The sequence below is a fragment of the Paractinoplanes rishiriensis genome, from assembly GCF_016862375.1.
Classification (GTDB): Bacteria; Actinomycetota; Actinomycetes; order Mycobacteriales; family Micromonosporaceae; genus Actinoplanes; species Actinoplanes rishiriensis.
In genome coordinates, this window is record NZ_BOMV01000077.1 from 56,747 (window position 1) to 114,417 (window position 57,671).

Annotated in this window: 43 protein-coding genes and 2 pseudogenes (2 of these 45 running past the window's edge); 22 read left to right on the forward strand and 23 right to left on the reverse strand. The window is 71.2% G+C overall.

Annotated elements, in window-relative coordinates:
- Together Ari01nite_RS36245 and Ari01nite_RS36250 are read left to right on the forward strand one after the other, a co-directional pair.
- Nucleotides 1-1,924 carry the 3' portion of a LuxR family transcriptional regulator gene (locus Ari01nite_RS36245; RefSeq protein WP_239163308.1) on the forward strand. It extends 815 nt beyond the left edge of the window, so 1,924 of the gene's 2,739 nt are visible here — the last part of the coding sequence; its start codon lies off the left edge, out of view; it ends in the stop codon at nucleotides 1,922-1,924.
- 57 nt (nucleotides 1,925-1,981) lie between these two features.
- Nucleotides 1,982-4,036, forward strand: coding sequence for a YhgE/Pip domain-containing protein (locus tag Ari01nite_RS36250; protein WP_203786835.1), 2,055 nt, complete (start codon nucleotides 1,982-1,984; stop codon nucleotides 4,034-4,036).
- Nucleotides 4,037-4,914: 878 nt separating this feature from the next.
- Here the strand turns inward: Ari01nite_RS36250 and Ari01nite_RS36255 are convergent.
- Nucleotides 4,915-7,521: a sugar-binding protein gene (locus Ari01nite_RS36255; protein ID WP_203786837.1), complete on the reverse strand. Its 2,607-nt coding sequence runs from the start codon at nucleotides 7,519-7,521 to the stop codon at nucleotides 4,915-4,917.
- Between the two features lie 134 nt (nucleotides 7,522-7,655).
- Between Ari01nite_RS36255 and Ari01nite_RS36260 the strand changes: the two are divergent.
- Nucleotides 7,656-7,952: pseudogene (locus Ari01nite_RS36260) on the forward strand (SAM-dependent methyltransferase); the annotation flags it as partial.
- Nucleotides 7,953-8,004: 52 nt separating this feature from the next.
- Here the strand turns inward: Ari01nite_RS36260 and Ari01nite_RS36265 are convergent.
- Both Ari01nite_RS36265 and Ari01nite_RS36270 read right to left on the reverse strand, forming a co-directional pair.
- Nucleotides 8,005-8,661, reverse strand: coding sequence for a 2'-5' RNA ligase family protein (locus Ari01nite_RS36265; RefSeq protein ID WP_203786841.1), 657 nt, complete (start codon nucleotides 8,659-8,661; stop codon nucleotides 8,005-8,007).
- Nucleotides 8,661-10,394 carry an NsdA family TPR-like regulatory protein gene (locus tag Ari01nite_RS36270; RefSeq protein WP_203786842.1) on the reverse strand — a complete coding sequence of 578 codons (1,734 nt, stop codon included), beginning with the start codon at nucleotides 10,392-10,394 and terminating at the stop codon, nucleotides 8,661-8,663. The genes Ari01nite_RS36265 and Ari01nite_RS36270 overlap by 1 nt, the downstream gene beginning before the upstream one ends.
- Nucleotides 10,395-11,225: 831 nt before the next feature.
- Between Ari01nite_RS36270 and Ari01nite_RS36275 the strand changes: the two genes are divergently transcribed.
- A complete protein-coding gene (locus tag Ari01nite_RS36275; protein WP_203786844.1) occupies nucleotides 11,226-12,143 on the forward strand; it encodes a replication-relaxation family protein in 918 nt (305 codons plus the stop codon).
- A gap of 829 nt (nucleotides 12,144-12,972) precedes the next feature.
- On the opposite strand, the gene Ari01nite_RS36280 is transcribed toward Ari01nite_RS36275, so the two are convergent.
- Nucleotides 12,973-14,430: a recombinase family protein gene (locus Ari01nite_RS36280; RefSeq protein WP_203786846.1), complete on the reverse strand. Its 1,458-nt coding sequence runs from the start codon at nucleotides 14,428-14,430 to the stop codon at nucleotides 12,973-12,975.
- A 61-nt stretch (nucleotides 14,431-14,491) separates the two neighbouring features.
- On the opposite strand from Ari01nite_RS36280, the gene Ari01nite_RS36285 reads away from it, so the two are divergent.
- Both Ari01nite_RS36285 and Ari01nite_RS36290 read left to right on the forward strand, forming a co-directional pair.
- On the forward strand, nucleotides 14,492-14,962 hold the full coding sequence (locus Ari01nite_RS36285; protein WP_203786848.1) for an SAM-dependent methyltransferase: 471 nt from the start codon (nucleotides 14,492-14,494) through the stop codon (nucleotides 14,960-14,962).
- A gap of 286 nt (nucleotides 14,963-15,248) precedes the next feature.
- Nucleotides 15,249-15,671 carry a hypothetical protein gene (locus Ari01nite_RS36290; protein ID WP_203786850.1) on the forward strand — a complete coding sequence of 141 codons (423 nt, stop codon included), beginning with the start codon at nucleotides 15,249-15,251 and terminating at the stop codon, nucleotides 15,669-15,671.
- On the opposite strand, the gene Ari01nite_RS36295 is transcribed toward Ari01nite_RS36290, so the two are convergent.
- From Ari01nite_RS36295 to Ari01nite_RS36310, 4 genes are all read right to left on the reverse strand, one after another.
- The gene (locus Ari01nite_RS36295; RefSeq protein WP_203786851.1) at nucleotides 15,668-16,384 is read right to left on the reverse strand and encodes a DUF4386 domain-containing protein; all 717 of its coding nucleotides are present in this window, start codon (nucleotides 16,382-16,384) and stop codon (nucleotides 15,668-15,670) included. The genes Ari01nite_RS36290 and Ari01nite_RS36295 overlap by 4 nt on opposite strands.
- A gap of 13 nt (nucleotides 16,385-16,397) precedes the next feature.
- A complete protein-coding gene (locus tag Ari01nite_RS36300) occupies nucleotides 16,398-16,613 on the reverse strand; it encodes a helix-turn-helix transcriptional regulator (RefSeq protein ID WP_203786853.1) in 216 nt (71 codons plus the stop codon).
- Between the two features lie 2 nt (nucleotides 16,614-16,615).
- Complete coding sequence (locus Ari01nite_RS36305) at nucleotides 16,616-17,035, reverse strand: hypothetical protein (RefSeq protein ID WP_203786855.1); 420 nt, start codon at nucleotides 17,033-17,035, stop codon at nucleotides 16,616-16,618.
- 142 nt (nucleotides 17,036-17,177) lie between these two features.
- Nucleotides 17,178-18,200 carry a glycoside hydrolase family 11 protein gene (locus Ari01nite_RS36310; protein ID WP_203786857.1) on the reverse strand — a complete coding sequence of 341 codons (1,023 nt, stop codon included), beginning with the start codon at nucleotides 18,198-18,200 and terminating at the stop codon, nucleotides 17,178-17,180.
- A 388-nt stretch (nucleotides 18,201-18,588) separates the two neighbouring features.
- On the opposite strand from Ari01nite_RS36310, the gene Ari01nite_RS36315 reads away from it, so the two are divergent.
- Nucleotides 18,589-20,412: a glycoside hydrolase family 5 protein gene (locus Ari01nite_RS36315; RefSeq protein ID WP_203786859.1), complete on the forward strand. Its 1,824-nt coding sequence runs from the start codon at nucleotides 18,589-18,591 to the stop codon at nucleotides 20,410-20,412.
- A 183-nt stretch (nucleotides 20,413-20,595) separates the two neighbouring features.
- Nucleotides 20,596-21,795 (forward strand): acyl-CoA dehydrogenase family protein, encoded by a 1,200-nt coding sequence (locus Ari01nite_RS36320; protein WP_239163309.1) that lies wholly within the window; start codon nucleotides 20,596-20,598, stop codon nucleotides 21,793-21,795.
- Here the strand turns inward: Ari01nite_RS36320 and Ari01nite_RS36325 are convergent.
- From Ari01nite_RS36325 to Ari01nite_RS36345, 5 genes are read right to left on the reverse strand one after another with little or no spacing between them, the layout of a single operon-like run.
- Nucleotides 21,785-22,357 (reverse strand): GAF domain-containing protein, encoded by a 573-nt coding sequence (locus Ari01nite_RS36325; RefSeq protein WP_239163310.1) that lies wholly within the window; start codon nucleotides 22,355-22,357, stop codon nucleotides 21,785-21,787. The genes Ari01nite_RS36320 and Ari01nite_RS36325 overlap by 11 nt on opposite strands.
- Entirely contained in the window at nucleotides 22,354-22,929 is a 576-nt protein-coding gene (locus tag Ari01nite_RS36330) for a GTP-binding protein (protein WP_203786861.1), read from the reverse strand. The genes Ari01nite_RS36325 and Ari01nite_RS36330 overlap by 4 nt, the downstream gene beginning before the upstream one ends.
- Nucleotides 22,907-23,284 carry a DUF742 domain-containing protein gene (locus tag Ari01nite_RS36335; protein WP_203786863.1) on the reverse strand — a complete coding sequence of 126 codons (378 nt, stop codon included), beginning with the start codon at nucleotides 23,282-23,284 and terminating at the stop codon, nucleotides 22,907-22,909. Before Ari01nite_RS36335 ends, Ari01nite_RS36330 begins: the two co-directional genes overlap by 23 nt.
- Nucleotides 23,281-23,712, reverse strand: a complete 432-nt coding sequence (locus Ari01nite_RS36340) for a roadblock/LC7 domain-containing protein (protein ID WP_203786865.1) — start codon at nucleotides 23,710-23,712, stop codon at nucleotides 23,281-23,283. Before Ari01nite_RS36340 ends, Ari01nite_RS36335 begins: the two co-directional genes overlap by 4 nt.
- Nucleotides 23,713-23,752: 40 nt before the next feature.
- A complete protein-coding gene (locus Ari01nite_RS36345) occupies nucleotides 23,753-25,321 on the reverse strand; it encodes a sensor histidine kinase (protein WP_203786867.1) in 1,569 nt (522 codons plus the stop codon).
- Between the two features lie 436 nt (nucleotides 25,322-25,757).
- Here Ari01nite_RS36345 and Ari01nite_RS36350 point away from each other — a divergent pair, with 436 nt between their 5' ends.
- Nucleotides 25,758-26,258 carry a PH domain-containing protein gene (locus tag Ari01nite_RS36350; protein WP_203786875.1) on the forward strand — a complete coding sequence of 167 codons (501 nt, stop codon included), beginning with the start codon at nucleotides 25,758-25,760 and terminating at the stop codon, nucleotides 26,256-26,258.
- Nucleotides 26,255-27,754, forward strand: coding sequence for a PH domain-containing protein (locus Ari01nite_RS36355; protein WP_203786882.1), 1,500 nt, complete (start codon nucleotides 26,255-26,257; stop codon nucleotides 27,752-27,754). Before Ari01nite_RS36350 ends, Ari01nite_RS36355 begins: the two co-directional genes overlap by 4 nt.
- A gap of 64 nt (nucleotides 27,755-27,818) precedes the next feature.
- Here the strand turns inward: Ari01nite_RS36355 and Ari01nite_RS36360 are convergent, their stop codons facing one another.
- From Ari01nite_RS36360 to Ari01nite_RS36370, 3 genes are all read right to left on the reverse strand, one after another.
- Entirely contained in the window at nucleotides 27,819-30,485 is a 2,667-nt protein-coding gene (locus Ari01nite_RS36360; RefSeq protein WP_203786884.1) for an ATP-binding protein, read from the reverse strand.
- 102 nt (nucleotides 30,486-30,587) lie between these two features.
- A complete protein-coding gene (locus Ari01nite_RS36365) occupies nucleotides 30,588-30,818 on the reverse strand; it encodes a zinc-ribbon domain-containing protein (protein WP_203786891.1) in 231 nt (76 codons plus the stop codon).
- A gap of 4 nt (nucleotides 30,819-30,822) precedes the next feature.
- A complete protein-coding gene (locus Ari01nite_RS36370; RefSeq protein WP_239163311.1) occupies nucleotides 30,823-31,464 on the reverse strand; it encodes a response regulator transcription factor in 642 nt (213 codons plus the stop codon).
- A gap of 57 nt (nucleotides 31,465-31,521) precedes the next feature.
- On the opposite strand from Ari01nite_RS36370, the gene Ari01nite_RS36375 reads away from it, so the two are divergent.
- The 9 genes from Ari01nite_RS36375 (at nucleotide 31,522) to Ari01nite_RS36415 (ending at nucleotide 44,612) form a co-directional block, all read left to right on the forward strand.
- On the forward strand, nucleotides 31,522-31,815 hold the full coding sequence (locus tag Ari01nite_RS36375; RefSeq protein WP_203786893.1) for a hypothetical protein: 294 nt from the start codon (nucleotides 31,522-31,524) through the stop codon (nucleotides 31,813-31,815).
- A gap of 11 nt (nucleotides 31,816-31,826) precedes the next feature.
- The gene (locus Ari01nite_RS36380; protein WP_203786895.1) at nucleotides 31,827-33,605 is read left to right on the forward strand and encodes a sensor histidine kinase; all 1,779 of its coding nucleotides are present in this window, start codon (nucleotides 31,827-31,829) and stop codon (nucleotides 33,603-33,605) included.
- Nucleotides 33,606-33,724: 119 nt separating this feature from the next.
- Nucleotides 33,725-35,449, forward strand: coding sequence for a prolipoprotein diacylglyceryl transferase (locus Ari01nite_RS36385; protein ID WP_203786897.1), 1,725 nt, complete (start codon nucleotides 33,725-33,727; stop codon nucleotides 35,447-35,449).
- 106 nt (nucleotides 35,450-35,555) lie between these two features.
- Nucleotides 35,556-37,745: a glycoside hydrolase family 3 N-terminal domain-containing protein gene (locus tag Ari01nite_RS36390; protein WP_203786899.1), complete on the forward strand. Its 2,190-nt coding sequence runs from the start codon at nucleotides 35,556-35,558 to the stop codon at nucleotides 37,743-37,745.
- 136 nt (nucleotides 37,746-37,881) lie between these two features.
- The gene (locus Ari01nite_RS36395) at nucleotides 37,882-39,135 is read left to right on the forward strand and encodes an RNA polymerase factor sigma-54 (RefSeq protein WP_203786901.1); all 1,254 of its coding nucleotides are present in this window, start codon (nucleotides 37,882-37,884) and stop codon (nucleotides 39,133-39,135) included.
- Nucleotides 39,136-39,192: 57 nt separating this feature from the next.
- Nucleotides 39,193-40,605 (forward strand): hypothetical protein, encoded by a 1,413-nt coding sequence (locus Ari01nite_RS36400; RefSeq protein WP_203786903.1) that lies wholly within the window; start codon nucleotides 39,193-39,195, stop codon nucleotides 40,603-40,605.
- Nucleotides 40,606-40,608: 3 nt separating this feature from the next.
- Entirely contained in the window at nucleotides 40,609-41,970 is a 1,362-nt protein-coding gene (locus Ari01nite_RS36405) for a hypothetical protein (protein ID WP_203786905.1), read from the forward strand.
- A gap of 12 nt (nucleotides 41,971-41,982) precedes the next feature.
- Complete coding sequence (locus Ari01nite_RS36410; protein ID WP_203786907.1) at nucleotides 41,983-43,803, forward strand: hypothetical protein; 1,821 nt, start codon at nucleotides 41,983-41,985, stop codon at nucleotides 43,801-43,803.
- Nucleotides 43,804-43,805: 2 nt separating this feature from the next.
- A complete protein-coding gene (locus tag Ari01nite_RS36415; protein ID WP_203786909.1) occupies nucleotides 43,806-44,612 on the forward strand; it encodes an amidohydrolase family protein in 807 nt (268 codons plus the stop codon).
- On the opposite strand, the gene Ari01nite_RS36420 is transcribed toward Ari01nite_RS36415, so the two are convergent.
- From Ari01nite_RS36420 to Ari01nite_RS51475, 4 genes and pseudogenes are all read right to left on the reverse strand, one after another.
- Complete coding sequence (locus Ari01nite_RS36420) at nucleotides 44,527-45,885, reverse strand: sigma 54-interacting transcriptional regulator (RefSeq protein WP_203786911.1); 1,359 nt, start codon at nucleotides 45,883-45,885, stop codon at nucleotides 44,527-44,529. The two genes, Ari01nite_RS36415 and Ari01nite_RS36420, sit on opposite strands and share 86 nt — an antisense overlap.
- Before the next feature lie 9 nt (nucleotides 45,886-45,894).
- Nucleotides 45,895-46,404 carry a hypothetical protein gene (locus Ari01nite_RS36425; RefSeq protein WP_203786913.1) on the reverse strand — a complete coding sequence of 170 codons (510 nt, stop codon included), beginning with the start codon at nucleotides 46,402-46,404 and terminating at the stop codon, nucleotides 45,895-45,897.
- 114 nt (nucleotides 46,405-46,518) lie between these two features.
- Nucleotides 46,519-48,612: a phage tail tip lysozyme gene (locus tag Ari01nite_RS36430; protein ID WP_203786915.1), complete on the reverse strand. Its 2,094-nt coding sequence runs from the start codon at nucleotides 48,610-48,612 to the stop codon at nucleotides 46,519-46,521.
- Nucleotides 48,613-49,006: 394 nt separating this feature from the next.
- Nucleotides 49,007-50,353 (reverse strand): annotated as a pseudogene (locus tag Ari01nite_RS51475) (ABC transporter transmembrane domain-containing protein); the annotation flags it as partial.
- Between the two features lie 684 nt (nucleotides 50,354-51,037).
- Here Ari01nite_RS51475 and Ari01nite_RS36440 point away from each other — a divergent pair.
- The 3 genes from Ari01nite_RS36440 (at nucleotide 51,038) to Ari01nite_RS36450 (ending at nucleotide 55,357) form a co-directional block, all read left to right on the forward strand.
- Nucleotides 51,038-52,864 (forward strand): glycosyl hydrolase, encoded by a 1,827-nt coding sequence (locus tag Ari01nite_RS36440; protein WP_203786917.1) that lies wholly within the window; start codon nucleotides 51,038-51,040, stop codon nucleotides 52,862-52,864.
- 126 nt (nucleotides 52,865-52,990) lie between these two features.
- On the forward strand, nucleotides 52,991-54,394 hold the full coding sequence (locus tag Ari01nite_RS36445) for a DUF11 domain-containing protein (RefSeq protein ID WP_203786919.1): 1,404 nt from the start codon (nucleotides 52,991-52,993) through the stop codon (nucleotides 54,392-54,394).
- 36 nt (nucleotides 54,395-54,430) lie between these two features.
- The gene (locus Ari01nite_RS36450; protein ID WP_203786921.1) at nucleotides 54,431-55,357 is read left to right on the forward strand and encodes a hypothetical protein; all 927 of its coding nucleotides are present in this window, start codon (nucleotides 54,431-54,433) and stop codon (nucleotides 55,355-55,357) included.
- Between the two features lie 12 nt (nucleotides 55,358-55,369).
- Here the strand turns inward: Ari01nite_RS36450 and Ari01nite_RS36455 are convergent, their stop codons facing one another.
- The 3 genes from Ari01nite_RS36455 to Ari01nite_RS36465 form a co-directional block, all read right to left on the reverse strand.
- Nucleotides 55,370-55,795: a DUF732 domain-containing protein gene (locus Ari01nite_RS36455; protein ID WP_203786923.1), complete on the reverse strand. Its 426-nt coding sequence runs from the start codon at nucleotides 55,793-55,795 to the stop codon at nucleotides 55,370-55,372.
- 41 nt (nucleotides 55,796-55,836) lie between these two features.
- Nucleotides 55,837-56,943 carry a serine hydrolase domain-containing protein gene (locus tag Ari01nite_RS36460; protein WP_203786925.1) on the reverse strand — a complete coding sequence of 369 codons (1,107 nt, stop codon included), beginning with the start codon at nucleotides 56,941-56,943 and terminating at the stop codon, nucleotides 55,837-55,839.
- A gap of 86 nt (nucleotides 56,944-57,029) precedes the next feature.
- A protein-coding gene (locus Ari01nite_RS36465; protein ID WP_203786933.1) for a GTPase crosses the window boundary here: on the reverse strand, nucleotides 57,030-57,671 show its 3' portion. 519 nt of this gene lie beyond the right edge of the window; the window shows 642 of its 1,161 coding nt (coding positions 520-1,161); the start codon falls outside the window, past its right edge; the stop codon is at nucleotides 57,030-57,032.

The following is a 57,671-nucleotide window of genomic DNA, read 5'->3' on the forward strand; positions in this document are numbered from 1 at the left end:
CGTGCTCGGCCACCGCATCCCGTTCGACCTGCTCGCCGACGTCACCGGCACCGGCGAGGACGCGCTCATCGCGGTGCTGCGCGACCTGGTCACCCGGGGCGTGCTGGTGGAGTCCGGCGAGGACGAGTTCGCGTTCCGGCACGCGCTGGTGCGCGAGGCCATCGCCGACCAGATGCTCGGCCGGCAGCGCCGCCGGCTGCACGAGGCGGCGCTGGACGTGCTGCTGCGCGGCGGTGCCTCCGACCCGGCCATGGTGGCGCACCACGCCCGGGGCGCCGGCCGGTACCCGGACATGATCGCCGCGGCCCGCGGCGGCGCCGCGCTCTACCTCTCGATCGGGTCCGCCTATCAGGCCCTGCAACTGGCCGAGATGGGCCTCGACGAGGTGCCCGACGACACCGGCCTGCTGGCCGCCGCGGCCCGGGCCGCCTGGCTGGCCGGCCTGCTGGACGACGCCCTACGGTACGGCCGGCGCTGGCGCGACCTGGCCGACCTCGCGACCGACCGGGCCGAGTCGCTGTACCTGCTGGTCCGGATCGCCTGGGAGTCCCGGGAGACCGACGAGATGCGCGCCCTCACCCAGCACATCGAGACGCTGATCGCGCAGCTGCCGCCCGGCGAGGGCCAGGCCCGGGCGATGACCGCCATCGCCCAGTCCGCCTACCTGCGCGACGACCTCGACGCCGCGCTGCTCTGGTGCGACCGGGCGCTGGCGCTGGCCGACGAGTTCGACCTGCCGGCGGTCCGGCTGGCCGCCCTGCTGGAGAAGGGCTCGACGCTCAGCGAGCGCCCGCAGCGGGCCGCCGAGGGCCGCGAGCTCCTGTCCGGCCTGGTCGACGACGCGGAAAAGGCGGGGGAGTGGGTGCTGGCCGCCCGCGCCCTGCACTGCCTCGTGCAGGGCGAGCCGCCGGCCTCGCCGGCCGAGCACGCCGAGATCCTGGAACGGATGCGGGTCGATGCCGAGCGGGCCGGCTTCGAGTCGCTCGCGGTGGCCACCTACTTCCAGGGCCGGGCCCGGCTCGCGGTCCGGGCCGGCGACCTGGACGCCGCGATCGCGGCCCTGGAGGAGGGCCGCGAGCAGGACAGCGGCTACCGGCGGGTGGGCCGCTGGGCCGACTACCACGGGGTCTTCCTGGCCGGGCTCTATCTGGAGGCCGGCGAGCTCGACCGGGCCGGGCGGGTCGTCACCGACCTGGCGGCGCTGCCCAACAACCCGCCGTCCACGATTCCCGGCCTCGCCTTCCACCTCGCCTGCCGCCGCGCCGACCTGCCGCGTGCCGAGGCGGCCCTGGACGAGTTCGTGATCGCGCTGTCCGGCCAGCCGTGGCGCAGCAGCGAACAGGCCCACGACCTGATCTCGGCCGCGCTCGAGATCGGCCTGCCGCCGCACCGGCTCGACCAGATGGCCGCCGTGCTGCTCGACGCCGACGTCTGGGACGCCTACCGGACCCTGGTCGAGGCCCAGCTCGCCGAGGCGCGCGGGGAGCACGCCGCGGCGCTGGCCGGTTATCTGGCGGTCGCCGACGCGCACATCTTCGGGCCGGCCACCCGCGGCACCGTCCACGTGGGCGCCGCCCGGTGCCTGCTCGCGGCCGGCCGGAGCGGGGAGGCCGCCGCGCAGACGGCGGCGGCCGTGGCGCTGCTGGACGGGTGGCGGGGCTGGCGGGTGACCCAGCTCGCCCAGATCCGCACCCGGCTGGGCATGGCGCCGGCCGACGCACCGCCCGCCGTCACCGGCCCGGCCGCGCTGACCCCCCGCGAACGGGAGGTGGCGGTGCTGATCAGCGACGGGCTGACCAACACCGAGCTGGCCCGGCGCCTCTACATCTCGCCCAAGACCGCCGCCGTGCACGTTTCGAACATCCTGCGGAAGCTGGGCGTCTCGTCCCGGACCGAAGTTGGCAACCTGGTCGGCCGCAGCTGATCGAGGTTCTCTTCCGATTTGGGCTTATTGGCTCGTTTGCCCCGCTAGGTTGGCGTGGTGACGATCCCCGCGGCGGAACGGTCCAGAAGCGGCCGTTCGCACACCGTGCTGACCGGCCTGCTGGCCGCGTTCCTCATCCTGATGCTCGCATTCTTCGCCTCGTTCACGACCCAGGTGAGCGACGGCGCCAACCAGCTCAGCCAGGGCGCCCGGCTGGCCTCCACCGGAGCGGGCGAGCTCAACGCCGGCGCCGGCCAGGCCCGCGACGGCGCGGCCCAGATTGCCGACGGCGTGGCCCAGCTCAACGACGGCGCGCAGGCGCTGTCCGACGGGCTGACCGCGGCGGCCTCGGGCGCCGGCGAGCTCAACCGGGGCGCCGGCGCGGTGCACGACGGCGCCCGCCAGCTCGCCGACGGCACCGCCGCCGCCTCGGACGGCTCGGCCCAGCTGGCCGCCGGCGTCCGGACGGCACAGGACGGCGCCCGCCAGCTTGCCGACGGCACCGTCCAGCTCGCCGACGGCGCGTCCAAGGTCAGCGACGGCGCCCGCCAGCTGGCCGACGGCTCCAAGGCCCTGCGGGACGGCGCCCGCAGTGCCGCCGACGGTGCGGCCCGCCTGTCCAGCGGCGCGCGCAGCCTGCAGGACGGCGCCACCACGCTGCACCAGGGCACCGGCGAGCTGCAGGCCGGGGTGAAGTCGCTGTACGACGGCACCGGCTCGGCCGCGTTCGGTGCGCAGTCGCTCAAGGCCGGCGCCGACCAGGTGAACGCCGGGATGCAGCAGTTCGGCGCCGGCGTCGACCAGCTGGCCGCCGGACCGGCCGCACCGGCACTCGCGGCCGGCGCCCGCCAGCTGTCCGACGGCATCAACCAGATCATCGCCTCCCCGGACGCCCTGGTGGCCGGCTCCACCCAGCTGGAGCAGGCCTGGACCGCGCAGGTCGCGCCGAACGCCGACGCCTTCGCGGCCGGCGCTTCCGGGCTGGCCGCCGGCAACTCCGGCGCCGTGCAGGCGGCCGGCGACACCGTCACCGCGCTGACCGCCCTCAAGGCGAACGCGGCCGGCCTGAGCCCCGCCCAGCTGGACACCGCGATCACCAACGCGCTGAACCTGGCCACCACCACGAAGACCAACGTCACCGCGGTCTCGACGAACGCGACGACGCTGCACAACTCCTACACCTCCGGGATCAAGCCGGCCCTGAACCAGATCCTGTCCGGCGCCCGGACCTACACGACCGGCGCTGCGGCCTTCAGCAACGGGCTGGTGATGGTGAAGCAGGCCGGCGAGAAGGTGGCCGCCGGGGCCGCGTCCGTGGCCGGCGGCATCAACCAGCTGAAGGCCGGCCTGGACGGCGCCGGGACACCGGCCCAGCCCGGGCTCAAGGCCGGAGTGGCCGGGCTGGCGGCGGGTGCCGGGCAGCTGGCCGCCGGTTCGGAGCAGCTGAAGTACGGCGCCAAGCAGGTCTACGGCGGTGTCGCTCAGGTCAGCAACGGCACTGGGGCACTTGCCGCCGGCGCCGGCCAGGTCGGGGACGGCGCGGCCCAGCTGGCCGCCGGCAACGGCCTGCTGAACGCCGGGGCCACCAAGCTCAGCGCGGGTGCCGAGCAGCTCGCCGACAAGACTCCCGAGCTGGCCGGCGGCGCCGGCCAGGTGGCCGACGGCGCCCAGGCGCTCTCCTCCGGCCTGGGCAAACTGCACAGCGGTGCCTCCGAGCTGTCGGCCGGCAACGCCAAGCTGGCCGACGGCGCGGCGCAGCTCTCCGACGGCACCGGCCGGCTGGCCGACGGCAGCGGCTCGCTGAACGCCGGCCTCTTCAAGCTCGACGACGGCGCCCGGTCACTGAGCGCCGGCACCACGAAGCTCGAGACCGGCACCGCGGAGCTGGCCAGCGGCACCGCCCAGCTGGCCGACGGCACCAACCAGCTGGCCGGCGGCAGCGGCAAGATCTCCGAGGGCGCCACCACCATGATGGAGCGCACCTCCGCGGTCACCCCGCGCGAGATCGTCACCTCGCCGTTCGTCCTGGCGGTCATCGTCCCGGTGGTACTGCTGATCATCCCGCTGATGCTGCTGATCGGCGCCCGGCGCTCCGCCCGCCAGGACGACTAGGCCGGACAGTTCCGGGTCCGAGGTCGCGCGCCACGGGTAGACCTTGTCGCGGCACCCCGAGAGGGTTCGAGCGGCGGCGGCAAGGCTGCCCTTGATCATGTCGAGTTGGGGTTCGCTCGACTTTTGCCATTATCCGTTATGCGCGTTTCATGACTGCTTGTTGGCCATACTCCTGAGCGGCATACCTGATCCCAGCCATGGTCCCGGCAACCGAATACCGAGACAGCCGCGGCCGCCGTCCTGGCAAGTGGACGATCGCCACCAATCGAAACACCAGCGGGAACAAAAGCCGCGAAGCCGCCTTTAATTTCGCGTCGCAGGTGGACCTTGTGGAGTTCCTGTTCGCCCGGAACAGGAACTTTCCAAGATTGCGACTCGGAGCCACCATCGCCTGGCGACGGCGGGGCAGCCGTGCGCGCTGGCGACCCGTTAGGCGTGCCCAACGAAATGGCGAGCGGTTCGCGGTAGACGCCAGATCGACAAGATCTGGCCGTGCAGACCGCAAAACCATGCGTTTTGAGGCATTGGCCGGTTACGTTCCGGTGGAGATGTCGGATCGTGAGAGCGTTCGGTCAGCTGCTGGGACGACGATCACTATCCGGGACGAGCTCTCAGGGTGTGGATGGGCAGACCGGCGCGAGGTAGCCGGCGTCGCTCGATGGGTGGATTGACACTGAGGCAGTGCTGATCCCTGCAGAGGTCTCGACTGGAACGCGAACCTTTCAAGATCGCGACGCGGGCCACCATCGCCCGACGGGGGCGGGGTAGCTGTGCGTGCCGGCGACCCGTCAAGGGTGCGCACCCGGAATGGCGAAACTCGAGCCCGGTCCGGCCGCGGTGGCGAGAGCGGAGTCGCGCCGGCCGCGGCCGAAAGCGTGCTAGCCGCGGACCCCGACGGCGTCGACCACCAACGTTCCGGTGAGCACCTCCAGGGTGACCGTGTGCCGGCCCCGAGGGAGGCCGCGGACGTCGAAGGTCTGCTGGAAGTTGGTGGCGGTGCGGGTCGGCTGGTCGGCGGCGACCAGTTCGCCGTCCACCCGCACGTTGACCCGCGCGCTGCCGTCGTTGGGGCCGGCGAAGTCCAGGCCGGTGCCGGTGAAGGTGTGCGCGATCGTGGCGCCGGGGCCCTGGCTGGTGGACGCGGTCCGGTGGTATTCGAACATGCCCCGGCCGTTGGTGTGCCGCCAGCCGCCGCCGTAGACCAGGCCGGTCCCGTTCATCTGCAGGTTGTCGAGGAACTCGGCGTAGTAGGGGCGGTGGCCCGGGACGCGCTCGATTCGCAGGTTGTCGAACCGGGTGTGGTGGAAGCCGCTGGCCACGTCGACCCGGCCGGACAGGAACGGCACCTCGTCGGTCCACGAGAAGACCTGGCTGCCGTCCACGAAGCCGGTCACCTGGTTGCCGGTCACCCGCAGCGCCAGCCGGTGCCACGCGGTCGCGTCGAACTCCGCCAGCGTGCCGCTGACGATCGTGGTGCCGGTGCGCCGCAACTGCCAGGTGCCGTCCGAGCCGAGCCAGATCGCGTACGGGGTGCCGGCCAGGCCGTGCGAGTTGCCGCCGCCGGTCGAGCGGGCACCGAGGGCCGCGTAGTTGTCGGCGGCCGGGGCGCGTTCGAACCGCACGTCGACGCGGGCCTGGTAGTCGGTCCAGCGCAGGTCGCCGACGCCGGTGATCGGGTCGGCGTTGTTCCAGGCCCGGCCGACCCCGGTGCTGGCCCGGTCGATCTGCTGGCGCAGCACGTAGTTGCCGTCCTCGGCGCGGAACGCTTCGAACGCGCCGTTGCGGTCCCAGGTGTAGAGCGGGTCGGCACCGGTGACGCCGCCGCGGGTGTCGACGAAACCCTTCCGCCGGGGAGTCACCACGCCGCCCGGCCCGATCACCGGCACGGTCTTGCCGCGGTAGTCGAAACCGTCGGCCCACAGCACGCCGCGCGCCGGGTCGGCGTCCAGCACCGGGCGCTTGCCCTCGACCGGCAGCGGTGCCGTCCAGGCCGGGTCCCGGGTGACGTCCAGGGAGGTGACGCTGACGACGGCGTACGGCTTGACCTTGATGGTGTAAGTGCCGTCCGGGCCGGCGGTGATGTTGCCGATGTGCCGCTTGTAGTTGGCGTCGAAGGGCTGTCCGGGATCGGCGGCGCGGGTCTCCCAGGCGGCGAGCTTCGGGTTCGGCTTCAACCGGAAACCGGTCGGGGTGATCCGGTACGTCCGCGGGTACTCGGAGTCGTTGACGATCACCGTGGAGAAGGCGGTCGCGTCCGGTGCCGCCATGGTCAGGTAGTTGGGCAGGCCGTTGCGGCCGACGATCGGGTTGGTGCCGGTGGCGGTCGACGTGCTGGCCTGCGGGATGACCCGCCAGATGCCGGCGGTGCCGTCGCTGTTCTCCCAGCCGGTGGTGGCAAAGCTTGAAAAATGCTGGAGTACGGCGAGGCCGGCGTCGTAATGCATCCAGCCGGACCACGGGTCGCGCGCCGAGACGAGTTCCTTGAACGCGTACTGGCCGCCCTCGTAGAACGAGCCGATCGCGGGCTGGTAGACGAAATGCGTCCGGCGCGACTTCACGAAGCCCTTGACCACGGTGTTGGCCATTTCGAGCGCGCTGCCGGCGCCGCCGATGCCGGTGCCCGGGACGGTCGGGTCGGGCGTGTTGTTGTTGGGCCGGTACCGCGAGTTGCTGAAGGTGGCCTGCGCCTCGCTGTTCCAGACCTCCTCGTCGAACTCCTCGGCGAGCCGGGTGAAGTTGCCGCCGCTGTCGTCGTCGGTGTTGTAGTGGTAGCCGGCCGCGGCCACGGCGTCGCGCAGATCGGCGTCGGCCACCATCGCGGGCCCGAAGCTGCCGATGCCGGCCTCGTCCGAGATGACCACCTTGATCCGGTTGTACCGCGCGGCCTCACCGGGCCGGAACCCGTCGGCGTCGGTGCGCACCAGGCTCGCGTACTGCTTGGTCCAGGCGAGGTCGGCGGCGGCTTCGTTCACGCCCGGGTTGACGTAGTCGACCATGTAGCCGTACGTGCGGTAGGCCGCCAGGATCGTGTCCTTGTACCACTTGTAGATCTTGTCGTTCGTGTTCGCCCAGACCGGCGCGTTCCACCGCAGGATGCTGACCTTGAGATCCGGGTTGAGCTTCTTGGCGTCCGCGGCCAGCTGGAACCCCGGCGCCCGCGCCACGTTGGCCGGCTCGGTCTCGGTGCGCATCGTGGCCGGGTCGGGCCCGGTCGAGTTGTTCCGGTCGTTCCCCATCTCGATCTTGACGTGCGTCATGATCGGGTGCCGGCCGCCGAACAGGATCCGCAGCAGCCGCGCGTAGCTGTCCGGGTGCTGCGCCTTGTAGTCCAGCAGCACGGCGCTGGTGCTGTTTGCGCTGAGCACGCCGAAGCCCTTGAAGGTGAGCCCGTTGCGATTGTCCGCGGCGATGTCGGCGGCGTTCACCGCGACGTCGACGGTCTCCTCCGGGGCAGCCGCGGCCGCCGGATGGGCGGGCCCGATCAACCCCGCCAGAAGAAGACAAACAGCAATTGCAGACGTACGCCGGCGACTCATCACCGGCGCAACTTATCTTTCGGGTACGACACTTCGGCACTCATCGATCAGACCCGATCACAACGGTTCACAACCGTGCGAGGATGTCCGGCGTGGACACTCCGCAGACCGCGCGCATCTGGAACTACTGGCTGGGCGGCACGGACAACTTCGAGGTCGACCGCCAGGTGGGCGACCAGATCCGGGCGGCTTTCCCGCAGATCGTCGACAACGCCCGGGCGTCCCGCGCGTTCCTGGTGCGCAGCGTCCGCTACGTGACCGCCGAGGCCGGCATCCGCCAGTTCCTCGACGTGGGCACCGGCCTGCCCACCGCCGACAACACCCACGAGGTGGCCCAGCGCACAGCTCCGGAGTCGAGAATCGTCTACGTCGACAACGACCATAGCAAGTTGGGTTGTGGACACGCGGCAAACCCCGGACCCGCCCAATTCTCTAGCTTGAGAAAGTGACTTGCGAGATGGTTTTCCAATGATAAGAGCGTGTCCGGCGTTCGAGTAGCACAAGGGACGCTTTACTCATGGTGACCACGACCGGCCTCATGGGACCAAGAGACCGGATCGCCTCGATCGTCTCAGTTGTCGACACCCCGTCGGAATTGCAGTACGCGATGGCAATATGGGCATCGAATTCGGGACCCCTGGTCGGCGCAGCGCGATTGACGGACAACGTGGCGTTCCGCAGCCGGTCGCGGATGTCGCGTACTGCGTTGTCTGGATGCACGTCGAATCCGATCGCGCCAGGGGTTCCGCTTACCGATTGTATTTCAATCGAGAAAGGGGTCAACCTTTTACATTCGCGTTGAGCGGCAACTCGAACTGTCTCAATCATGTGAGAGTCTGCCGCGTCTTCAAATGCCACCCTGTCGAGGGTTATATGAAGGCTATGAAGTGGCACGAGATCATAGTAAGGAAATTGTATGGCTTTCTGGTAGCGTGCGGCCAAGGTTTTCAGGTCATTGGACGTCTCAAAAGTCAAATACCAGTAGAATGAGCGTGGTCCGATGGGTCGGTTCCAGTGGTTAGCCAAGTGGGTAATGGCCTGAAAGCGGTCCCACCCGCCATTACTTCGGGTCTGGCCGCGCTCAGCCATCAGCGTTCATTAGCGCTTGCAGCCGCTTCGCGGACTGTAGCAATCTGCTGGCAATGTCCCCACTTGTCGGTGGCATCATTTATAAAGTCCTGAATCCGCTGCCGAACTGAAATGATGGGCCGTTGTCGAGAAATAGTGAGCGCTCCGACGGCGAGGTCGGCGGCGCGATCCAAGTCTGGATCTGCCGATCGGATAAGAGATGAGGCGAGGTCGATTGTTACGAGAGATCGACTCCAAGGTGAACCCGACTTACTAATCTCAGGCAAGGCCAACTGGACAAATTCCTTGACCTTCTCGGCTGCGCCGAGGGATAGGTAAGCAGTGGCGGCGTTGCTTGCCGTTTGGGCGGCACTGTAACAATCGAGAGCAATGCTCGACGGGATGCCGTTCGGCACGTCATTTCGGGCCAGCAAATCATAGGCGCTCTCCACGGCACGGTGTACCCCATCCACGTCCCCGAGTTTACCCATTGCTCTAGCTGCACCATTAATGGTGAGTCGGACGCTTTGCGGGCCAGACTGCGCATAAGTGAGGCCATCTACGGCGAGACGTAGAGCCTCACTATAGTCCTTCGCATAGTACTCGCAGAAACTTTGCATACCGCGAACCCATGATTGAAGGTTGTCATCCTGCGCGAACTCGGCCATCGCAAAGGCTTCAAGACAGTATGCGCGAGCAAGGGGAAAGTTGCCTCGTCCCACCGCGACATATCCCAGAATGCCGGAGGTTACCGACCCCATGTTGAACAGCTGTTGTTGTTGTGTCGGGCGTCGACACTCACCGAGAAGAGTAGATATCCAAGTTCGTTGTTTCCGTAATTGCGAACGCAGGCTTCCGTGTTCTATGGCCTCGTACTCGGTCAAGATGAAGCGAATGTTCATTCGCAGGTTGTCAAGAACGGTAGGGCTTACGCCTCGCGAGAGTGCGTCAACTCGTTGCAGAACGTCGATCAGATCCTCGTCGACGCTGTGTTCGGGCTGCTCGGCAGGCGTCTTTTCGACTCCGTTGGAGCTTTCCAGTTCCGGCCGTGTTTGCTGGTTCGTTGCCGTATCGCTTCGCCGATGACGTTTTGGGGTGAAGCCGAGTTCGGCGTCGGTCGCCGCTTTGAGGACGTGGCGGAAGGCGGCGCGATAGTTGGCTGAGGGCCACCAGTATCTTCCGGCCTCGTAGCCGAGTACGAAGCGGTGATCGAGGATGGTTGGTTGCGGGGATTTCTTGTCTTTCTGGTGTTCGGCCCAGAGGAAGTTGTTCATTTCGTCTGCGACGTCTTGCGGCGTCATCGGTTGCCCGTTGGGCATGGTGCGACGTTCGCGGGCGGCGATCAGTTGGTGGTTCTTTCGTCGTGGTTCCGCCGTGTCGGCTGGTTCTGCCGTGCCGGGTGGCGGGGGCGTGTGGTCGGGGTTGGGTCTGCGGGTGATGGTCGGGCCGTGTCGGCTGGGGTGTCTGCGTTCGGCGGTGAGGCCGATGTCGGTGGGGTCGGCGACGTTGAGCCGGGCGCAGAGGGCGTTGAGGCGTTCGGGGCACATGCCGCCGCCGATGCGGCCTTGTTCGATTCTGCCGATGTAGTTCTCGTCCATCGGTGCGTGCTGGCAGTTGCGCATGGCGGGGTCGCGGTTGGCGTCCTGGGCCAGCCGGGCGCGTGACAGGCTCAGCCGTCTGCGGGCCTGCCAGAACTGCCTGTTCGGCTCCGGTTCGGTTCTCGGCATCGTCGCCCCCGGGTCGTGGTCCGACACGATCGGGTTCTAGTGTTCCATGCCCGCTGATCAGGGTTGGTGTGCCGGGTCCGGGCAGCTGGTGTCCTGTGTGGATCTTGCGAACACTCACCCCCGGAAGTGTTCGTCATCTGCGAAACCCCGGTATTGGGGTTGATCGTGCGATGGTGTACGGGCTTCGCTGGTGGGCGTATCCCGTGTGGCCGGTCGCCTGGTCCGCTGGGATCCGTGCCTAGGCAGCCTTAAGTGTGCAAGCGGGTTCGCGGGTCTGAGGACAAGTAGGCGGCTGGTTGGCATCGGGCGGCTCCGGTGATCGGGCGGACCCCGAATCAGGTACCCACACCGGTGAGTTGAGCCCCGGTGTCCGGCACACGCCGCGATACACGCACCACCCGTACCGGTGACAGCCGGTGCGGAGGGCGCGTGTGCGCGTGTGTCGGCGCCCTTGCTCCTCGCGGCCCATATCCCGTACCACGACCGGCACCACCCGTGCGTTCCGCGCGCGGGCAGGGTGTTGGCCGGGGTGTCGGTGCCGGGCTGTTGCCCTTGTTGCCTGATGCCTTGGGGAGTCTTTGTGATGATCGCGGATCGTGTCTGTCTGCGGCAGGTTCTCGCTGTCCTGCCGGGTGTTTGCGCTGTCCTGCCGGGTGTCCCGGCAGGGGTACGGGTGGGTGTCCTGCTTGATCGGGACCCCCAAACGGACGGGCTGGCTGGTCTGACAGCCCAGCTCACCGCTGCTGTGTCAGAGATGGCTGGTGCTGCGACTGATCCCGTCCTGGGGATCCCCTATGGGGTGTATGCAGATATCTGCGGCCGGCCGCCGGCCGCCCTGCCCTCGGGTGGTGGCCGGTGGTGAGGGAGCCGATCCTGCGGGTGCAGTCCGGGCTGACCGGCCGGGACCTGGTGCTGTTGGGTTGGCTGGCCGATCACGGGGTGCTGACCACCGAGCAGATCTCTGCCGCTCTGTTCCCGTCGGTCAACTTCACCCAACGTCGTCTGCGTGTACTGCGCGAGCAGCGGGAAGTGATCGACCGGTTCCGGCCGCAACGCGCTGACGGCGGCTCGTTTCCGTATCACTGGCTGCTGACCCAGCTCGGCGCGGACACCATCGCCATGCAACGCGACGAGCCGGTACCGCGCCGGGACCTGGCGCGGGCGCGGCGCTGGCAGTTGACCAACCGGGCCAATCTGCCTCACCTGTTGGGTGTCAACGGGTTCTTCACCGCCCTGGCCGCTCACGCCCGCACCCATCCCGGCGCGCACCTGGTCCGCTGGTGGTCGGCGGCCCGCTGCCAGCAACTCGGCGCCTTCGCCGACCCCACCGGCCCGGTCGACGGGACTGTGCTGGCCTACCGGATGACGGTGCGCCCGGACGGGCACGGCGTCTTCACCGAAGACGGCCGGTCGACCGCGTTCTTCCTGGAGTACGACACCGGCACGGAGACCCTGGCCCGGCTGGTCGACAAGGTCGGCGGGTACCGGCAACTCGCCCGGGTCACTGGCAACGTGTGGCCGGTGTTGTTCTGGCTGCCCACCGCCGCCCGGGAACGGCACCTGCACGCCGCGCTGACCGAGGCCCGGGTCGGCTACCCCGTCGCGACCGCCGTGCACGGCCGTCCCGGCGGCCGTCTGACGCCTGCCAGCGGCCCGCCAGCCGTCCCGGACGGCCCGGCCGGTCAGGTGTGGTGGCTGCACCGCCACAACGGCCCCACGCTGCCCCTGGCCGCCCTGGGCGCGGCTGTCGCCGCGGACCTGCGGGAGGCGGCATGACCGTGACGCGCCGGGCACGCCTGACAGCGTCTGACCGGGCCGGGCTGCCAGGCCGCCCCGACCGGCAGGCGGGCGGGAGCCGCGCACCACCCAACACCAACCGCTGAGCTGCCCTGTCAGCAGCTTCACCACCGTCAGCAGAACCGAACTGGCGCCACCCAACAGGACCTAACCCCGGCGGTTGACCTGGAGGCTCCTTCGGCGGTTCTGCCGTGCGGGACCTTCCGGGACAGGCTCCGGCCGGTTACCGGCTGACAGCCCAGTTCAACCCGGCTGACACCCCGCTACCCACGGCGGGGGGACACATACGTATGTGACGGCATGCGGTGACAATTTTCCGCCCTTCACGGGCGGGGTGAACCGGGAACGGTATTGCGTTCCCCGCACGCCACGACCCACCAGAAGTATTTCGAATCATCGAATGGAGGCGAGAGCCATGGAGTGGAACAACGCGCGACCCGCGTCCCACCACTGTGGAGGAACATGGCCAAAAGCCAGACACCCAACCCGCGCCGTCGCCGGATAACCGACCGGGGACCGGCCACCGCGCCCGCCGAGACCGGAACACCGGCCCGGCGACGCCGGAACGCCGGTGACCGGCGGACAGCCATCGACGCCCGTACCCAGCAGGCGGCAGAGGATTCACCGCCGTCTACCGTGATCGTCCACCCTTCCGATTTCAGGCTCCCTAACGTGCTCAGGCACATCGAGGCCGGAAAAATTGTGCTCGTCATTTCGCAACACAGCAGCCCCGAACATTCCGTCTAGCGGCAACAAAAGGGACGCTCGTCCGGTGACCTGCCGGGCGAGCCTCTGCCGTTACGGGTGCCTACCGCCGGAAACACAAGCCGTTGCCGAGGTCGACAATCCCGATCGTGTCCGCCGGGCCGTTGTGGCCTGCGCTCCCGATGGCGATTCCCCACCGTCCGCCATGCTCGGCGAGAACCATTCCCCAGGACGCTTTGACTGCGCGGGCCATTCCACGCTTGACAGTGTCATCACCGGCATTCCACATCTCGGCTACCGTCTGCCCCGTGGGGGCGTAGTCGAAGCGGTCGGCAACGATCACGAATCCCTCAATGCGCGCCTTGACCGCCTTGCGTTCCGCCACCAGCGAATCCAGCTCGTCATCATCCTCAGTGGCCGACAACCGGGCCTGAATCTTACGCAGCCCCGCCTGCAACTCGTCCAACTCGTGCGCGTTCCCTGCCACCCGCTGAAACGCGAGAATGTCTGTCGTGTCGTTGGCGAACATGCCGGTAATGACGTCGATAACCGGCTGCGCGTCGATACCCTTGAACTCGCCGCACGCCAAACGCTGCTTCATGTGACCACCGCAACGCAGCTTCAGCGTACGCGGCCTCGGTACACGCGGCTTACCCGTACGCGAATCCTTCGCCGGTGTCATGCCAGCGCGAAGGAACAGCTTCCCTCCGCAACCAGGACAATCGAGAATACCGGAAACCCAGTTCGCCGGACTCGCGACCGGCCGGCCGCCCTTGTTCACGCGACTATCACTCATATTCGCGTCCAACACTTTATTCGCTCGCCACCACAACGCGGAATCAACGACCGGCTCAACCTCGTGCGCCCACGTCTCCGTGTGACCCCCATACGTATAGGAACACTCGACAACCCCCGTGTGATTCGCCGAGAAACGGATCACGGCCTTGATCGAGTTCGGGTAAAGGTCGTAGGCCCGCGCCACACTCAACAGCGAATCACCGCGCGCGACACGATCGTATATATCCACAACGGCGACACGGTCTCGACACCACGCCTGCTTCGCGTGCCGGACACCCTTCGTCACCCAAAACGCGGGCAGCGGCCCATGAAACGCTTTGTTGTCACGGATCATCATGATCCCGCGATACGTCTCACGCTTGACTGTCTTCGACTTCTCAGCATTCGCGTGCTGCGCCACCAGCGTCACAATACGGCCCGCGAAATCAGTCCGCCCGAACTGCGGCTCACCGACCGACACGATATCGCCGCCAGCAGACCGGATAGCCAGCAAAATCTCAGCCTGAGCATCCAAATCCTCCCGCCGGTCAAGGCGAGACGACTCCGTGACAAACAAGGTCGAATAATCGCCCCGCGCAATATCAGCGATCACCTCACGCAACGCCGGTTCCTGCGTCCCATGACTCGCCGAGTAACCATGAAGCCGGAACCACTTCACGATCGTGACACCACGCTCAGCAGCATCCGCCTCGATCACCTTGACCTGAGACGCCTCCTCCTGACTACCAGTGCTGACCCGCACAAACCCCGCGCCGAGTGCCACACGTAGCTCCCTTCAGGAAACAACCACGTGTGCACACTACCCGACAACCATTGACCCGCTGGTGCTGACCCAGGCGAGGGCGCTGCTGACGAGCACCCCGACGGGCGCCACCCAGTACCTGCACGCCGACGGCCGCGACGCCGGTGCGGTGCTCTCCGAGGCCGCCCACACCCTCGACTTCCACCGCCCGATCGCCCTGATCATGTCGGGAATCCTGGGCCACATAACCGACGACACCGAGGCCCTGACCATGGTGCGCGCCTACCTGGCAGCGTTGGCGCCGGGCAGCTACTTCATCGCCCTGGACGGTTCCCACAGCCTCGAACACGGCGCGGCCGAAAAAATCTGGAACGAACAGGCAAATCCGCCGTACGTGCTGCGCAGCCCCGCCGCGTTCGCCGCCTTCTTCGAGGGCCTCGACCTGGTAGAGCCGGGCGTGACGTCGGCGCCGCTGTGGCACCCCACCGACCCCGACCCCCAGCACCTCGACGTGGTCTGCGGAGTGGCCCGCAAACCGGCCGGGGCGTGGTGATGCCACGTCCGGGGCTTGCCACCTTGCGGACCACCGGCACCGGGATCGTGTCGGCCAGCCAGGACAGCCGGGTGGTGGCGTCGGCAATCGCGGGGCGATGAAGGTGTGGATGCAGGATCGATGAATGGCAGGAGGGAGCCTGGGGCCGGCTGACAGGGCGTTGGCCGGGAATGGGGTAACCATCATGAGGATTCGCCGGGCTCTTACCGCGGTGGGGCTTGTTGTTGCCGGCATTCTGACCAGCGGTGGGCCGGCCCATGCGGGGCCGTTCGACGATGTGTCGATCATGACTGATCGGCTGGAGGACAACAACGCGGACGGGCGGTGGACGATCTGGAGCACCGGTAACGGGCGCGGTGGATGGCAGGCCGGCGTCGGCTTCGTCTTCCACAACCAGGAGACAGGGTGGACCGAAATAGGGCGCGACGTCACCATCACACCGCTCGACGGGTCGCACACCTGCCGGGCGTACATCGATCTGTTTGGGTTGGGTAACGGGCGGCAGGTCATCGCCCGGGTCGAGGTGATCGACCCGACGACCTGGCAGTACCTGGCCCAGGACGGGGGCGGGGTGGCCACCGTGCCGATCCAGCATTTCACGCCGGAATGGTCGAACGGGCCGCGCACCGTGCGGTTCCGGGTGTCGCTGTACGGGAACGGGGACCAGACGCTCTGGATCGACAACATGTTCATCTCCTGCGAGTACTAGTCGGCGCGGGCGCCGTGTGCTGTGACACGGCGCCTACCCGGCCGCGCCCCGCCCGGTGTCCGTGGGCGCACGCCGCGGACGAGCAGGTAGCCGACTATCCAGAATTCGCCGATGGAGGCGGGATATGCCAGTGCCTCGGCGATGACCTCCACCTCCGGGGCCAGGTATCTGAGGAACGCGCTGAGTACGTACCCGATACCGCCGCCGACCAGGAGCCAGCCCAGGGCGCGCGGCATCCAGCCCGATCGCAGGACGCACCAGCCCATCGGGATCAGCCACAGGCCGAAGAACAGTGCCCCCACGCCCCAGAGGTTCTCGCTGAGCAGGTACAGGACCTGGACGTTGGTCGCGGCGTCGCCGAACGGGTTGACCGCCACCCCGAGCGCGGTGGCCATCGCGGCCGCGCTCATCAGGCCGACGATCGCGTTGATCAGGCCGAAGGCGGCGATGCCGGCGGCGGCGAAGGAGTCCACGGTACGGAACAGGCGGTAGAACCACACGGCGGCGAAGGTCTGCGTGACGACCATGCCCAGTTCCAGGGCGACGCCGGCGCGGGCGAGTGACTCGTGGTTTGCCAGGTTGGCCAGCGTCGCGGCCGGGTCGTCGGCGACGAAGAGCTGCGGGCGGACGATGAGAAAGCCGAGTACGCCGGTGAGAGCGACACCGAGGTAGAACAGCCCGGTCAGGCGCGCGTTGCGGGTCAGCGCGTGCATGGTGACTCCTTTCTCAGTCGGAATATCCGAAGACGTCGTCGAGGGGCACCCGGAACACCCGCGCGATCTGGAATGCCATCTCCAGCGTCGGCGAGTAGCGCCCCTGTTCGATCGCGATGATGGTCTGGCGGGTCACTCCGATGTGGTCGGCCAGTTCCGCCTGGGTCATCTCCCCGTGGGCGAAGCGCAGCGCCCGGATCGAATTGGTGACCCTGGTCGGTTTGCCCACGGTTACCAGCCTCGCCGGTACGCGACGATCTTCACCGCCGCCGAGGCCAGCGCGGCCAGGACGAACGCAAGATAGAGCGCATGAGCGATCCAGAAGTGCTCGGCGTCCGCCATCGTCAGGATCAGCGGCACGGTCGCGGCGATGCTCATGACGTAGAACCCGACGTACTCACCCCGGCGGTTGATCTCCCGGTCGCGCTCGTCGGTCCGGTCGGCGTCCTTGGGCGAGACCACCGCGGCCACAATGGACAGGACGATGCCCGCGCCGATCCCGACGCCGATCGCGGTGAGCATCGGCCGCACGTAGTCGATCGTCGTCACGTCGGCACCGGCCACCTTGGACAGGGTGATCGCGAAATATGCGAACGGGACGACGAAGCCGACCAGGGCGGAGATCCAGGTGCGTTTCTCCTCGGAGGACATGTCCGCTCCTCATGTAAAAGAAACTTGACACGATGAAGGTAAAGCAAACCAGACACGGCGTCAAGAATCCTTAACATCACGCGTGCGAAAGCGGCGCGGCGGCCCAGAGGGCCACCGCGCCACAGTTAGTTGGCGAAGAGGGTCAGCCGGTGCGGCAGGTGACCGTCGGCCAGTTCCAGTTGCCGTTGGCCATGATGGTGAGGCCGAAGTTGTTACCGCTGCCGTTCGGCCGGGCGGTGACGGTTCCGCTGGTGCCGGTCAGCGCGGCGCTCCAGCTGTTCTGGACGGTCTGGCCGCCGCCGAGGCCGAGGCTCACCACCCAGCTGTTGGTGCCGCTGACCGCGACGTTGAGGTTGAACCTGTCGCCGAACCGCTCGCCGGCGGACAGCGTCGCGGTGCAGTTGCCGGGTTGCTGCGTCGGGCCGGTGGTCGGGTTCTGGGTGGGCGTGCCGCTGCCACCCTCCCGGACCGTGATGTCCGAGCTGCCGGCGCTCTGGTAACCCTCGGTCGCCATCACCTGGTAGCTGTGGTTGGTGCCGAGCTGCAGGCCGGCCCGGGCCCAGGCGTCGAAGTGGTTGGCCACCGTGATGGTGCCGGAGCTGCGCTTCTGCTGCCGCACGCTCCAGAACTGGTAGAACGTGGCGGTGCCGTCGATCGAGGGCTGGTTGACCCGCTGGCTGCGCAGGATGTCGTACGTGCCGCCGTCGGTGGTGACCGTGCCCATCCGGGTGGCGCCGCTGCTCGGGTTGTAGCTGCCGAAGTTCTCCACGACGTAGTACTCGATGAGCGGGCTGCGCGTCCATCCGTACAGGGCAAGATAGGTGTTGTTGCTGCCCGGGTTGTAGGTGCCCGAATAGGTGACCGTGCGGCGGGTGCCGGTGGCCCAGCCCTTGCCGCCGACCCAGTTGTTGGTGCTTCGGTCCCAGCTGCTGGAGTACCGGCCGTCGGCGCGCAGCGTCATGCTCGCGTTGCCGCTGTCTTTCCAGAACGAGAAGTAGTAACCGTTGTGCGTGCCGGTGGCGTTTGCGGTGAGGGTCCGGTCGGCCTCGGCGAACGCGTTGGGTGCGGCGAAAACCGTGGCGCCGGCGGCAAGCGCCACGGCGCACGCGGCGCCGAGGAACAGCCGCAGGCGGCGGCGCCTCGGTTTGGTGGGGACGTCGTTCATTACTTGCTTCCTCCTCGTGACAGCTGGTGGGGGCCAGCTTTCCCGCGTGGTGGTGGTGGTGAGCCGATGGTGCGTGGAATCGATCGCCATTGATTCCCGTGCGTGGGACGGTATTGCGTCGGTCGGTGACTGTCAACAACTTCCAGAAACATTCCGGAAACCGAGATGATCGCTATGGTTGAGCTGGATACCCTGTGAGCTGCATGAATGCGTTTTCGTTGCGGTCATTCGGGGAATGTTCCCGGTGTGGGTGGGCGGAAGGCGTCCGAAGTTTTGGGCGTCATGGCCGAAAGTTTCGGAGTATGCGAGGGCACTGCGGGGGAGGAATGAGGGCCGATTCGGCCGCGGCGGGCTGCCGGATGCGTCGCCGGATTTCGATAATGGGCCGATGGGGCGTCTGATGGTGGCGGTGCTGCTGCTCACGGCCGGCGTGCAGGTGCCCGCGGCGCCGGCCGCGGATTTGTGGACCGGCCCGCTGAGCACGCGCGGGCGATACGTCGTCGATGCCACCGGCGAGCGCTTCAAGCTCAAGTCCGGCAACTGGCACGGCGCCAGCGGCACCTGGACCGGAGAGGGCGACACCCACCACGCCGGGGAGAACGCCAACCGGATACCGCTGGGTCTCGACCGGGCATCGATCACCGAGGTCGCCGCGAGCTTCGCGGAGCTGGGTCTCAACAGCGTACGGCTGCCGTTCTCGAACGAGATGATCCGGGACGCCCAGCCGGTCCCCGACGAGGCGGTGGCCGCCAACCCGCAACTGCGCGGCCGTACTCCCCTCGAGATCTACGACGCCGTGGTCGCCGGGCTGACCGCCGCCGGCCTCGCGGTGATCCTCAACAACCACACCGGGTCCACGCGCTGGTGCTGCGGCGTCGACGGCAACGAGCGCTGGAACAGCGGCCGCACCACCGACCAGTGGGCGGCCGACTGGCTGGCGATGGCCGCGCGCTACCGCGACAACCCGCGCGTGGTCGGCGCCGACCTCTACAACGAGGTGCGCCGGGACGTGTGGGACGACCCGAACTGGGGCCTGGGCGACGAGCACGACTGGTTCGCCGCCGCGCAGGCCGTCGGCGACCGGATCCTGACCGACGCCAACCCGAACCTGCTGATCATCGTCGAGGGCATCAACTGGTACGGCATCCCGGTCGACGGTTTCCCGCACGGCCGCCCGGCGCTGCGGCCGGTCGCCCAGCTGTCGCACACCCTGAGCACCTCCGGCAAGCTGGTCTATTCGGCGCACTTCTACGACTACACCGGCTCCCGGCACAGCGGAGCCAGCGGGGTCGGCGAGACGAGTGATCCGCGCTACCGCGACCTGAGCCGCGACGAGTTGTTCGCGACGCTCTACGACGAGGCGTTCTATGTCGCCGACCAGCCCGGCAGACACTTCACCGCGCCGGTGTGGATCAGCGAGTTCGGCGTCGGCGGCAACGGCACCGGCCAGGCGGCCCGCGACTGGTTCGGCAACTTCGTCGACTACCTGATTCAGCGGGACGCCGACTTCGCGTACTGGCCGATGGTCGGCTGGGCGGAGGCGCGCGGCACCAACGGGTGGGCGTTGCTGCACTGGGACCGGGCGGGCAACCGCAGCACGGTCGGCGACGGCGGCGACTGGCGCGCGGCCGACTGGAACCGGCTGGTCGCCGCGTCCGGCCGGACCGGGGTGGTCGAGCCGGTAACGCGGTATTCGATGCTCAGCCCGGACCACGGCGACTTCGTCGCGTCCCGCCGGGCCCGGGCCGCCGATGACTGGGCGCCCGGTTCCCGCAAGGCAGTCTGCCCGGACGGTCAACGCCTGGCGGGACTGGCGCACACCGGTAACCGCGGCCTGTGCGTGGACGGCCTGCCGGTGACATCGGCCGCCTACCGAGCGGTGATCGACGAGCGGCACGTGACGTCCGGTGATTGGGCATCCGGCTACACCAAGTTCCAGTGCCCGGCGGGTGACTTCCTGATCGGGTACGCCGTCCGCGGCGCGGCGCTGTCGAGCGTGCTGTGCGCGACCGCGGCGGGGAGCCTGGGCACCGCCGGCCGGGCGGTGTGGTTCGACCGCGGCGACAATCGGCCGGCCGACTCCTCGGGTGGCGACTTTGCGACGGGCCGCTACAAGGGTCAGTGCGCGCCGGACGAGTATGCCGCCGGGATCGCGTTCACCAGGAGAATCGGCTCGGCGGGCAGTCCGGCGGCGCTCCTCTGCCGACGATAAAGATGCGATAAGTCCGTTTCGGGTTTTTTCGAGAAGGTCCAATCTACTTCGAAAGCTGCTTAATAATCTTCGAAGTAGGTGTACTCAGTGGACAGAACCGAATACGGACGGTCACCGCCAACGTCGCTGGACCGTCTCCGAGCCGATGTCGAGGCCACAAGCCACCGTCGCAAGGAGTTGGTCGTGGACGCGTACTTCATGTCTGAACGTCATGAAGAGTTGCGCCGGGAGGTACGGGCTTTCGCTGAGACGGAGGTGCGGCTGCGCCTCGACGAGATGGAGTCGTCCCGGATCGTCCAGCAGGAGTTGTCCCGGCTGATCGCCCGGCAGGGCTGGATCGGGGTCACCGTCGGCCGCGAGTACGGCGGCATGGGTCTCGGGCATCTCGCCAAGACCATCATCATCGAGGAACTGTCCCGGGTGAGCGGCGCGATGGGCGCCATGGTGCAGGCCTCCCAGCTGGGCGTCGCCAAGATCATCCACTTCGGCGACGAGCGGCAGAAGGCGACCTGGCTGCCCGCCGTCGCGCAGGGCGACTGCCTGCCGACCATCGCGGTGACCGAGGAGGGATCCGGCGGGCACGTGCTCGGCATGGCCGCCACCGCGGTCCGCGACGGCGACGACTACATCCTCAACGGGCGTAAGGTCTTCGTCGGCAACAGCCACGTCGGTGACGTGCACGGCGTGGTGGTGCGCACCGGCGCCGGGTCGGCCGGCCTGTCCGCGTTCCTGGTCGAGTCGGACCGGCCGGGCTTCTCGCTCGGCGAGTACCAGCCGGCGATGGGACTGCACGGCTTCAGCTTCGGCGAACTGATCTTCCGCAACTGCCGGGTGCCGGCCGCCAACCGGCTCGGCGCCGAGGGCGACGGCCTGGCGGTCGCCTATTCGTCGAGCATCCTGTACGGGCGGCCCAACCTCACCGCGGTCTCGCTCGGCATCCACCGGGCGCTGGTCGAGGAGACCACCAGTTACGCGGCCGGCCGCAGCCGGTACGGCAGCCCGCTGGCCGACCTGCTCCCGATCAAGCTGAAGATCGGTCAGATGCAGTCCCGGCTGATGACCGCCCGGCTCGCCGCCTACCACGCCGTCCACCTGCTCGACCGGGGCAAGCCCTGCGACGCCGAACTGATGAACGCCAAGCTGATCAATGTCGAGTACGCCCTCGACTCGGCGCGCAACGCCATGGAGGTGCACGGCGCCTGCGGCCTCTATCTGGACCGCCCGGTGGAGCGTTTTCTCCGCGACGCGCACCACATCTTCGCCCCGGCCGGCACCTCCGACGTGCAACTCCTGCGGCTCGCCGAGGTGGCGCTGGGCACCGCCAAGGGGCAGTGGTCGCAACAGCTCGCGCCGCGGGTCAGCACGCCGCTGGTCAGCTCCTGAAACCCTCCCGGGCGTGTATCTGCGCGATCAGTTCGGCAGCCAGGGATTTGATCGTCTCCAGGCCGGGGCGGCCCCACGGGCGCGGTTCGATGTCGACCACGCAGATCGTGCCCAGCGCCGTGCCGGTCCGGTCGATCAGCGGTGCACCCAGGTAGGACCGGATGCCGATCTCGTCGACCACCGGGTTGCCGGCGAACCGCGGGTAGTCGCAGACGTCGTCCAGGACCAGGGCCTTGCGGCGCACCACGACGTGCGGGCAGTAGCCGTGGTCGCGGTCCATCACCCGGCCGGGCTGGGCCTCCGGCGGGGTGCCGGGCGGCGGCGGCGCGGTGTGCAGGCCGGCGAAGTACTGCCGGTTCTCGCTGATGAAGTTCACCATCGCGTACGGCGCGCCGGTGACCTCGCTCAGCTTGCGGGCGAAATCGTCGAACTCCGGCACGGGCTGATCGCCGAGGCCGAGTTCGTGCAGGCGGCGCATGCGGCTGCCCACCTCCGGGTCGACCGGGGTGAGCGGATGGTGGCCGGAGAAGTCGTAGATCATGCCGGGCTCCGTTTCGGTCATCGGCGGGATCGGGAGTCGATGAGGTGTCTGATCAGGCTGACGAGCACGCCGGTGGCGGACCGCGGATCCCGGGCGTCGCACAGCAGTACCGGAATGTCGGGTTTGAGGTCGAGGGCGCTGCGGACGTCGGCGGGCTCGTACCGGAACGCGCGGTCGAACTCGTTGACCGCCACCAGGAACTCGACGCCGCGGGACTCGAAGAAGTCGACCGCCGGGAAGCAGTCCTCGAGCCGGCGGGTGTCGGCCAGCACGACCGCGCCCATCGCGCCGTGCGACAGCTCGTCCCACATGAACCAGAAGCGTTCCTGCCCGGGCGTGCCGAACAGGTAGAGGACGTGCTGCTTGCTGATGGTGATCCGGCCGAAGTCCATCGCGACCGTCGTGGTCGCCTTCTTTTCGATGCCGGTGAGGTTGTCGGTGCCGACGCTCGCGGTGGTGAGCAGTTCCTCGGTACGCAGCGGTTCGATCTCGCTGACCGCGCCCACGAACGTGGTTTTGCCGACGCCGAAACCGCCCGCGATCAGCAGCTTGAGCGCGCTCGGGAACATGTCAGAGACGTCGTTGTAGGGCATTGAGGATGTTCTCCAGTACAACCGGGTTGGCGGAGTCGGCCATCGGGTCGGGCGAACGGGTGTCCACCACGCCCCAGTCGACGAGGTCGGAGAGCAGGATCTTGGTTACCACCGCGGGGAGCTTCAGCCGGGCCGCGACCTCGGCCACCGTGGTGACGTTGCCGCACAGCCCCAGCGCCTGGGCGTGTTCCGGGCCGAGGTGACCGCGCGGGATGCGACCGGTCGCGATCACCATGGACAGGAGCTCCATGCGCCTGGTCGGTTCGGTCCGGCCGCTGCTGACCGTGTACGGCCGGACCAGTCGTCCCGCGTCGTCGTCGAACCAGTGCTCGTCGTCGGCGCCGGCCACACTCATCGTCCGTGCAGGCCCGGAAACTCCGCCTCACGCCGCGTTGGTGTGGACAGGTACGGCCGCACACTCTTGACCAGCTGGGCCATCTCGTAGCCGAGGACACCCGGGTCGGCGTCCTTGCCGGCCAGCACCGCGAGCACCGCACCGGAGCCGGCCGCCGAGACGAACAGCAGCGACTGGTCGAGCTCGGCGACCACCTGCCGGACCCCGTCGGACGCGCCGAACTTGGAGCCGGCGCTGCGGGCCAGCGAGAACAACCCGGAGGCGATCGCGGCCAGGTGGTCGGCGCCGTCGTCGTCGAGGCCGTGCGCGGCCTTGCGGAGCCCGTCGGACGACAGCAACAGGGCGCTCCGGGTGTCCGGAACCCGGTCGACCAGCCCGGACAGCAGCCAGGCAAGGTCGGTTGAGGTGCGTGCATCGGTGGTCGACATGTGAGCCGAACCCTTCTGTCGGTGCGGGGGGAGGGAAAGGTCAGGCAAGACGGTCAGGACCGGCCGGGTCGGCCTCGGCCTGGGAGACGCCGCTCATGAACGACGCCATCAACCCCGGTGTGGAATCGCCGGTCGGCTCATTGGCCGGCTGTGGGCCGAGCTGGAGCTGCGGGGCCATGTGGGTCTGGCTGCGGCGGCGCGGGAGGGGTGGCCGTGCCGCCGCCGGTGCCGCCGCCGGCAGCTGGTGCGGCGCCTGCTGGTGTGCCGCCTGCTGGTGTGCCGCCTGCTGGAGCGCCGGTTGCTGGTGCGGCTGCTCGGCGGGCGCGAGGTGCCGGGCCGCGGAGGAGTTGGACCAGGCCGGCTGCCGGGGCATCTCGGCGGTGTGGTCGTCCAGCGTCCGCGGCCGGCCGGGGCTGACCGGCGCGCTGGCCACCGCGGCGACGGCGCTCACCGTAACGGCCGGCGCGGGCTCGGCGCCCAGCAACGCCTCCGGCAGGATGACGACCGCCTGCGTACCGCCATAGATGTTGGTTTGCAGTTGCACCACGATGCCGTGCTGGCGGGCGATCATCGAGACCACGAAGAGCCCGATCCGCCCGTCGCGCAGCAGGTCGTCGAGGTTGAAGTGCTCGGGGTTGGCGAGCAGCTGGTTGACCCGCTCCTGATCGACCCGCTGCATGCCGAGACCGCGGTCCTCGACCTCGATCGCGACGCCCGCCGCCACCTGCTGGGCCCGGAGCAGCACCTGGGTGTGCGGGGGCGCGAACATGGTCGCGTTCTCGATCAGCTCGGCGATCAGGTGGATGATGCTGGCCACCGCGTGCCCCGGCAGCGTGCCCTCGATCGGCGGCACGAGCTTGACCCGGGAGTACTGCTCGACCTCGGCGGTCGCCGAGCGCAGCACCTCGGTGAGCGCGACCGGCCGGCTCCACTGCCGCCGGGACACCGAGCCGCCGAGCACCGCCAGGTTTTCCGCGTGCCGCCGGATGCGGGTCGCCAGGTGGTCGACCTGGAACAGGCCCTTGAGCAGATCGGGGTCCTCGACCTCGTTCTCCAGGGCGTCGAGCAGCTTGATCTCGCGGTGCACCAGCGACTGCAGCCGCCGGGACAGGTTGACGAAGATCTCCACCTGCTTGCCGGGCGTGTACGCAGTGGACGACGCGGCCGCCGGCGCTGGCCGGGCCTCGGCCTGGCGCAGCTGCTCGGTGAGCCGGTCGACGCTGGCCCGCGCCTCGGCGAGCTGGGACCGTGCGGTGTCCAGTTCGGACCGGGTGCCGGCGGAGCGGGCGTCGGTGGGCCGGGTGTCGATGGACCGGGTGCCGGTGGGCCGGGTGTCGGCGGCCGGGCTCGGGAAGCCGAACGACTGGCCGCGGTGATGCCGGATCTGCCCGACGGCGTACAGCGCCGAGGCGAGAACGGTGACGATGCCGGCCAGGCTGAGCACCACGAGCCCGGGATAGACGTCGTCCAGGGCGAGCACCCACGCCGCGGTGGCGAACAGCCCGGCGGCGACCGCGGCCGGGACGGCTATCGACCAGGTCAGCTGGCCGGGCAGCGAGCGCGCGAACCGCTGGTCCGCTTGCTCGTAAGAGGAAGATGTATCGGGCATGAGCATCCTTGCGCGGGCTGGACAAGTGTGGTGATGCGGCAATGTCCGGTGTGGAGGCGCACCCACTCTAGTGGGCCGGTCGCTCTTGTCCAGCACGAGAAATCCGGCCGGGTATCAAACCGGCGTTGTGGTCCGCTTCGATGCATCAAACAGGGGTCCGCGGGCGACGGCGTGCCACCCCCGGGCGGTGGTCACCGACCAGGACTTTCGCCGCCGCCCCGGCCGCCGGAGGGGCGCCGTTGGGGGCCCGGCCGCGCTAGATCGGTGCTCATCGATCGATTGAAGTTAGGGGATTAGGGGATTTCCCGGCGCCGAAAATTAGGGACCTTTACCGTGCATTAACGTCCTCGAGTCGTATTGCCGACTCGGCGGGCCGGCGTTGCGGCGATCCACGGCCCGGGAGAAAATGCCCACTCACGGGTGAACGGGGACTTCGATGGCAACGACGAGCGATACCCGGCTGCGGCCACCGCGGAATCCCGTCGACCGTCGCGCGGTCGGCTGGTGGACGACCAACCTGCTGCTGCTCTTCGGGTCGCCGGTGCTGGTGCTGGTCATCCTCGGGGTGCTGATCGCGCCGGCGCGGTTCTGGCTGCTCGCCCCGGCCGCGCTGATCGGGGTGCTGGGCCTGGTCGCGGTGCTGGCGCTGCCGCGCTGGTGGTTCCGGGTGCACCGGTGGGAGGTCACCGGCACCGCGGTCTACACCCGCACCGGCTGGTTCTGGCAGGAGTGGCGGGTGGCGCCGCTGTCTCGGATCCAGACCGTGGACACCCGCCGCGGACCGCTCGAGCAGCGGTTCGGCCTGGCCACCGTGGTGGTGACCACGGCGTCGGCCAAGGGCGCGGTGACCATCCCGGGGCTCGCCCACGAGCTGGCCGCCGAGATCGCCGAGCAGCTCACCCTGACCACCCAGGCCGTACCGGGCGACGCGACATGAGCGCCGAGTGGCGCGAGCTCGACCGGCGGGCCGTGCCGGTGGCGGTGGTGTTCATGAGCGGGGTGGCGGTGGCGGCCGGCGTGCCGACGCTGATCGGGCTGTCCGGCATCTCGACCGCGGTCGCGGTGGGCTGGACGCTGCCCGGCGCCGTCTTCGTCGTGCTGGCCGGCACGGTCGCCGAGTGGCTGCGGCACCGCTTCACCCGCTACCGGGTCGGCGCCGACCGCGTCGAGTTGCACACCGGGGCGCTGATCCGCACCCGGCGCTCGCTTCAACGCGACCGGATCCGCACGGTGGACGTGACGGCCGACCCGCTGCTGCGCGTGTTCGGGCTGGTCTCGGTGCGGATCGGCACCGGCGAGCACGCCGAGAAGGGCACCGTCCGGCTGCGCCCGGTCACCCGCGCCACCGGTGACGAACTGCGCCGCATCCTGCTGCACCGGGCCGCCAGCGAGCCGGTCGCGGAAAACACTCTGGCCGTGCTCGACCCGGCCTGGATCCGGTACGCGCCGCTGTCGTTCGTGGCGCCCGCGCTGGGCGTCGCCGCGCTCGGTGGCGTACTCAACCTGGCCGACTGGGTCGGTCAGGCCGGCGGCGTCATCGACTGGGCGATCGACCTGCTCGGCGGCCTCGGCCTGATCGGCGCACTCGCGGTGCTGGCCGGCGTCGCGGCGGTGGTCGGCGCGATCGGCGCGCTCGGGCTGTGGGTCGAGATGTGGCGCGGCTACCGCCTCGACCGCGAGCCGGGCGGCACGTTACGGGTGCGCCGCGGCCTGCTGACCACCCGCTCCATCTCGATCGAGGAGGACCGGCTGCGCGGGGTCGACGTGGTCGAGCCGCTGGGCGCCCGGCTGGCCGGTGCGGCCCGGGTGGACGCGGTGGCCAGTGGCATGGCCAAGGGCGTCGAGCACGACAAGGCCCAGCACAGTACGCTGCTGCCGCCCGCGCCCAAGGAGGTAGCCGACCGGGTCGCCGCCGCCGTGCTGCGCGAGGAGGTCTCGCCCACCGAGGCCGTGCACCTGGCGCCGCACCCGATCGCCGCGCGCGGCCGCCGGGTGCGCTGGGCGCTGGCCGCGGTGCTGGCCGCCGAACTGCCGCTGATCGTGCTCGGCCTGCTGCTCACCGACGTGCTGCTGCACATCGCATGGATCACCGCCCTGGCCGCGGTGCCGGTGGCGGTGGTGCTCGCGCTGGACGCCTACCGCAGCCTCGGCCACGGCACCGTCGGCGGCTACCTGGTGATGCGCAGCGGCTCGGTGCGCCGCTCGACCGCGGCCCTGCAACGCCGCGGCATCATCGGCTGGACCGTGCGCCAGTCGGTGTTCCAGCGCCGCGCCGGCCTGGCCAACGTCTGGGCGACCACCGCGGCGGGCGCCGGCGCCTACGCCATCCGCGACGTGGACACCGGCGTGGGCCTGGACGTGGCCGACGCCGCGGTGCCCGGCCTGCTCGCGCCGTTCCTGGAGACCGGCTTCCCTGATACAGCAGATGCATGACGCGGGACGGTAGGGCCAGGGCTACCGACGGGGCCGGCCCGGCATCTCTCGAACGACCGGTGCGTCAGAGGTCTAGGCGGCCGAGTTGGGAGCGGCGGGCGACGCCGAGTTTCGGGTACGCCTTGTAGAGGTGGTAGCCGACCGTGCGCGGGCTGAGAAACAGCTCGGCGGCGATCTCCCGGTTGCTCAGGCCGGCGGCTGCCCGGCGTACCACCTCAAGCTCCTGCGGGGTCAGCAGGCCGGCGCCGTCCGACGCGGGTGTGTCCGGGGGCGGGTCGCCCAGCGCGGTGAACTCGGCCCGCACCCGCTGCCGCCAGCCCTGCGCACCGGTGGTGTCGAAGGCCTCCAGCGCGAGCTTGAGTTGGGCTCGGGCCGAAGTGGGGCGGCGATGGCGCCGCAGCCATTGGCCGTACGCGAGATGCGTGCGCGCCTGGTCGTAGGGCGAACGGCCGTCGACGGCCAGCGCCTTCTCGAAGCAGGCGGCGGCGTCCGGACCGCGGGCCAGCAACGCCTCGCAGCGCAGCCGGAGGGCGCGGGCCGGCGCCGAACCGGTGTGCTCGGCCCAGGCGGTGAGTGTGGGCAGATACCGCCGGGCCCGGTCGTCGTCGCCGGTCTGCACCGCCGCCTCGACGTGATCGGCGACGGCGCGCACCGGCACGTCCCGGCCGGGCGGTCCCTGGCACACCGCCTCCAGCCGGTCGGCCGCGGCGGCCGGATCGCCGGCCGTCAGGTCGAGCAGGGCCAGCGCCCAGGTCGCCTGCGCGGTCGCCATCCGGTGCTGCCGGGTGTCGGCCAGCACCAGCCGGGCCTGCTCGCGGCAGGTGTCGTCGTCACCGCGGACCGCGGCCAGCCAGGCCGAGATCGAGGTGAGCACCACGGCCTGCATGCCCAGGCCGAGCTCACCGGCCAGCGCGAGGCCCTGTGCCACCCCGGCCTGCGCCTCCCGGAACCGGCCGGTGACCAGCTGGGCGAACGCGAGAGGCTCGACCGCGTACGGCAGCCAGCCGAGCGCGCCCTGGCCGCGCAGCGCCGCCACGTGCCGGTCGAGCAGGGCCGCGGCGGCCGCGTCGGCGCCGGTCAGGACGCCCAGAAAACCGGTGAGCATCTGCTCGACCGAGCCGTTTACCCGGCCGTCGGCGGCGGCCTGCAGCAGCGCCCGTACCGGGGTGACCGCCGCGCCGGTGTCGCCGCGCAGCAGGTCGGTGAACCCGGCGAGGGCGTCGAGCAGGGGCGACCGGTCGCCGGTCATCGACCGCACCAGCCCGGCGCACCGGGCCAGCAGGCCGGGGTCGGCCGCGTCCCGGGCGCACCAGGTCGCCTCGATGAGCATCCCGACGGCGCCGTCCGGGTCGATCGTCAGGATCGGCGCCACGGCGTCGAGGGCGCGGGCGCTGGCCTCGGCGGGGGAGTCCCGCTCGTACGCGACCTGGGCCAGCACCAGGCCGGCCGCCGCGCGTTCCACCGGACGCCCGGTCAGTGCGGCGCCGGACGACGCCAGCTCCGCGGCCCGGTCCAGCCGGCCGGCGTCGTAGGCGGCACGGGCCGCGCCGATCAGCCGCCGGGCCCGGTCGGCCGGGTCGCCGCTCAGCTGCGCGGCCCGTTCCCAGGCCCGGACGGCACCGGCCGGGCCGCCGCGGGCCGTCGCCCGGTGCGCCGCCTGCTCCAGTTCGGCGGCGGCCGCGTCGTCGGTGCCGGTGGCCGCCGCGGCCAGGTGCCAGGCCCGCCGGTCCGGGTCGCCGGACAGGGCCGCGGCGAGCGCGCGGTGGGCCGTGATCCGCTGGGCCAGCGAGGCGTCCTGATAGGCCGCGGCCCGGATCAGCGGATGCCGGAACTGCACGGTGCCGGCCGTCACCCGGACCAGGGTGCTGCGCTCGGCCGGTTCCAGGTCGGCGGCGGCCAGCCCCAGGCGGGCCGCGGCGTCGGTGACCGAGTGCACCCGCGAACGCTCGTCCGCCGCGGCGATGAGCAGCGCCTGGCGGGTGCGGTCCGGCAGCGCCCGGACTAGGCCGCGGAAATGCTCCTCCAACCGGCCGCGGGCGGGCAGCGGCACCATCGGCGTGGACGCGTCGGCGGCCGACAGCTCGACGATCGCCAGCGGGTTGCCGCCGGACTCGTCGAGCACCCGCTGCACGACGTCGCCCGGCAGGGTCCGGACGCTGGCCAGCAGGCGTTCGGCAGCGGTGCGGTCGAGGCGGCCCAGCGCGAGGCTGTCGACGCCCGCCGCCGGGACGGGACGGTCGTGGTCGCGTACCGCGAAAATCATGGCCACCGGGTCGGCGTGCAACCTGCGGACCGCGAACAGCAGGGCGTCGATCGACGACTGGTCGAACCAGTGCGCGTCGTCGACCAGGCACACCACCGGCCCGTCCTGCGCCAGGTCGGAGAGCAGGCTCAGCACCGCGGCGCCGATGAGCAGCCGTTCACCGGCGGCCGAGCTGGCGCCCAGAGCGGCCCGCAACGCGTCGGCCTGCGGTTTCGGTAGCGCGTCGAAGCGGCCGGCAAAACGGGAGAAGAGCAAATGCAGTCCGGCGTACGGGATCTCGGCCTCGGACTCGATGCCGGCCACCCGCAGCACGCGCAGGCCCTCGGCGATGCCGGCGGTGTAGTCGAGCAGGGCGGTCTTGCCGATCCCGGCCTCCCCGCGCAGGACCAGCGACCGGCTCCGGCCGTCCTTCGCGTCCGCGATCAGGCGCTGCAGCCGCGAGCGCTCGGCGAACCGCCCCACCAGCATCCGGACAGCCTAGGACAGGTAACCCGACAGATGCGCCCGGCGCCCGTCCGTACCAACCTTTCCGGCCATGGCGGCGTACCGGTCCGGGGTGGTGTGGCTGCGCTACCGTCCGGCCGCCGCGGCGGGCTGACGGGCCGGGCGCATCGTGGCGCAGTGGGCGCAGCGCAGGTAGTACGCGCTCGGGCGGACCGGGAACAGCGGGATGAAGAACAGGCTGAACTTCGTGGACCGCTTCACCAGGGCCTGCGAGGCCTGCACGCCGCACACCTCGCAGACCATGCTGCTGGTCGAGACCATCTGCTCGCGGGTGCGGAAGCCGAAGAGAATGAACACCCTCTCAGGGTGCCCCACCGGGTCCAGGGTCAATCGTGGAAAGGCCGGCGCGTTGGGCGAGCAGCGCCAGCCGGACCCGGTCGGCGGCGCCCACCTTGGCGAGGATCGCGGCGGTCTGGTTGCGGACGGTCTTTTCGCTGACGCCCAGCTCCGCGCCGATCTGGCGGCCGGTGCGGCCGTCCGCGACCAGCAGGGCCAGCCGCAGCTCGCGCGGGGTGAGCATGTCGAACGGGGGTGGGACCGTGGTGCTCTCGCCGACCTGTGGGCCGAGCACCGTGCCGCCTGCCGCCACCGTGCGGACGGCCGCCACCACGAGGTCGGGGTCGGCGTCCTTGAGCAGGTAGCCGCGGGCGCCGGCGGCCAGCGCCGCCCGCACGGTGCCGGCGTCCGCGGTGACCGTCACGATCAGGGCGGCGCACCGGGGCGCGATGGTGCCGAGCTCGCGGACCAGGGTGATGCCGTCGCCGTCCGGCAGGGACAGATCAACGACGGCGACGTCGGGCCGGTCGGTGGTGGCGGCGCGCCGGGCGGCGGCCAGCGTGTCGGCCTCGACCACGGCGGAGACCCAGGATTCGGCGGTGAGCATCGCGGTCAGGCCCTTCCGGACGACCGGGTGATCATCGACGACGAGAACCCGCAGGGCCACAGTCGACAATCGTACCTTCCGCTTCCGGCGGCCCGGCCGGGCGGCGAGCATGGCGGGATGACCACGCCCGTACGCAAGCATCTCGTGACCGTCGTCGATGCCGCGCCCGCGGTGCAGGCCTGGGTGGACCAGTTCATCGCGTCCGCCCGGGCGGGCACCGGGGACTGGCCGCATCCGCACGGCGGCATCGAGCAGACCTTCATCCCGCTGGCCCGGTTCGACGCCGTGATGGCCGAGGCCGGCTGGGCGCGCACCGCCGAGGGCACCGTCCCGATGAGCCCGGTGCCCGACCCGGACAAGGGCGGCATCTACCACAACGTGCTGCACAGCCTGCTTGGCGACTTCCACTGAGGCCGCTTCCATTGAGGCCGGGGCCGGCTCCGATCGCCGTCGCCGTCCTCGGCCTGCTCGCCGCCACCGCCGTCGCGCTCGCCCTCGGCGTGCGGCCGGCGATACCGGCCGAGGGCCGCGACTGGCTACTGGCCGCCGTCTTCGCGCCGCTGGGCGCTCGGATCGCCGCGCACGAGCGCCGCAACCCGTGCGGCTGGCTGCTGCTCGCGGTCGGCGTGCTCGGCGGCGTCACGGTGGTCACCTCGCTGGCCGGTGCCGGGCCGGTGGCCTGGGTCCGGGACTGGGTCTGGTGGCCCGGGTACGGGCTGCTGGTGCTGGTTGTCGCGCTGTTTCCGGACGGCCGCCGCAGCCGGGTCCTGGTCGCCGGGCTGGCGGTCAACGTCCTGGCCGGCACGGTCGCGCTGGCCGCCCTGATGGCGCGCTCGCCCGGTTCGGCGGAGGGTAACCGGGTCGCGCCGGGCTGGGACGGCGTGGTGTTCCTCGCCGCGTCGGCGGTGCTGGCGGCCGGTGGGCTGGCGGCCGTCGCCGGGGTGCTGGTGCGGATCCGGCGCTGCGAGACGCGCGGGCCGCTGCTGTGGTGCGCCGGCAACGGCGTACTCCTGCTGCTTGCTCTTGCTCTTGATGTGGTCGGCAGTGTGCCGGTGACCTGGCTGGCCGGTGTGCTGGCCATCCCGCTGGCCACGGTGGTCGGCATCATGCGCTACGGCCTGTACGACATCCGGCTGCCGGTGCACCGCGGTCTGCTGTACGGCACGCTGAGCATCGCGGTGCTGCTGGTGTACGCCGCCACGGTGACCGTGGTGGCCCGGCTGCTGCCCGTGGCCGCCACCCCCGTCGCGGTGGCCGCCGCCCTGCTGACCCTGCTGCCGCTGCGCCAGCGACTGCAGTCGGCGCTCACCCGGCGGCTCTACGGCCGGCCTCCCTACGAGCTGGTCACGGTCGTCGGCCGGGGCGCGGATCTGCCGTCGGTGGTGGCCGGGCTGGGGGAGGGGCTGCGGGTGCCGTACGCGGCCGTGCGGGTCGACGACGCCGAGGTGTCGCACGGCCGGCGGCGCGCCTGGCCGGTCACCGAACTGCCGCTGCACCCGGGCGGCGTCCTGGTCGTGCAGCAGCGCGCGCCGGACGAGCCGTGGACCCGCCGGGAGAACGAGCTGCTGTCCGACCTCGCGGCCCAACTCGGACCGGCCGTCGCCGCGACCCGGGTGCGGGAGGAGAGCCGCCGGCTCCAGCGCGACCTGCACGACGGTATCGGGCCGGCCCTGTTCGGCGCCCGGATGCTGGTGCGTGCCGGCCGGACCCGGTCGGCGGAGGCGCCCGGCCTGGCACAGACCTGGGACGACCTGGAGGACGGGCTGGCCGCCGCGACCGCCGAGATCCGCCGGATTCTGGACGGGCTCGGGCCGGCCGCGCTCGAGCGGGGGCTGGCCGCGGCGCTGGACGGGGTCGCCCGGCGGCACCGCGGTGCCGGCCTGCCGGTGACCCTCCAGCTGCCAGCGGACCTGACCGGGTTGTCCGGGGCGGTCGAGGTGGCCGCCTATCGGATCGTGGACGAGGCGCTGACCAATGTGGCCCGGCACGCGCGTGCGGCGTCGGCCACGGTGACCGTCACGCGGGACGGGGCGGCGCTGGGGGTCACGGTGGAAGACGACGGCGCAGGGATCGCGGCGGACCGGGCGGCGGGGCTCGGGCTCGGCTCGCTGCGGGAGCGATGCGCCCGGCTGGGCGGGACGTTCGCCGTGGAGGCGGGCGCCCTCGGCACCCGGCTCAGCGCCACCCTGCCGGCGCGGTAGGGACGGGCGGAACGCCCGGCGGGACGGGCGGAACGCCCTCGGCCGCGGGACGTTTCGCCCCGCACGGTGAACCCACGGCGGTCCGGGGGGACCGCCACGGTTCACCGAGGAGTACCACCGTGTTTCGTACACCCCTGTTCATCCTCGTCGCCGCGACGGCCGCCTTCGGGCTGCCGTCCGCGGCCCAGGCCGAGCCGGCCGACGAGTGCGTCCTGCCGGCCTCGACGCACCGTTCAACACTCGACGAGCAGCACGGCTGTCTCACCGTGGACGCCGCACTCGACGCGGCTCCGTCCGTCGGCGAGACAGCCACCTTCACCTACGAGGTCCGCTCGGCGATCGCCGACGACGCGGTCACGCTCAGCGTCGAACTGCCGCCCGGTCTGCGCTGGCGCAGCGCACCGGCCGGCACCACGCTGTCCACCCGTGAGTCGCTGGCCCCGCAGGCCCGCGGCACCGTGCAGCGGGTCGAGATGACCCGCGCGTTCGCGGCCGGCGAGTCGCTGCGGCTCACCGGGACCGTGTCGGCCACCGCGTCCGGTCCGGCCGAGATCCAGGCCCGGGCGACCGCCGAGGTCGACTCCGGCACCGAGGCCGGCGGCGACGACGTGCTGCTGACCGTGGCCGCGGCCGGCGCGGAGTCCCGGCTCGGCATCGTCAGCTCCAACCGGGCGGCGGCGGTGCGATACCAGGGTTCGGCACCGGTCGTCGCGGCCGGCGAGACCAAGGCGGCCGACGGCCGGCTGACCCCGCCGTCCGCCGACGAGCGGGCGCCGGAGCCGTCGGACCGTTCCGGCGAACCGGCCGGTGAGCGTGCCGGCACCGAGCCGGCCGTCGCCGGCACGTCGTGCGTCACCGGCAGCTGGAACTTCGTCGACCACAAGGGCGTCGCCCGGGCCGCGCGGCAGTGGCAGGTGCAGGCGTGGGACGACGACGCCTCGACCGGCAACGGGAACGACTTCCTGGCCTCCGGCCTGACCGGGTTCGACGGCCGCTACACGCTCTGCTTCACCAGCACCGACGTGGGCGGCGCCGGCAGCCAGGACGTCTATCTCGTGTTCATCGCCGACAACGGCTCGTGGCGGGTGCAGAGTCCGTGGGGCACCTACAACTACGGCAGCGGCGTGATGTGGAACGTGCCGACCGGCACCAAGGAGGTCGGCTGGCTCCAGCCGGGCGACCCGACGCACATGCGCGGCGCGCACGCGTTCGAGGCGGTCAGCGACGCCTGGAACGGCACGCCCGGAGCCTGCTGGGACCTGATCGGTGCCTGCCGGCCGGTCGTGGTGAACTGGGCGCCGGGCTCGACCGACGGCACCTACTACAGCCTCGGCGACAACCAGGTGCACCTCGCCGCGGCCGACCCGGACTCACGGCACACGGTGGTGCACGAGGCCGGTCACTCGATCATGGATGACGTCTTCGACGACGCCTACCCGAGCACGCCGAGCTGCAACCCGCACTACATCAAGAAGGTCTCGTCGCAGGGCTGCGCCTGGACCGAGGGCTTCGCCGAGTGGTTCCCCGCGCAGATCTACAACGACCCGTACTTCCGCTGGCCGAACGGCTCGTCCGTCAACCTGGAGACGCCGACCTGGGGCTCGCTCCTCTGGGCCAACGGTGACCGGGTCGAGGGCCGGGTGGCCGGCGCGCTGATCGACCTGGCGGACAGCCACAACGACGGCACCGACGCATACGCCGAGGGCATGTACAACATCTGGACCACGTTCCAGCGGCACAACTCGCCGCACTTCCGGCAGTTCTGGACGGACCGCGGCGCCGACGGTTTCTCGGTCGGCAACGCACCGCTGAACAGCCTCTACCAGAACACGATCGACTACTGAGTGAGTGACAGGCCGCCCCGCACCGGGGCGGCCTGTTAACACCGTTGTAATGGGAGCGCTCCCATGTGACGATTCTTATCAATGCCCCCTGCGTGAGGACTCCCCCATGCGATCTTCCGGCCTGCCCCTCGTGGTGACCGTCGGCCTCCTCGCCCTGTTCGTGACCCCGCCGGCCGCAGCCGTCGCCGACGACGCGCTGCCGTACCAGGATCCGTCGCTTCCGGTGGCCACCCGGGTCACCGACCTGCTCGGCCGGATGAGCCTCGACGACAAGGTCGGGCAGATGACCCAGTCCGAGCGGGGCATCACCACGGCGGCCGACGTGACCGCGTACCGGGTCGGCTCGATCCTGTCCGGCGGCGGCTCGGCGCCCACCCCGAACAACGCGGCGGGCTGGGCCGACATGTACGACAACTACCAGCGCGGCGCTTTGGCCACCCCACTGCAGATTCCGATCATGTACGGGATCGACGCGGTGCACGGCAACAACAACGTGCAGGGCGCGACGATTTTCCCGCACAACATCGGCCTCGGCGCCACCCGCGACCCCGCGCTGGTGGAGCAGATCGGCCGGGCCACCGCCGAGGAGGTCACCGGCGCCGGGCAGGACTGGACGTTCGCGCCGTGCGTGTGCGTGGCCCGCAACGACCGGTGGGGGCGCACCTACGAGTCGTTCGGCGAGAAGCCGGAGATCGCGACGGCCATGACCACGGTGGTGGACGGCCTGCAGGGCGAGCGGCTGAACGGGCCGGCGTCGGTGCTGGCCACCGCGAAGCACTACCTCGGCGACGGCGGCACCAGCAACGGCACCGACCAGGGCAACACCCAGATCAATGAGGCCGAGCTGCGCGCCGTACACCTGCCGCCTTTTGTTTCTGCTGTCGAGCGTGGTGTGGGTTCGGTGATGGTCTCGTTCAGCAGCTTCAACGGGGCCAAGCTGCACGGCCACAAATACCTGATCACCGACGTGCTGAAGGGCGAACTCGGCTTCTCCGGCTTCGTGGTCTCGGACTGGGCCGGCATCGACCAGCTCGACGGGCGGCTCGGCTTCACCCAGGCCGAGGTGGCCACCGCGGTCAACGCCGGCCTCGACATGATCATGGTGCCGGTCGACTGGAAGACATTCGTCGGCTACCTGCGCGCCGCGGTGCAGAGCGGGCAGATCCCGATGTCCCGGATCGACGACGCGAACCGGCGCATCCTCACCAAGAAATTCGAGATGGGTCTTTTCGAGCAGCCGTACGCCGATCGCAGTTACGCGAGCAGCGTCGGCAGCTCGGCGCATCGCGCGCTGGCCCGGCAGGCCGTGCGCCAGTCGCAGGTGCTGCTGAAGAACGCCGGCAACGTGCTGCCGCTGGCCAAGACCGGCGGCAAGATCTTCGTGGCCGGCAAGAGCGCCGACAACATCGGCAACCAGAGCGGCGGCTGGACGCTGAGCTGGCAGGGCGCCAGCGGCAACACGGTGCCCGGCACGTCGATCCTGGCCGGCATCCGGGCGGCGGCGGGCAGCGGCACCACGGTGACCTACCACCGCGACGGCACCGGCATCGACAGCAGCTACCGGGCGGCGGTCGCGGTGGTCGGCGAGACCCCGTACGCCGAGGGCGAGGGCGACCGCACCGGCTCGATGAGTTTGGACAGCACCGACCTCGCGACGCTCTCCCGGCTGCGCGCCGCGGGCGTACCCGTGATCGTGGTCCTGGTTTCGGGCCGGCCCGTGGACATCGCCGCCGAGATCGGCAACTGGAACGCGCTGGTCGCGGCCTGGCTGCCCGGCAGCGAGGGCGCGGGCGTGGCGGACGTGCTGTTCGGTGACCACGCACCGACCGGAAAGCTGCCGGTGACCTGGATGCAGTCGGTCTCCCAGCAGCCGATCAACGACGGTGACGGCAAGACACCGCTGTTCCCGTTCGGGTTCGGCCTGACCTATGCGGCGACACCGACACCGACGCCGGAACCGACGACGCCCATGCCGGTTGCCTCGTGCCAGGTGCGTTACACGATCAACGACTGGGGTTCCGGCTTCACCGGCACGGTCGCGCTGACCAACACCGGCACGGCGCCGCTGGCCACCTGGACGCTGGGCTGGACATACACCGCCGGCCAGACGATCACCCAGTCCTGGTCCGCACGGGTCACCCAGATCGGCGCCGCGGTGACCGCCACCGGCGAATCGTGGAACGCGTCGCTGGCCGCGGGCGCGACGGCCAGCTTCGGCTTCAACGGCACGCACGGTGGCAGCAATCCGCGACCCGCGCAGTTCACGCTGAACGGGGCCGCCTGCGCCGCCGGCTGACGGCCGCCGGCTGCCGGTTGTCGGCTGTCGGATCAGGGACGGAAGTGGTCCGGTGACGCCGACCTGGCCCGGATCCTGCTGAGGGTCGGACCGGTGACACGCCGTGGGGCGTGGAGGAGTCGCCGGGAGGTGCGGGTTGTCCGTCACGTTCGAGTTCGCCATGACGCCGCGCTTCGGCCTCGAGGTGTCGCCGGCCCTGATCGCCTTCGGTGAACTGCTCATGTTGCCCTGCGCGGCGCTGCGCGACCTGGTCGAGGACGAGCTGAGCGCCAACGCCGAGCTGGAACGGCTGGAACCGGGGGAGTGCCCGATCTGTCGCGGCTCGTGGACCGCGCGCTGCCCGCTGTGCGGGGTGCCGGTCCGCAACCGGACGGCGGACGGTCCGGCCCCGTCCGCCGACGTGCCCGACACCGGTGCCGACACCGACGTCCAGGCGCTGCGCCGGCTGGTCCGCGCGGAGGTGCCGGCCGCCGACGGCGCACTCGCCGACTACCTGATCGACAGCCTTGACCACCACGGCCTGTTCGACCAGGACCCGGCCGAGCTGGCCGCCGCCCTCGGCGTGCCGGCGGACCGGGTGACCGGCGTGGTCGCCGCGATCCGCCGGTGCGGGCCGCCCGGCGTGGGCGCCACCGGCGTGGCCGAATGCCTGCTGCTCCAGCTGGATGCGCTGGGCCTGGCGGACGACGCGCTGGCCCGGCGGGTGATCGCCGATCATCTCGGGGCGCTGGGCCGCGGGCACTTTGCCGCGATCGCCGAGACGCTCGGCACCACCCGCGAGGCGGTTCGCGCGGTGCTCAAGCTGATCCGGCGGCGGCTGCGGCCGTACCCGGCGTTCGACGGCGCCGGCGGGTCCCGACCGGCGTACGTGGTGCCGGACGTGGTGATCCGGCCGGACGGCGACGGTTTCCGGGTCGAGTTGGTCGAGGCGGCGGTCAACCGGCTGCGGGTGCGTCCGGGCGGACCCGGTTCGGGGGCGGCCCGGCTGTTCCTGGCCCAGCTGCGCGACCGGTGGACGACCCTGCGCCGGATCACCGAGCTGGTGGCGGACCGGCAGCACGCGTTCCTGGCCCGCGGTGCCGCCCATCTGGTGCCGCTCACCCGCGCCGAGGTGGCCGCGGATCTGGACCTGCACGAGTCCACGGTCAGCCGGGCGGTCGCCGACAAGTACGTGCTGATGCCGGACGGCACGACCGCCGCGTTGGCCGCGTTCTTCTCCGGCTGCGGCGGCGCCGACGAGGCGCTGCGCCGCATCCTCGGCGCCGCCCGGGGCCCGCTCTCCGACCAGCAACTCGCCGACCGGCTGCGCGACGCCGGCTATCCGATGGCCCGCCGGACTGTCGCGAAGCATCGCGCCCGCCTGGGGTTCACGTCGGTCGCCCTGCGCTGAGCTGGCCCCTTTCTTGCAGTTCTCCCTGGTGCATCGGCACGACGACGGGAGAGCTCCATGTTCGAGACGACGACGGCCGGCGAGTACACCGCCGAGACCACTTGGAACGAGAGCGAGTATCCGCAGACCGAGGGCGGCCCGCAGGCGGAGGACGAGTGGGGCCGGCGGCGGCGGTGGCGGCGGCGCCGGCGGTACGACTACGACGACGATGACGAGGCGCAGTTCGCAGGTGAGGCGGAGGCGGAGGCGGAGGAACAGTTCCTGCCGCTCATCCCGCTGCTGTCCAGCGTGGTGCCGGCCGTGCTGGGTGCGCTCGGCGGTGGCCGCAAGCGCGAGGCCGAGTACGAGGGCGGGGGCCAGTACGAGGACGAGGACGAGGGCGAGGAGCAGTTCATCCTCGGCCGGCTGTTGAAGGGCGTGCTGGGCGGCGAGGCGCCGGACCGCGCGGGCGAATCGGTGCTGAGCCCGCAGCAGGAGGCCGAAATGGCCCGGCAGCTGCTCGAGGTCAACAGCGAGGAGGAACTGGGCCGCCTGCTGGGTGGCATCGTCAACGTGGTCGGCCGGGCGGTGCAGGGTGTGCAGAATGCCGCACGGACGCCGCAGGGCCGGGCCGTGGTCAAGGCGGTGACCCCGGTCGTCCAGGCCGCGATGGCCGGTGGTGACGCCCCGGGCGAGATTTTCGAATCCGAAGCCGGCGGCATGAGCCAGGAGCAGGAGATCTTCGAGACCGCGCGGCAGGCGGTACGGCTGACCGCGTCGACCGCCGGGCACGTGGCGGCGGCACCACCGGGCGTGCCGGCCGAGCTGGCCGGCGAACTGGGCCTGCTCCGGGCCGCCGGGCGCCTGGCGCGTCCGTTCGTCGGGCGGGCGATCAACCGGATCTTCGGCCGGCCGCGGTTCGGGTTCCGGCCCGGATTCCGGCCCGGGTTCCGCGGGTTCCGCGGCTACCGGCACGGACGCCCGTACTGGGGCTACCGGGGGCGCCCGTACTACGGGCCACGGTTCGGCCGGTACCGCAACGGCTACGCCGGCCCGGGCTACATCGAGGGCGCGCCACCGCCGCCGGCCGAGCCCGCCGGCCCGCCGCCGCCCGAGCCGCCGCAGCCGGGATACCGCTGGGTCGCGGTGCCGATCGGCGCGCCCGCACCGGCGGCCGCCGCACCCGAGCCCGCGCCGCCGGGCGGCCCGCCACCGGACGCACCTCCGCCGCCCGGGCCCGCGCAGAGCGAGTGGGAGCAGGCCCTGTACGGCGAGGCCCAGTACGGCGAGGCCCAGTACGGTGAAGCCCCGTACGGCGAGGCCCCGTACGGCGAGGCCCCGTACGGCGAGGCCCAGTACGGCGAAGCCCAATACGGCGAATTCCAGCCCGGGCACGGCCCGGGCGAGTGGGAGGCGCCGATGCAGAACGGGCACGGCGACGGCGGCCGCTGGGTGCGCCGGCAGGGCAAGATCGAACTTCTGGGCGCATGAGCGATGACCGTCCACCCGTCCGCCACCCGGCTCCTGGAACAGGAGACGCGCGCGCTGCTGGCCCGGCTCGGGCTGATCCGGCCGTTCGTGCTCCAGGAGACCTCGGTCGCCGCCGCGGCGCTGTCCCCGGCCGCGCTGGCCGGCATCGAGGACCACCTGGCGGCCGGCCGGCGCGAGGTGGGCCGGCGCGGCGCGGAGTTCCTCCGCTGGCTGGCCGGTCCGGGCTCGGCGGCGCCGGCGGCCGAGCAGCAGCGCCGGTTCTGGACCCTGCGGATCGCGTTCCAGAACGCCCTGTCGCAGTTCGACCTGTTCTCCGAGGTGATCACTCAGCGCAGTGAGACCGAGAACGGCGTCCTGCTGTCCGGGCTGGACGTCGCGGCCGCCGAGGCGCTGCGCCTGCCGGGCGGGTTGATCGACGGGCCGCCGGTGGTGTGCGCGCTGCACCGCGGCCTCGGCGGGGCGATCCGCCGGGCACGGACCCGGCTGCCCGGTGGCGGGGCGAACCCGGTGGCGATCATCCGGATCCCCCGCGAACGGATCATCGGTTTCGGCGTCGCCTCGTCGCTGGTCCACGAGGTCGGTCATCAGGGGGCTGCGCTGCTGGGCCTGGTGCGGTCGCTGCGCATCGACCTGCGCCGGCACACCACCGGCGGCCGGCACCGGGCGGCGTGGCGGCGCTGGGAGTCGTGGGTGTCCGAGATCGTGGCCGACTACTGGGCGGTGGGCCGGATCGGGATCGGTTCCACGCTGGGGCTGATCGCGCTGGTCAGCCTGCCCCGGGGGTTCGTCTTCCGCCCGGCCGACGACGATCCGCACCCGGTCCCGTGGATCCGGGTGCTGCTCAGCTGCGCCATCGGCGACCGGCTCTACCCGGATCCGCAGTGGCGCCGGCTGGCCGGGGTCTGGCGCCGGATGTATCCGGCCGAGGACCTGCCGCCCACGCTCGCCCGGATGCTGGCCGAGCTGGAGGAGACCATGCCCGACCTGGTCACGCTGCTGGTCCGGCACCGGTCGCCGGCGTTGCGCGGCCATCGGCTCGGCGAGGTGCTCCGCAACCCGGACGTGCGCCCCGACGTGCTGCTGCGCCGGTTCCGCGCCGACGGTCCGGACCCGGACCGGCTGGCTGACCTGCCGCCGACGCAGGCGTTCGCGCTGATCGGGCAGGCCCGGGCGGCCGGGTTGCTCGGCGCGGCGGACGAGGCCGACCTGCTGCGCCGGCTGATCGCCGAGTGGGCCGTCACCAGCACGCTGGCCACCGCGCGGGCCGCGGCGCGCGCGACCGCGGTCCCCATGTTCCTGGGGCAACCGACCATCTGGGCGGAACCGCCGGCCCGGACCGACCACCACCTTTCTCTCGCGACCTGATCGGAGCACACCATGTCGGAAGAGACCATCCGGATCAACAGCCCGGACGCCGAGCGTTCGCTGACACTCGACGCGAGTCCCGACGAGATCACCACCGGCGGCATCGTTCAGCTCGTCGCCACCGCCTCGGGGCTGCTCGGCGGATACGACGTGACCTGGTACGTCGAGGGCCCGGCACCGCTGCCGGAGGGTGGGCTGGGCATCACCAGCATCACCGGCCGGCACCACGAGTTCCCCGGCGGCGGCCCGATCATCCGGGCCACGCTGGACACCAGCCTGCTGTCCGTCGGGCAGTGGACCGTCTATGTCGAACTGGCCTCCACCGACAACCCGAACGGTCCGGGCATCCGCAGCGGCTCGACGCTGCGGGCGGGCACGCCGGTCGAGGTGCGGCCCCGCCCGTTCACCGCGGGTGACGAGGTCTCCGTCTCGATGCGCCGGGCGGCGGTCACTCCGACCACCGACCAGGCGCTGTGGGTGTCCATCCGGAACAGCACCAACAACCTCGGCTTCGACCCGTACGTCCGGTTCATCGACCGGATCTGGCGGGACAGCGACCCGGCGCGGGCCGGGCTTAACGGTGTGCGGCCGGAACTGCGGCGGGTCGAGCGGCGCACGGCGTTGCCGTACCCGCACGTCGAGCGCTACCGGTTGCTCAAGGCGGCCACCGAGGTCTTCCTGATGATCAACGTACGCACCGACCCCGGTGACTTCCGGCAGGTCGACCTGGCCGAGGAGAGCGCCCGGCTGAACCGGGACCTGCAACCGGGCGACCTCGAGGCGCAGTTCCGGCGGTACCTGGTGGGCACGCCCACCGGGAACGGCGCCGACCTGAACGTCCTGCCCTATCTCGACCTGGTACGCCGGGCGCTCGGCGACGTGCCGGTGCTGGCCAGTCACGGCCGGTACGACGACGAGGCGTCGCTCTGCTACGGGATCCTGGCCGAGAAGCTGACCCGGCCGGTGTTCCTCGAGCTGATCCACTCGTACTGGCTGGAGCACGGCGGCCTGATCAAGACGATCAACGCCATCACCTGGCGGTTCCAGAACCGGGCCAACCCGCACCCGGGCCGGGACCCGCTGGCCGGCGTGGACATCGACCCGCTGCGGCCGCTCAACAACGTGCTCTGGGGCTGGCTGCGGGACGCCGGTCACCGGCTCACCGAGGCGCAGCGCCGCGACGAGTGCCGGCACCAGTACGGCCTGCCACCCGGCCCGGCCGACCGCCGGCTGGCCGACAGCCGCACCCGGTTCATGGGCGCCTTCCACAGTCTGCTGGCCGATTGCCTGCGGTTCTACGAGGACGACGACCTGACCGTGAAGATCGCGAACGGCTTCGACGTGCTCAACGGCCTCAAGGAGACTCACCTGCTGCTCACCCAGGGCGCCCACAACCAGTACGGCGACCTGCCCTGGACCGCCCGGCAGGAGTTCCTGATGGCACAGTGGATCCTGAGCCGGCCGGAGATCCGGGACTTCCTGCCGTACCAGATCATGGTGGACACGCCGGAGACCTGGATGCGGTCGGTGGACGCGATGAACCGTCTGCAGGGCTGGTCGGACGTGTCGGCGCTGCACTACCGCGACCTGGCCGAGTTCGCCGAGCAGCTGCTGCTGGGCATCCGGTTCGGGGCCTGGACGTCGGTCAACGACCCGGATCAGGCGGCCAACTGGGCCCGGTACTTCCGGCGCGAGGTGCAGCAGTACTGCCACGCGTACCAGGCCGTCACCGGGCAGGGGGTGCACCGGCGGGCGCACGGCCCGGCGGCTCTCGGCCGCAAGACCACGTCCAACGGGTACGCGCGGCGGCAGCAGTCGGCATTCCACGGCTGACCATGCGTACGCCGATCATCGACGCGCACTGCCACGCAGGGCCCGGTGACGGGTTCACCGGGCCCTGGGACACCGCGGCACCGCTCGACGACTACCTGCGCCGGTGCGACGACGCCGGCATCACCGGGTCCAACCTGTTCGCGGCGTTCCACACCGACTACGCGGCGGCGAACGAGGAGGTCGGCCGGATCGTCGCCGGCCGGCCCGGCCGGTTCACCGGTTTCGCCATGGTGCACCCCGAACGCGACCGCGGCCGGGTGGCCGCCCTGATCACGAGGGCGGTCGACGGCCTGGGCCTGTGCGGGATCAAGGTGCACCGGCACGACGCCCGGCTCAGCCGGGAGATCTGCGCGGTGGCGCGGCAGTGGCGGCTGCCGGTGCTCTACGACCCGGCCGGCGAGACCAGCACAGTGGCGCTGTTCGCGGCGGAGTTTCCGGACGTCGACTTCATCATTCCGCACCTGGGCAGCTTCGCCGACGACTGGTCGGCGCAGACCGCCTTCGTCACGGTGCTGGCCGAGCACCCGAACGTGCACACCGACACCTCCGGGGTGCGGCGCTTCGACCTGCTGGTCCGGGCGGTCCGCCGGGCCGGCGCGCACAAGGTGTTGTTCGGCTCGGACGGCCCGTGGCTGCATCCCGGTGTGGAGCTGGTCAAGGTGCGGCTGCTGGGCCTGCCGCCGACGGCCGAGGCACTGGTCCTCGGCGGGAACTTCCGGCGGCTCACCGGGCGGGTACGGCGGCACCGTCGCGCGGCACCGGTATCCCCAGCGTTCGCGCTGCCCGGCCGGCGTCCCCGTCCGCGCTGAGCAGGGCCGCGCGCAGCGCCTCCTCCTCGACACCGACGGTCAGGTCGGCAAGCGTGGCGCCGCCGCCCAGCCGGTCACGCACCCAGCCGGCCAGGCGCGGGTCGCCGGTCCGTATACCCGGGCGGTGGCCGGGCTCGGGCCGCTCGGCCTCCGGCACGTCACCCAGGCTGATCTCGTCGCCGCCCAGGTGCCGGTGGATGATGCGCAGCGCGAGGGCGCGCAGGTCGCGCACGTTTCCGGGGTACGGCCGCTGGAGCACCAGCTCGCGGACCGCCGGCGAGAGCCGCGGCGGCTCCCGGTCCGGCAGCGCCTCCCGGAAGAAGTGCTCGACCAGCGGGATCACGTCCCCGGTCCGCTCGCGCAGGCTGGGCAGCCGCAGCGTGCAGCCGGAGATGCGGTGGAAGAAGTCCGGCCGGAACGTGCCGGCGGCCTGCCCCGCCAGCAGATCACGGTTGGTCGCGCAGATCAGCCGGAAGGAGCTCTTGCGCCACAGGTTGCTGCCGACCCGCTTGAACGTGCCCTCCTGGATCACCCGCAGCAACTCGGCCTGCAGGGTGACGGGCAACTCGCCGACCTCGTCGAGGAACAGCGTGCCGCCGTCGGCCAGCTCGAACGCGCCGGTCCGGGGGGCTGCGGCGCCGGTGAACGCGCCCTTCTCGTGGCCGAAGAACTCCGAACCGGACAGCGTCGGCACGATGGTGCTGCAGTCCAGGATGACCAGCTTCTTCTTGGTGGGCCGCGGGTCGAGGTCGTGGATCAGCTGGGCCATGCGTTCCTTGCCGGTGCCGCTCTCGCCGGTGATCAGCACCGCCGCGGCGGTGAACCGGGCCGCTTCCACCGCCTCGCGCAGCACCGCGCGCCACACCGGGCTGCCGCCGACCAGGAACTCCCGGACGTACGGGCGGTCCAGCAGCATGTCGACGTTCTGCCAGCGGCGCAGCCGGCGGGCCACCGGAACGGCCGTCTCGGCGCCGCCCCACACCACCACGTCGGAGGCGCCAGCCCGCAGCAATGCCCAGCCGGTGTCGCCCGCCGGTATCGGCGCGGTGGACAGCACCAGCAGGCGGCCCGGACCGGCGAGCCCGCGCACCCGGTCGGCGGCGCCGGGCCGGGACGCATCCAGCGCCAGCACAGTGTTGTGCGCGGTGGCCGACGGTCGTACGCCGACGGTGCGCAGCTCGCGGTCCAGCGCGCCGGCGATGCCCGCCGGCAGGTCGGCGATCTCCAGACGGGCCTCGATCGGCGCGACCGCGGCGGGCCGTTCCGGACTCATCCGCGCGCCTCAGCTTCTCGCGGCAGCGGCCCTGGTCCTCGGCGCGGTCTTACGCGGCGAAGTCTTGGCCGGCGCGGCGCGGGTGGCCTTCCGTCCATCGGTGACGGTGGTCTTGCCGGCCTCGCCGTTGGACGCCGGTGCGGCCTCAGCCTCAGCCTTAGCCGCAGCCTCGGCCTCGGCCTCGGCCGGCTTCGGGTCGACCGGCGTCTGCAGGGCCGCGGGGGCCGGTGCCGAGCGGTGGCCGTTCCCGTCGGTGTCGCCGTAACCGGTGACGTGCAGCGCCTGGACGTCCTTGAGGACCACGAAGCGGATGTCGCCGGGTCGTGGTGGCGCCGTGACGATCCGGGCCGAGCAGGCCGCGCTCTTCACCGCCTTGGCCGCCTTGCGCGCCTTGCGGCCCGACCCCCAGTCCCGGGCGGACCGGGCGATCACGTCGCGGTCACCGCCGAGATAGGTCACCAATTGCCAGAAGTAGCGATCGTACCGGCCCCGGACGATCTCGAAAAAGAATGGGTTCACGGCGATACCTCCGTAACGGGCTCTCTCATCGTATGAACAGGTGGGGAAGGGGGAACCAATTGTCGACAAGCCGATTGTTCGGACGTTTTCCGTACGCAGAGAATGCATTTCCGGCTACGGATGAGCGCGCCGGTACGCCGCCAGCGCGCGCTGCCCGAGTGCCCGCCGGCTGGCGAGCTCGCGCTGCACGGCAGGGTCGCCGGGCCGGCCGTGCACCACCACGGCGGGCACCTCGAAGCGCAGCAGCACGATGTCGGACGCCCGGTCCACGGTGACCGCCGGCGTGCGCAGCACCGCGTCCACCGCGCGGTAGTCCCGGCCCAGCTCGGTCACCAGGTAGTCCACCTGGGCCGCCAGATCGGACAGGATCGCCGGGCCGAGCCGGCGGCCGTTGACCACGTGCGTGAACAGCCCGGCGCGCCGCCGCGGGCTGGTCCACTGTGCCAGGCCGACGCCGGGCAACCGCGGGCCCCGGCCACCGGCCCGGTCGCGGTCCCGGATCTCCACCGGGGTGAACGTGCGCACCCGGCCGTCGAAGCCCTCGGCGCGCATCGGCGTGTTCTCGGCGCTGCCCTCGATCCGTTCCGGGATCACGCCGGACTCGGCCATCAGGTTGCCGACCAGGCCGGCCGCGCCGGCCACCGGATAGCGGTACCGCTGGACCAGCAGCCGCATCACCCGGACCGCCCGGGCGTCCCGCCCGACCGGCCCAGCGGTACCGGGCGCCGCGGTACCGGGTGCCGTGGTACCGGGTGCCATGGGGGTCCGGGCTCCGGTGGTGCTGATCACCGCGAAGAACGTGCCCTGCCGCCCGGCCGTGCTGAGCCGGCCGTCGGGCAGCGTGGTCAGCCATTTCTCGTCGACGGTCTGCCCGACGTTCCCGCCGATCACCCGGATCCGGCCCGGCCGGACCTCGGTGACGACGTCGCAGTGGGTCGCGCGGGTCTGCGGTTCGGCGATGTTGTCGTAGCCGGCGCCGCTGCCGGCCCGGGCGTTGCAGACCAGGTCGCCGACGCGCGGCGCGATCTCGGACACCCGGTACGCCCAGAACGGGTTGCCCGCCACGCCGCCGAGCCGGTTGCGGCGCGCCGCCCGGATGTAGGTCTGGTGGGCCGGCGAGTACGCGAAGTGGGCCCCGGCGCCGGCGGTCCGCATCACGTACGAGACGAACACCGCGCTCCACGGGTGATCCGCCTGGTAGGCGCTGCTCCGCAACTGCGCGTCGGTGACCGGCACCCCGACCCCGGTCCGGTAGTACTCGCGCAGAATCGGGCCGGCGGCGGGTGTTGTCTCGGTCAGCGCCGGCCCGCCGCCCGGCCGCCAGCGGCGGAACTCGGCCCGGGCCACCTGGGCGATCCGTTCGCTCAGCGTCGCCGCCGTACCGGGCCGGGCCGGTGCCGGGATGCCCAGCTCGCCCGTGGTCGCCGCGCCGGTGGCGGGCGCGGTGCCGGGCAGGTCGGCCGCCGGATCGGCGAGTAGCCGGCCGCCGTACGCGCCGGGAATGTCGTTGTGTGGCACGGTCGTGCACTCGACCCGGAAGCGGGCCGACCGGGGCACCGCCCGCGCCACCCGGAGGCTGTTGGCCGCGGTGCCCTCGCCCGGGCGGAAGAGCACGCGCATCGCGCCGTCGCCGCCGGCCGCGGCCTTCCGCCGGGCCCAGGCGATCAGCGGACCGGGATCGGTGTAGAGCGCGTCGAACGAGTGCACCTCGTCCGGATCGAGGTCGGCGAGGATGTGCATGAGGGCTGCGCCGCCGCCGGAATGCGCCGTGACGATCAGCCGGCCGCGGGTGGCGCCGGCGCCGGTGGCCGCGTTGAGGTGGCGGATCGCCTCGTCGGCCAGCGCGACCACGGCGCCGCGGCGGCGCAGCGCCGGGAAGCTGAAGCCGCGGCCGGAGCCGCCGCCGAAGAAGTGCCCGCGCGGCAGCACCGCCAGCGTGGGCGCCGGCCGCATGCCCAGGTCCAGGCCGCTGCTCGGGAGCTTGTCGCGGACCAGCCGCAGCGCCCGCCCGCGCGCGGAGTAGCCGTGCAGGTGCACCACCACGTCCACCCGCGCGCCGGCCGGCACCCGGTTCCAGCGCAGCACCAGATCGGGCGGGACGCCGGCGTGCCGGGCCAGTTGCGGCAGGCGCTCGACCACCAGCTGACCGGGTGCGCCGTGCCGGTGTGCGTCCGCGCGGTGTTCGAGCACCGCTGTCGAAGCCGTCATCGCTGACCCTCCTGCCGTTCGGTCTCCGCCGGACACAGCAAGAACCGGGCCAGCGCCGGGCGCGTACTGGTCCGGTTCTTGCTGCGGTGGCCGACCGCAGCGACCTGGAGGGAGTCACCGATGGACCGTGCGCGTGTGGTGTTCGTGCCGGGGATGATGGGATCGGCCCTGGTGGACCCGTCCGTTCCGGCCGGCGAGTGCGGGCGGATCCTGCGGTCCGGCCGTCTCGCGCAGCGCATCCTGGCGCTGCTCCCGGCGCATGGTGGTGCCCCCGCACCGGGACGCCGGCCGGCCTGGCCCGGCGCTCCGACCTCGGACCGGTGCTGGACTGGACGATGTCCAGGGCGTTGGCATCGCGCAGGGCGGCGTGCAGCCGCTCGTCGGAGATGTCGTCCAGGCCGTACGTGACGTTGTCCCGGATGGTGCCCTCGAACAGCACCGACTCCTGCGGCACCACCGAGACGAAGCGGCGGGCCGTGCGCAGGTCGAGCCCCTGCATGTCGGCGCCGTCCAGCAGGATCCGGCCGGTGCTCGGGCGGATGAAGCCGAGCACCAGGTTGAGCACCGTGGACTTGCCGGCGCCGGACGGGCCGACGAAGGCCACCGTCTCGCCGGGACGTATGTCCAGGTCGACGCCGGCCAGCGAGTCCCGGGTGGCGCCCGGATGCCGGTGGGTGACCTGGGCCAGGGTGACCCGGCCGGTGACCCCGTCCACCCTGCGCTTGCCCTCGTTGTGCTCCAGGTCGGGTTCCTGCAGCACCTCGGCGATCGAGCGCACCGACTCCACCCCGCGGGCCGCCACCGGGATCAGACCGAGCAGCTGGATGAGGCCCTGGGTGAGCAGTGCGAAGTAGGTCGAGAGCAGCACCACGTCGCCGGGGCTGATCGGCAGGGTGCCGGTCAGCGAGAACACCGCCGCGAGCGCCAGGCAGGCGACGCCGAGGAACTGCATGCTCACCCAGGACATCGACGCGGCCTGACCGTTGAGCATGTCCACCCGCAGCGCGGCACGGCGGACGCCCTCCACGCCGACGGCCACCCGGGACGCGGCGGTCTGCTCCAGGCCGTGCGCGCGGGTGACCGGGATGAGCGAGGCCATCTCGCCGACCCGGGCCGCGAAGCCCTCCATCTCGCGGCGGAACCGCTCGTTGCGCTGCCGCGCCCGGCGGCCCAGGGTGTGCCGGATCAGCAGGGCCAGCGGCACGGTCAGCAGATAGACCGGCAGGAACTGGGGCACCATGATCGCGGTCATCACGGCGGCGCCGGCCAGCACCATGACGGCCGACAACAGCGGGTGCGCCACCTGCTGGAGCATGAGCTCGATGTTCTCGACGTCGCGGACCACCTTGTTCTGCACGACCGACGAACTGGCCCGGGTGTGAAAGCCGATGGACAGGCTCTGCAGCCGCGCGGTCAGCCCGTTCCGCAGGTCGGCACCGGTGTCCCGGACGACCAGCATGAAGTTGCGCGTGTAGATCAGGTGGTTCGGATAGTTCTGCACGAGCAGCACGGCCGCCACCGCGAGCCAGGCCAGCACCGTGGTCACCTGGCCGCGCCGCGCCACGATATCGATGATCGCCGCGGTGATGACCGGCAACATCCAGAGCGGAACTTCCTTGAGCACGAACGCGCCGACCGCGATCGTGATACGCCACGGCCGCCGCCGCAGCAGCCGCATCAGCGAGAGGATCGGACGGGCCCCGTCAACGAGCGGGGGCGAGGAAAGCGCTTGCCCAGCCATTGTCAGGAGTCTAGTGAGAAATGCGGTCCGACCCGTGTGACGTGCGTGACGACCACCGAGCGGGTGCGGGGCTCGCACTGTCGTCGATGGAGCGATTTATCAGACCCCGGCATTGCCGCGACCCGAACATTTGCCGATGGCGGATCACCATCCCGGCCCGGTCGTCCCGTGAATCGGCAGCCGACCGGGCGCACTCCCGCCACCGGGCACCGCATGCCGGGATCCGCTGGCCACATCGTGAGCCCGTCCTGGACTGCGGACGATCATTCCACCCGCCGGGACGCCCCGGAGCAAAAGCCGCTTAACACCTTATAACGCGGCGCCACCGATAGATCGTGGCGAGTTTCCGTCCGACCGGACAGTCCGACCGGAACCCCAAATCCTCAAGGTCGCGACCCGGAGCCACCACCGCGCCACCGGGGGACGTTTACGGCAAAAGGCATGGACGAGCGCCGTACTGCCAGGGACTTGAGGTCCCAACTTCAAGACTTGCGACCCGGAGCGGCGATCAGCAGACGGCGGTGAAGGCGAAGCGCTGATCACGGGATGGATGTGGGGGCGGCCGAAGCGGATCGCCCGGCGCGCCCGATTCGGGCTACCGGTCCGTGACCTTGTGGTTACCCGTCCCACGTATTGAAGCTCGTGATTGTGTCGGACGGGGGTCGCGACGTACGGTCCTGTGCCATGCTGTCAAGAACCATGCGGCGCGCCCTGCCGATAGGTGCCGGCGCCGCCCTGCTCGTCGTGACCCTCGTCCGAGGATTCGCCCTCGACGCCTCGGCGGCCGAGACCCTCACCTACGAGGCGGAGGACGGTGTCCTCAACGGCACCGTCGTGGAGAGCAGCGCCGCGGGTTACTCCGGCACCGGTTATGTCACCGGCTTCGACACCGGGACCGACAGCGTCACCATCACGATCCCGGACAGCCCCGGCGGCCTGCACGACCTGACCGTGCGCTACCGCGGCCCGTACGGCCAAAAGGTTGCGAGTCTTCAGCTCAACGGTGCCGGGCTCGGCGACGTGACGCTGCCCGCGACGACCGAGTTCACCACCCTGCCGGCCGGCAAGGTGCTGCTGGCCGCCGGTGACAACACGGTCACCATCGTCAACAACTGGGGCTGGTACGAGATCGACGCGATCGGCGTGACCGCGTCCGCCGACCGGCCGCCGCACCAGGTGACCGGCGACCTGGTCAACCCGGACGCCTCGGCCGAGGCGAAGTCGCTGATGAAGTACCTGACCGCCAACTACGGCAAGTACATCCTCTCCGGCCAGCAGGACATGGCCAGCATCACCTGGGTCGAGCAGAACATCGGCAAGTCGCCCGCGGTCGGCGGCTTCGACCTGATGGACTACTCGCCCAGCCGGGTCGAGCGCGGCACCACCTCGCAGGAGGTGGAGAACATGGTGAACTGGGACGGCCGGGGCGGCATCAACACGCTGGCCTGGCACTGGAACGCGCCGAGCGGGCTGATCGACACCGAGGGCCACGAGTGGTGGCGCGGCTTCTACACCGACGCGACCACGTTCGACGTGGCGGCGGCACTGGCCGACAAGACCTCCACCGACTACCAGCTGCTGATCCGCGACATCGACGCGATCGCCGAGCAGTTGCAGCGCCTCGAGGACGCCAAGATCCCGGTGCTCTGGCGGCCGCTGCACGAGGCCGAGGGCGGCTGGTTCTGGTGGGGCGCCAAGGGCCCGGAGCCCACCAAGGAGCTCTGGCGGATCATGTACGACCGGATCACCGACCACCACGGCATCGACAACCTGATCTGGGTGTGGAACTCGAAGAGCCCGGCCTGGTACCCCGGTGACGACGTGGTGGACGTGGTGAGCATCGACTCGTACCCGCCGCAGGGCGACCACGGTGCCCTGTCCGGCGCCTACGACGAGCTGATCACCCTGGGCCAGGACCGGAAGCTGGTGGCGCTCGGCGAGGTCGGCGGCATCCCCGACCCCGACCTGCTGGAGACCTACCAGGCGCACTGGAGCTGGTTCGTCACCTGGTCCGGCAACTTCATCCAGGACGGCGTCACCAACCCGCGGGACCTGCTCACCAAGATCTACAATCACGAGTACGTGCTGACGCGTGACGAGCTCGGCGATTTCAAGAATTACGGCGGCTCAGCCCCGACGACGCCGCCCACCACGGAGCCGACCGTTTCGCCGACGACCCAGCCGACGACCCAGCCCACGACCCAGCCCACCGAGACCTGCACGGCCACCTACCGCGTGGTGGGACAGTGGGGCGGCGGCTGGCAGGGCGAGGTGACCGTGCGCAACAACGGCACCGCCGCCACCGCCGGCTGGACCGCAACGTGGACGCTGGCCGACGGCCAGTCGGTCACCCAGTCCTGGAACGCGGGCGTCGCCACCGCCGGAACCACGGTGACCGCGACCAACGCCACCTGGAACGGCGCGCTGGCCCCCGACGGCAGCGCCACTTTCGGTTTCCTCGGCTCGGGCCCGGCCGGCGCCGCCCCGGCGGTCACCTGCACGCTCCGCTAGCCGGCTTCCGGGGTCGGGGTCGGGGTCCGCGAGACTCCGGCCCCGCCCGCCGGATGTGGTCGATGTGGCGTCCGCCTCATCGGTGTGGTTCACTGCCTCGGCTGAACAGCCGGGGGAGGAGACGCCATGCGCCGCATCGTGGGTTCCGTGGTTCGGGTCGTTGCCGCCGCAGCGCTGATGATCGGCGTCTTCGCGACACCGGCGGCGGCCGAGCCGACCGGACCGCAGGACCTGGTGATCTCGCTGGAGCGGTCGACCGACTACCTGCTCTACCCGATCCGGCCGGACCTGGCCGTCGGCCGCACCGTTCTCACGCCGGCCTTCCGGGTGCGTCCGCTGTCTCATCCGGCCACCGACGTCGTGCTGACCATCGACCTGGCGCCGATGAAGGACAACGTCGAGGTCGTCGGCATCGGCTCCCGGTGTGCCCGCACCGGTGACACCGTCCGCTGTGAACTGGGCACCCTGGTCGCCGGCACCAGCGGCACGGTGGTTCAGCCGTTCAGCCTGCGCGCCGCGCCCGGTGCGCCGGCCGCCCCGGCCGGCCGCGTCGACATGACCGCCGCATCCACCGAGCCCAACATCCCGGGCGCCTCGTCCTGGGACGTCCGCGTGCTGCAGCCCGGCATCGACGCCCGCGTGGTCACCGAGGCGGAGCCGCTGCTGCCGGTGCCCACCCGCCCGGATTCCCACTATCTGTCGGTCATCGTGGTCAACGACGGCGACGTGTTGCTGAAGCAGCCCACCCTGACTTTCGAGATTCCGCGCGGGATCGCCGTGGCCGACCTCAACCACGACCGCACCTGCCGGGCCACTGGCGGCGTCCAGGTCGGTTTCCAGTACTGGGGCCCGGCCCGGGTGGACTGCCCGCTGCCCTTCGACGTCGAGCCCGGCGTCTGGTACATGATCTGGGAGGGCGGTTCCAGCCCGCCGCGCTTCTACGCGATGGCCGGCCCGGCCACACCGGGTCCCGCGCCCTACCCGGTGAAGGTCACGGTCACCCCGCAGGAACCGGACCTCGACCCGAGCGACAACCAGTCCACGGTGCCCTTCCGCGCCGCATCAAACAAAATCAATGCAGCCGTACGCGCTGCCGTGACGCGCGACGGCGACACGGCCACGGTGTCCTGGACGGTGACGAACCACGGCCCGTCCGACGCCACCGGCCGTACCGTGACCGTCACCGCCCCGGCCGGCACCGAACCGCTGCCCACCGCCGGGTGCACGGTGTCCGGGGCGAAGGCCACCTGCGTCTCGAAGGACTGGCTGCCCGCGAAGGAATCCGTGACCGGCACGGTGCCGCTGCGCATCACCGGCACCCCCGGCGGGGACGGCTCGGTCACCGTCGCCGGCACCGGCCCGTCCACCGAGACCAAGCCGGCCGACAACACGGCCCGGTTCGTCGTACCCTCCTCGGGAAATTCACCCACCCTGCCGATCACCGGCCCGTCAGGTCCCCTCGCGGCCGGCGCCGCGGCGGTCCTCACCGGCCTGATCCTGGTGCTGGTGGCCCGCCGCCGACGCACCTGACCCGCGGTTGTTGCACCGGCACTGCACAATGTGCTGGTGGAACCTCTGGCCTGGGTGATCGTGCTGGCGCTGACCGCCGTCGCGGTGGTGGCCGGCGTCCGGGAGGAACGCCGCGCCCGCCGGCAGCGCCGCTCCGTGGTCGCCGGCCGCGAGGTGCGGTACGGCCGTGGCACCGGCTACCGGCCCAGGTCGGCGCTGTGGACCGGCCTGCTGCTCGCGTGGTTCGGCACCAATGTCGCCGTGCTGCTGCTGTTCCTGCCGGTCGGGTGGCGGCCCGCCGCGATCACGGCGATCGCCGCGATCCTGCTGGCCGCGCTCTATTTCCTGCTCGACTACGCCCGGACCGATGTCGTCGAGGGCCGCGTGCTGGAACGCAAGATCCTGTACAGCGGCGAGGACAACTCGACCACCAACTACTGGATAGCCGTCGACGACGGCCGCCCCGGCCGGATCAGCGGCACCCCGGTCAGCCGCGACGACTACGCGCGGGTGGCGGCCGGCGCGCAGGTCCGCCTGCACCTGACTCCCCGGGGCCGCCAACTGAAAAGGCTGGAGATCCTCGAACTCCCCGCCCCGGCCCACGCCATTCCCACCGACCTGTGGATAACACCCGCCCAGGCCGCGACGGCGCTGGCCTCCCCGGTCGAGTTCGTCCCGGTGCCACCGGACGTGCCGAACACCCGGCGTTACCTCTACGTGCCGCCCGGCACCCCGGTGACGAACGGCACCACCCTGCCGCCGGCCCTGCACGTGACCGAGGCCTACGACCCCGAGGCGGCCGAGCAGGTGGCCCACCGCGCCGGTCGATCCGCCTGGCGGCACGGCGACCGGGGCGTGGTCCAGGCCGGCGCGACCTATCTGCTCAGCTGGGGACGGGGTGCGCTGGTGCTGCGCGGTCACGTCGACGTGAACGACGGCGGCGGGATCGGCCGGCTGGCGTACGGCCTCCGACCGCCCCGCTGAGTCGTCCGCCGGTCAGAATTCGTCGACGCGTCGCGCCTGCTCCGGACAGGTGAGATCGATGGCCAGCTTGATCAGCTCGCGGGCGGTGGCGTGGTCGGTCGCCCCGGCGTCGAGGGTGCCCAGCGACCGCGCGGCCGCCACGACGTCGTCGGCGTCCTTACCGGCGGCCAGGTCGGCGCAGGCCGCGTCGGCGATCGCCTGGATTTCCTCGTCCCGCCGGTCGAGGGCCACCTCGGGCAGCCGCGCCCGCACCACGTCCACGAAGGTGTCTGCTGCGGGTGCGGTGACTGCGGGTTCGGTGACTGGGGGTGAGGAAGCTGCCGCCGACGTCGCCGTGGGTGCCGGTGTCACCGGCCCGGAGCCGGAACCGCCGCCCGAGCAGCCGGCCAACGTGCTGACCCCGATCACCATGGCCACCAGGAGCCACCGTCCGCTCATCGCCGCCCTCTCCCAAGCTCAAGATCCCGAGCTCAGGCATCCTAACTCTGCGCAACCGCCCAGAAGGCCATGGCGAGGCCGAAGGCACGGAGGTCCCCGGTTGTCGTGCCGGACATCTTGTTCATGGCGTACGCGATCGTGGTGTGCGCGTCCATGTCGATGACGGCCAGCGAGCCGCCGTAGCCGCCCCAGTAGAGCGAATTCGGGTTGGGCAGGAAGCCGGAGTTCAGCGCGAAACCCAGCCCGAACCGGATCGGCACCCCGAGGATCAGGTCGACGCCCTCGGTCTGCGGTTCGAGCGCGCGCCGGCAGCCCGCCTCGGAGAGGAACCGCCGGCCCTGGGCCGTCCCGCCGTTCGCCAGGATGGCGTGGATGCGGGCCACCGCGCGGGCGTTGCCGATGCCGCCGACCGCGGGGATCTCCGCGGCCCGCCACTGCCGGGTCCGGGTGACGCCGACCTCCAGTTCGGGGTTGGTCGCCACGTTCACCTGCAGGGCGGTGCTGCCCTCGCCGCCCATCGGCGCCGGTCCCGGCGGCGCGATCAGGTCGGCGACCCGATGGTCCTCGGCGGCGGGCAGGCCGATGTGGAAGTCGGCACCCAGCGGCTCGGCGATCTCCTCGCGGAACACGGTGCCCAGCGACTTCCCGGTGATCCGCCGCACCACCTCGCCGACCAGGTAGCCCTGGGTCATGGCGTGGTAGCCGGACGCCGTACCGGGCTTCCAGGACGGCTCCTGGGCGGCCAGCAGTGCCGTCGCCTTCTCCCAGTCGTACAGGTCATGTCTGGTTATCGGCTCTTGCCAGCCACACAGCCCGGCCGAGTGACTCATCAGGTGCGCGACGGTGACCGCCTCCTTGCCCCCGGCCGCGAACTCGGGCCAGTAGCGCGCGACCGGAGCCGCGAAATCGAGCTCCCCACGGTCCGCCACCAGCAACGCCGTGAGTGCGGTCATGGTCTTGGTGGTCGAGTAGACCCCGACGATCGTGTCTTCACCCCATGGTCTCGTACGCTCTCCGTCAGCGAACCCGCCCCACAGGTCAACCACCGTCTCGCCGCCCACGGTCACACAGAACGACGCGCCCACGTCCTCGCCCCGGGCCAGGTTGTCCTCGAACGCGGCCCGCACACCCGCAAATCGCTCCGTCACCGGCCGATGATGGCCGACCCCACCCCGGCCGTCGATCCATTTACCGCAGCGGTGCCGGGGCGATCCGCCCCGGCACCGGCAGACTGTCAGGACTTGAGGAACCGGGTCAGGCGGGCGCGCAGCTCGGCCACCACCAGCGACTGCGCCTCGGCGGCGGACAACCGCCGGTTGGGGTCGTTGACCTGGCGCAGGGCCAGCGCGCACGCCTGGATGTACGCCTCACCGAGCGCCCCGGTCATGGTCGCGGCGATGGTGCCGTTGATCGCCGTGCCGGCCACCGGGATGAAGGTCAGCAGGGCTTTGGACAGGGACCGGCCGGCGTTCATCGTCGCCAGTACGGGCAGGACCGCCCGGGCCATCGACTCCTTGTCGATGTTGAGGCCCATGGCCACCTGGATGCGGGCCAGCATGGCGATCTGCAACGTGGACAACGGTCCGGAGTCGAGGATCGGCAGTGGCACCGCCCCGATCAGAGCGGCTACGCCGGTAGCCCAGGCGACGACCTTGCGGGCCTCCGTGATCTTCAGTTCGATCCGGACCGCCTGGCCGCGGGCGAACGAGCGCTTCTTCGCGTTCGGCAACTCCTGATAGATCGCTTCGACCAGCTCGCCCAGCCCGGACGGCGGCACCCAGGCCGGCCCGAACCGGCGACCCTGGGCGAGCACGCGCATCGGCCGGCCGCCGACGATCGGGAGATTGCGTGCCCCGATGTCCTTGATGAAGGCGAC

Excerpts from the sequence above, each read along its gene's own strand:
- Ari01nite_RS36375 (WP_203786893.1), top strand. The coding sequence starts at position 31,522 with ATGACCACGCCCGTACGCAAGCATCTCGTGACCGTCGTCGATGCCGCG.
- Ari01nite_RS36345 (WP_203786867.1), bottom strand. The coding sequence starts at position 25,321 with ATGCCCGATACATCTTCCTCTTACGAGCAAGCGGACCAGCGGTTCGCG.
- Ari01nite_RS36440 (WP_203786917.1), top strand. The coding sequence starts at position 51,038 with ATGCTGTCAAGAACCATGCGGCGCGCCCTGCCGATAGGTGCCGGCGCC.
- Ari01nite_RS36340 (WP_203786865.1), bottom strand. The coding sequence starts at position 23,712 with ATGTCGACCACCGATGCACGCACCTCAACCGACCTTGCCTGGCTGCTG.
- Ari01nite_RS36330 (WP_203786861.1), bottom strand. The coding sequence starts at position 22,929 with ATGCCCTACAACGACGTCTCTGACATGTTCCCGAGCGCGCTCAAGCTG.
- Ari01nite_RS36315 (WP_203786859.1), top strand. The coding sequence starts at position 18,589 with ATGGGGCGTCTGATGGTGGCGGTGCTGCTGCTCACGGCCGGCGTGCAG.
- Ari01nite_RS36355 (WP_203786882.1), top strand. The coding sequence starts at position 26,255 with ATGAGCGCCGAGTGGCGCGAGCTCGACCGGCGGGCCGTGCCGGTGGCG.
- Ari01nite_RS36325 (WP_239163310.1), bottom strand. The coding sequence starts at position 22,357 with ATGACCGAAACGGAGCCCGGCATGATCTACGACTTCTCCGGCCACCAT.
- Ari01nite_RS36295 (WP_203786851.1), bottom strand. The coding sequence starts at position 16,384 with ATGCACGCGCTGACCCGCAACGCGCGCCTGACCGGGCTGTTCTACCTC.
- Ari01nite_RS36350 (WP_203786875.1), top strand. The coding sequence starts at position 25,758 with ATGGCAACGACGAGCGATACCCGGCTGCGGCCACCGCGGAATCCCGTC.
- Ari01nite_RS36455 (WP_203786923.1), bottom strand. The coding sequence starts at position 55,795 with ATGAGCGGACGGTGGCTCCTGGTGGCCATGGTGATCGGGGTCAGCACG.
- Ari01nite_RS36390 (WP_203786899.1), top strand. The coding sequence starts at position 35,556 with ATGCGATCTTCCGGCCTGCCCCTCGTGGTGACCGTCGGCCTCCTCGCC.
- Ari01nite_RS36445 (WP_203786919.1), top strand. The coding sequence starts at position 52,991 with ATGCGCCGCATCGTGGGTTCCGTGGTTCGGGTCGTTGCCGCCGCAGCG.
- Ari01nite_RS36400 (WP_203786903.1), top strand. The coding sequence starts at position 39,193 with ATGTTCGAGACGACGACGGCCGGCGAGTACACCGCCGAGACCACTTGG.
- Ari01nite_RS36405 (WP_203786905.1), top strand. The coding sequence starts at position 40,609 with ATGACCGTCCACCCGTCCGCCACCCGGCTCCTGGAACAGGAGACGCGC.
- Ari01nite_RS36360 (WP_203786884.1), bottom strand. The coding sequence starts at position 30,485 with ATGCTGGTGGGGCGGTTCGCCGAGCGCTCGCGGCTGCAGCGCCTGATC.
- Ari01nite_RS36305 (WP_203786855.1), bottom strand. The coding sequence starts at position 17,035 with ATGTCCTCCGAGGAGAAACGCACCTGGATCTCCGCCCTGGTCGGCTTC.
- Ari01nite_RS36265 (WP_203786841.1), bottom strand. The coding sequence starts at position 8,661 with ATGGCTGAGCGCGGCCAGACCCGAAGTAATGGCGGGTGGGACCGCTTT.
- Ari01nite_RS36420 (WP_203786911.1), bottom strand. The coding sequence starts at position 45,885 with ATGAGTCCGGAACGGCCCGCCGCGGTCGCGCCGATCGAGGCCCGTCTG.
- Ari01nite_RS36410 (WP_203786907.1), top strand. The coding sequence starts at position 41,983 with ATGTCGGAAGAGACCATCCGGATCAACAGCCCGGACGCCGAGCGTTCG.
- Ari01nite_RS36415 (WP_203786909.1), top strand. The coding sequence starts at position 43,806 with ATGCGTACGCCGATCATCGACGCGCACTGCCACGCAGGGCCCGGTGAC.
- Ari01nite_RS36310 (WP_203786857.1), bottom strand. The coding sequence starts at position 18,200 with ATGAACGACGTCCCCACCAAACCGAGGCGCCGCCGCCTGCGGCTGTTC.
- Ari01nite_RS36290 (WP_203786850.1), top strand. The coding sequence starts at position 15,249 with ATGACTGATCGGCTGGAGGACAACAACGCGGACGGGCGGTGGACGATC.
- Ari01nite_RS36430 (WP_203786915.1), bottom strand. The coding sequence starts at position 48,612 with ATGACGGCTTCGACAGCGGTGCTCGAACACCGCGCGGACGCACACCGG.
- Ari01nite_RS36335 (WP_203786863.1), bottom strand. The coding sequence starts at position 23,284 with ATGAGTGTGGCCGGCGCCGACGACGAGCACTGGTTCGACGACGACGCG.